This is a genomic window from Flavobacterium sp. GW823-FHT06G12 (genome assembly GCF_058794775.1).
The window spans coordinates 57,672-115,342 of record NZ_JBXAHE010000002.1 but is presented as its reverse complement, the minus strand read 5'-3'; the positions used below and the strand labels follow the sequence as shown (position 1 = coordinate 115,342).

The 57,671-nt window shown below is 33.0% G+C and carries 53 protein-coding genes (1 of these 53 only partly in view); 26 read left to right on the top strand and 27 right to left on the bottom strand.

Translation table 11 applies throughout. The features are described 5' to 3' along the window. A protein-coding gene (locus AC1Q5Z_RS07380; protein ID WP_198855418.1) for an efflux RND transporter permease subunit crosses the window boundary here: on the bottom strand, nucleotides 1–803 show its beginning. Its footprint begins 1,564 nt before the window's first position; the window shows 803 of its 2,367 coding nt (coding positions 1–803); its start codon is at nucleotides 801–803; its stop codon lies beyond the left edge, outside the window. A gap of 274 nt (nucleotides 804–1,077) precedes the next feature. On the opposite strand from AC1Q5Z_RS07380, the gene AC1Q5Z_RS07375 reads away from it, so the two are divergent. From AC1Q5Z_RS07375 to AC1Q5Z_RS07360, 4 genes are all read left to right on the top strand, one after another. Next, nucleotides 1,078–1,524: a hypothetical protein gene (locus AC1Q5Z_RS07375; RefSeq protein ID WP_278020266.1), complete on the top strand. Its 447-nt coding sequence runs from the start codon at nucleotides 1,078–1,080 to the stop codon at nucleotides 1,522–1,524. A 4-nt stretch (nucleotides 1,525–1,528) separates the two neighbouring features. After that, nucleotides 1,529–2,290: a sensor histidine kinase gene (locus tag AC1Q5Z_RS07370; protein ID WP_198855420.1), complete on the top strand. Its 762-nt coding sequence runs from the start codon at nucleotides 1,529–1,531 to the stop codon at nucleotides 2,288–2,290. Then, nucleotides 2,253–2,972 (top strand): LytR/AlgR family response regulator transcription factor, encoded by a 720-nt coding sequence (locus AC1Q5Z_RS07365; protein ID WP_343589254.1) that lies wholly within the window; start codon nucleotides 2,253–2,255, stop codon nucleotides 2,970–2,972. Before AC1Q5Z_RS07370 ends, AC1Q5Z_RS07365 begins: the two co-directional genes overlap by 38 nt. A gap of 117 nt (nucleotides 2,973–3,089) precedes the next feature. Continuing rightward, nucleotides 3,090–5,360, top strand: a complete 2,271-nt coding sequence (locus AC1Q5Z_RS07360) for a cation:proton antiporter (protein ID WP_492444175.1) — start codon at nucleotides 3,090–3,092, stop codon at nucleotides 5,358–5,360. Nucleotides 5,361–5,513: 153 nt separating this feature from the next. On the opposite strand, the gene AC1Q5Z_RS07355 is transcribed toward AC1Q5Z_RS07360, so the two are convergent. The 3 genes from AC1Q5Z_RS07355 to pyrH form a co-directional block, all read right to left on the bottom strand. Next, on the bottom strand, nucleotides 5,514–8,009 hold the full coding sequence (locus tag AC1Q5Z_RS07355) for a DUF5686 family protein (RefSeq protein WP_198855423.1): 2,496 nt from the start codon (nucleotides 8,007–8,009) through the stop codon (nucleotides 5,514–5,516). A gap of 120 nt (nucleotides 8,010–8,129) precedes the next feature. Next, a complete protein-coding gene (gene frr, locus AC1Q5Z_RS07350) occupies nucleotides 8,130–8,693 on the bottom strand; it encodes a ribosome recycling factor (RefSeq protein ID WP_095928306.1) in 564 nt (187 codons plus the stop codon). Between the two features lie 75 nt (nucleotides 8,694–8,768). Next, entirely contained in the window at nucleotides 8,769–9,476 is a 708-nt protein-coding gene (pyrH, locus tag AC1Q5Z_RS07345; protein WP_144217214.1) for a UMP kinase, read from the bottom strand. A 193-nt stretch (nucleotides 9,477–9,669) separates the two neighbouring features. On the opposite strand from pyrH, the gene AC1Q5Z_RS07340 reads away from it, so the two are divergent. Next, complete coding sequence (locus tag AC1Q5Z_RS07340) at nucleotides 9,670–10,287, top strand: thioredoxin family protein (protein WP_343589258.1); 618 nt, start codon at nucleotides 9,670–9,672, stop codon at nucleotides 10,285–10,287. 338 nt (nucleotides 10,288–10,625) lie between these two features. Here the strand turns inward: AC1Q5Z_RS07340 and truB are convergent, their stop codons facing one another. From truB to AC1Q5Z_RS07310, 6 genes are all read right to left on the bottom strand, one after another. Beyond that, nucleotides 10,626–11,315: a tRNA pseudouridine(55) synthase TruB gene (gene truB, locus AC1Q5Z_RS07335; RefSeq protein WP_343589259.1), complete on the bottom strand. Its 690-nt coding sequence runs from the start codon at nucleotides 11,313–11,315 to the stop codon at nucleotides 10,626–10,628. Continuing rightward, nucleotides 11,315–12,112, bottom strand: coding sequence for an undecaprenyl-diphosphate phosphatase (locus AC1Q5Z_RS07330; protein WP_198855426.1), 798 nt, complete (start codon nucleotides 12,110–12,112; stop codon nucleotides 11,315–11,317). The genes truB and AC1Q5Z_RS07330 overlap by 1 nt, the downstream gene beginning before the upstream one ends. A gap of 80 nt (nucleotides 12,113–12,192) precedes the next feature. Then, complete coding sequence (locus tag AC1Q5Z_RS07325; protein WP_198855427.1) at nucleotides 12,193–12,450, bottom strand: DUF3098 domain-containing protein; 258 nt, start codon at nucleotides 12,448–12,450, stop codon at nucleotides 12,193–12,195. A gap of 77 nt (nucleotides 12,451–12,527) precedes the next feature. Further along, a complete protein-coding gene (locus tag AC1Q5Z_RS07320) occupies nucleotides 12,528–13,403 on the bottom strand; it encodes a cell division protein FtsX (protein WP_198855428.1) in 876 nt (291 codons plus the stop codon). Between the two features lie 248 nt (nucleotides 13,404–13,651). Beyond that, nucleotides 13,652–15,649 carry a TonB-dependent receptor plug domain-containing protein gene (locus tag AC1Q5Z_RS07315; protein WP_492444170.1) on the bottom strand — a complete coding sequence of 666 codons (1,998 nt, stop codon included), beginning with the start codon at nucleotides 15,647–15,649 and terminating at the stop codon, nucleotides 13,652–13,654. A gap of 91 nt (nucleotides 15,650–15,740) precedes the next feature. After that, entirely contained in the window at nucleotides 15,741–16,088 is a 348-nt protein-coding gene (locus AC1Q5Z_RS07310) for a winged helix-turn-helix domain-containing protein (RefSeq protein ID WP_198855430.1), read from the bottom strand. Nucleotides 16,089–16,361: 273 nt separating this feature from the next. Between AC1Q5Z_RS07310 and leuS the strand changes: the two genes are divergently transcribed. The 4 genes from leuS to AC1Q5Z_RS07290 all read left to right on the top strand — a co-directional run bounded on the left by leuS (nucleotide 16,362) and on the right by AC1Q5Z_RS07290 (nucleotide 21,680). Next, nucleotides 16,362–19,226, top strand: coding sequence for a leucine--tRNA ligase (gene leuS, locus AC1Q5Z_RS07305; protein ID WP_492444168.1), 2,865 nt, complete (start codon nucleotides 16,362–16,364; stop codon nucleotides 19,224–19,226). A gap of 546 nt (nucleotides 19,227–19,772) precedes the next feature. Next, a complete protein-coding gene (locus AC1Q5Z_RS07300) occupies nucleotides 19,773–20,621 on the top strand; it encodes an alpha/beta fold hydrolase (protein WP_492444166.1) in 849 nt (282 codons plus the stop codon). Between the two features lie 2 nt (nucleotides 20,622–20,623). Continuing rightward, nucleotides 20,624–21,097 (top strand): RNA polymerase sigma factor, encoded by a 474-nt coding sequence (locus tag AC1Q5Z_RS07295; protein ID WP_198855433.1) that lies wholly within the window; start codon nucleotides 20,624–20,626, stop codon nucleotides 21,095–21,097. Beyond that, nucleotides 21,084–21,680 (top strand): hypothetical protein, encoded by a 597-nt coding sequence (locus AC1Q5Z_RS07290; protein ID WP_198855434.1) that lies wholly within the window; start codon nucleotides 21,084–21,086, stop codon nucleotides 21,678–21,680. Before AC1Q5Z_RS07295 ends, AC1Q5Z_RS07290 begins: the two co-directional genes overlap by 14 nt. A gap of 67 nt (nucleotides 21,681–21,747) precedes the next feature. On the opposite strand, the gene AC1Q5Z_RS07285 is transcribed toward AC1Q5Z_RS07290, so the two are convergent. After that, nucleotides 21,748–22,146 (bottom strand): MmpS family transport accessory protein, encoded by a 399-nt coding sequence (locus AC1Q5Z_RS07285; RefSeq protein ID WP_198855435.1) that lies wholly within the window; start codon nucleotides 22,144–22,146, stop codon nucleotides 21,748–21,750. A gap of 167 nt (nucleotides 22,147–22,313) precedes the next feature. Between AC1Q5Z_RS07285 and AC1Q5Z_RS07280 the strand changes: the two genes are divergently transcribed. The 3 genes from AC1Q5Z_RS07280 to AC1Q5Z_RS07270 all read left to right on the top strand — a co-directional run bounded on the left by AC1Q5Z_RS07280 (nucleotide 22,314) and on the right by AC1Q5Z_RS07270 (nucleotide 25,734). Then, nucleotides 22,314–24,326 (top strand): ATP-binding protein, encoded by a 2,013-nt coding sequence (locus AC1Q5Z_RS07280; RefSeq protein ID WP_492444164.1) that lies wholly within the window; start codon nucleotides 22,314–22,316, stop codon nucleotides 24,324–24,326. After that, entirely contained in the window at nucleotides 24,316–24,945 is a 630-nt protein-coding gene (locus AC1Q5Z_RS07275; protein ID WP_492444162.1) for a response regulator transcription factor, read from the top strand. Before AC1Q5Z_RS07280 ends, AC1Q5Z_RS07275 begins: the two co-directional genes overlap by 11 nt. A 102-nt stretch (nucleotides 24,946–25,047) precedes the next feature. Further along, nucleotides 25,048–25,734, top strand: coding sequence for a zinc metallopeptidase (locus AC1Q5Z_RS07270; protein WP_492444160.1), 687 nt, complete (start codon nucleotides 25,048–25,050; stop codon nucleotides 25,732–25,734). A 203-nt stretch (nucleotides 25,735–25,937) separates the two neighbouring features. On the opposite strand, the gene AC1Q5Z_RS07265 is transcribed toward AC1Q5Z_RS07270, so the two are convergent. From AC1Q5Z_RS07265 to AC1Q5Z_RS07255, 3 genes are all read right to left on the bottom strand, one after another. After that, nucleotides 25,938–26,408, bottom strand: coding sequence for an Lrp/AsnC family transcriptional regulator (locus tag AC1Q5Z_RS07265; protein ID WP_111365821.1), 471 nt, complete (start codon nucleotides 26,406–26,408; stop codon nucleotides 25,938–25,940). Nucleotides 26,409–26,550: 142 nt separating this feature from the next. After that, entirely contained in the window at nucleotides 26,551–27,300 is a 750-nt protein-coding gene (locus AC1Q5Z_RS07260) for a uroporphyrinogen-III synthase (RefSeq protein WP_008465120.1), read from the bottom strand. Between the two features lie 14 nt (nucleotides 27,301–27,314). Further along, complete coding sequence (locus AC1Q5Z_RS07255; protein WP_198855439.1) at nucleotides 27,315–27,983, bottom strand: DUF4271 domain-containing protein; 669 nt, start codon at nucleotides 27,981–27,983, stop codon at nucleotides 27,315–27,317. Between the two features lie 107 nt (nucleotides 27,984–28,090). Between AC1Q5Z_RS07255 and AC1Q5Z_RS07250 the strand changes: the two genes are divergently transcribed. The 3 genes from AC1Q5Z_RS07250 to AC1Q5Z_RS07240 are packed head-to-tail and all read left to right on the top strand — an operon-like array spanning nucleotide 28,091 to nucleotide 30,665. Beyond that, nucleotides 28,091–28,816: a polyprenol monophosphomannose synthase gene (locus AC1Q5Z_RS07250; protein WP_198855440.1), complete on the top strand. Its 726-nt coding sequence runs from the start codon at nucleotides 28,091–28,093 to the stop codon at nucleotides 28,814–28,816. 10 nt (nucleotides 28,817–28,826) lie between these two features. Then, nucleotides 28,827–30,167, top strand: a complete 1,341-nt coding sequence (locus AC1Q5Z_RS07245) for a dihydroorotase (protein WP_198855441.1) — start codon at nucleotides 28,827–28,829, stop codon at nucleotides 30,165–30,167. A gap of 9 nt (nucleotides 30,168–30,176) precedes the next feature. Beyond that, complete coding sequence (locus AC1Q5Z_RS07240) at nucleotides 30,177–30,665, top strand: DUF4296 domain-containing protein (protein WP_343589987.1); 489 nt, start codon at nucleotides 30,177–30,179, stop codon at nucleotides 30,663–30,665. On the opposite strand, the gene AC1Q5Z_RS07235 is transcribed toward AC1Q5Z_RS07240, so the two are convergent. Continuing rightward, the gene (locus AC1Q5Z_RS07235) at nucleotides 30,660–31,661 is read right to left on the bottom strand and encodes an NAD-dependent epimerase/dehydratase family protein (protein WP_343589989.1); all 1,002 of its coding nucleotides are present in this window, start codon (nucleotides 31,659–31,661) and stop codon (nucleotides 30,660–30,662) included. The genes AC1Q5Z_RS07240 and AC1Q5Z_RS07235 overlap by 6 nt on opposite strands. Before the next feature lie 233 nt (nucleotides 31,662–31,894). Here AC1Q5Z_RS07235 and tyrS point away from each other — a divergent pair, with 233 nt between their 5' ends. Continuing rightward, nucleotides 31,895–33,190: a tyrosine--tRNA ligase gene (gene tyrS, locus AC1Q5Z_RS07230; RefSeq protein ID WP_198855444.1), complete on the top strand. Its 1,296-nt coding sequence runs from the start codon at nucleotides 31,895–31,897 to the stop codon at nucleotides 33,188–33,190. 163 nt (nucleotides 33,191–33,353) lie between these two features. After that, entirely contained in the window at nucleotides 33,354–33,698 is a 345-nt protein-coding gene (locus AC1Q5Z_RS07225) for a hypothetical protein (RefSeq protein ID WP_198855445.1), read from the top strand. 59 nt (nucleotides 33,699–33,757) lie between these two features. Here AC1Q5Z_RS07225 and AC1Q5Z_RS07220 read toward each other — a convergent pair whose 3' ends face one another. The 4 genes from AC1Q5Z_RS07220 to AC1Q5Z_RS07205 form a co-directional block, all read right to left on the bottom strand. Next, nucleotides 33,758–34,738, bottom strand: a complete 981-nt coding sequence (locus tag AC1Q5Z_RS07220; protein WP_343589991.1) for a LuxE/PaaK family acyltransferase — start codon at nucleotides 34,736–34,738, stop codon at nucleotides 33,758–33,760. A gap of 140 nt (nucleotides 34,739–34,878) precedes the next feature. Next, on the bottom strand, nucleotides 34,879–35,217 hold the full coding sequence (locus tag AC1Q5Z_RS07215) for a T9SS type A sorting domain-containing protein (RefSeq protein WP_095928275.1): 339 nt from the start codon (nucleotides 35,215–35,217) through the stop codon (nucleotides 34,879–34,881). Between the two features lie 107 nt (nucleotides 35,218–35,324). Beyond that, a complete protein-coding gene (locus tag AC1Q5Z_RS07210) occupies nucleotides 35,325–36,503 on the bottom strand; it encodes a beta-helix domain-containing protein (protein ID WP_198855447.1) in 1,179 nt (392 codons plus the stop codon). Nucleotides 36,504–36,714: 211 nt separating this feature from the next. Then, nucleotides 36,715–39,489, bottom strand: coding sequence for a TonB-dependent receptor (locus AC1Q5Z_RS07205; protein WP_492444155.1), 2,775 nt, complete (start codon nucleotides 39,487–39,489; stop codon nucleotides 36,715–36,717). Between the two features lie 243 nt (nucleotides 39,490–39,732). Here AC1Q5Z_RS07205 and AC1Q5Z_RS07200 point away from each other — a divergent pair, with 243 nt between their 5' ends. The 3 genes from AC1Q5Z_RS07200 (at nucleotide 39,733) to AC1Q5Z_RS07190 (ending at nucleotide 43,182) form a co-directional block, all read left to right on the top strand. Continuing rightward, entirely contained in the window at nucleotides 39,733–40,416 is a 684-nt protein-coding gene (locus AC1Q5Z_RS07200) for a response regulator transcription factor (RefSeq protein ID WP_008465097.1), read from the top strand. 206 nt (nucleotides 40,417–40,622) lie between these two features. Next, nucleotides 40,623–41,708 (top strand): sensor histidine kinase, encoded by a 1,086-nt coding sequence (locus tag AC1Q5Z_RS07195; RefSeq protein WP_198855449.1) that lies wholly within the window; start codon nucleotides 40,623–40,625, stop codon nucleotides 41,706–41,708. Nucleotides 41,709–41,871: 163 nt separating this feature from the next. After that, the gene (locus AC1Q5Z_RS07190; RefSeq protein ID WP_492444154.1) at nucleotides 41,872–43,182 is read left to right on the top strand and encodes a porin; all 1,311 of its coding nucleotides are present in this window, start codon (nucleotides 41,872–41,874) and stop codon (nucleotides 43,180–43,182) included. A 113-nt stretch (nucleotides 43,183–43,295) separates the two neighbouring features. Here AC1Q5Z_RS07190 and AC1Q5Z_RS07185 read toward each other — a convergent pair whose 3' ends face one another. From AC1Q5Z_RS07185 to AC1Q5Z_RS07170, 4 genes are all read right to left on the bottom strand, one after another. Then, a complete protein-coding gene (locus AC1Q5Z_RS07185; protein ID WP_343589801.1) occupies nucleotides 43,296–44,375 on the bottom strand; it encodes a glycosyltransferase in 1,080 nt (359 codons plus the stop codon). Between the two features lie 423 nt (nucleotides 44,376–44,798). After that, nucleotides 44,799–45,374 (bottom strand): hypothetical protein, encoded by a 576-nt coding sequence (locus tag AC1Q5Z_RS07180; RefSeq protein WP_492444153.1) that lies wholly within the window; start codon nucleotides 45,372–45,374, stop codon nucleotides 44,799–44,801. A 63-nt stretch (nucleotides 45,375–45,437) separates the two neighbouring features. Further along, a complete protein-coding gene (locus AC1Q5Z_RS07175) occupies nucleotides 45,438–48,872 on the bottom strand; it encodes a DUF8818 domain-containing protein (protein WP_492444152.1) in 3,435 nt (1,144 codons plus the stop codon). Nucleotides 48,873–48,970: 98 nt separating this feature from the next. Next, nucleotides 48,971–49,198: a hypothetical protein gene (locus AC1Q5Z_RS07170; RefSeq protein ID WP_343589797.1), complete on the bottom strand. Its 228-nt coding sequence runs from the start codon at nucleotides 49,196–49,198 to the stop codon at nucleotides 48,971–48,973. Nucleotides 49,199–49,290: 92 nt separating this feature from the next. Between AC1Q5Z_RS07170 and AC1Q5Z_RS07165 the strand changes: the two genes are divergently transcribed. The 3 genes from AC1Q5Z_RS07165 to AC1Q5Z_RS07155 all read left to right on the top strand — a co-directional run bounded on the left by AC1Q5Z_RS07165 (nucleotide 49,291) and on the right by AC1Q5Z_RS07155 (nucleotide 52,729). Then, nucleotides 49,291–50,349, top strand: a complete 1,059-nt coding sequence (locus AC1Q5Z_RS07165; RefSeq protein ID WP_492444151.1) for a helix-turn-helix domain-containing protein — start codon at nucleotides 49,291–49,293, stop codon at nucleotides 50,347–50,349. A gap of 116 nt (nucleotides 50,350–50,465) precedes the next feature. Further along, nucleotides 50,466–51,656: a TonB-dependent receptor gene (locus AC1Q5Z_RS07160; RefSeq protein ID WP_492444150.1), complete on the top strand. Its 1,191-nt coding sequence runs from the start codon at nucleotides 50,466–50,468 to the stop codon at nucleotides 51,654–51,656. A gap of 50 nt (nucleotides 51,657–51,706) precedes the next feature. Continuing rightward, on the top strand, nucleotides 51,707–52,729 hold the full coding sequence (locus AC1Q5Z_RS07155) for an outer membrane beta-barrel family protein (protein ID WP_492444149.1): 1,023 nt from the start codon (nucleotides 51,707–51,709) through the stop codon (nucleotides 52,727–52,729). Between the two features lie 4 nt (nucleotides 52,730–52,733). On the opposite strand, the gene AC1Q5Z_RS07150 is transcribed toward AC1Q5Z_RS07155, so the two are convergent. The 4 genes from AC1Q5Z_RS07150 to AC1Q5Z_RS07135 all read right to left on the bottom strand — a co-directional run bounded on the left by AC1Q5Z_RS07150 (nucleotide 52,734) and on the right by AC1Q5Z_RS07135 (nucleotide 55,220). Continuing rightward, complete coding sequence (locus AC1Q5Z_RS07150; RefSeq protein ID WP_492444148.1) at nucleotides 52,734–52,958, bottom strand: DUF5808 domain-containing protein; 225 nt, start codon at nucleotides 52,956–52,958, stop codon at nucleotides 52,734–52,736. Nucleotides 52,959–52,960: 2 nt separating this feature from the next. Beyond that, complete coding sequence (locus AC1Q5Z_RS07145) at nucleotides 52,961–53,182, bottom strand: hypothetical protein (RefSeq protein WP_492444147.1); 222 nt, start codon at nucleotides 53,180–53,182, stop codon at nucleotides 52,961–52,963. A gap of 148 nt (nucleotides 53,183–53,330) precedes the next feature. Further along, the gene (locus AC1Q5Z_RS07140) at nucleotides 53,331–54,590 is read right to left on the bottom strand and encodes an aspartate kinase (RefSeq protein ID WP_492444146.1); all 1,260 of its coding nucleotides are present in this window, start codon (nucleotides 54,588–54,590) and stop codon (nucleotides 53,331–53,333) included. Nucleotides 54,591–54,731: 141 nt separating this feature from the next. After that, entirely contained in the window at nucleotides 54,732–55,220 is a 489-nt protein-coding gene (locus tag AC1Q5Z_RS07135) for a GNAT family N-acetyltransferase (protein WP_198855460.1), read from the bottom strand. Between the two features lie 171 nt (nucleotides 55,221–55,391). Here AC1Q5Z_RS07135 and fbp point away from each other — a divergent pair, with 171 nt between their 5' ends. The 3 genes from fbp to AC1Q5Z_RS07120 all read left to right on the top strand — a co-directional run bounded on the left by fbp (nucleotide 55,392) and on the right by AC1Q5Z_RS07120 (nucleotide 57,610). Further along, nucleotides 55,392–56,399, top strand: coding sequence for a class 1 fructose-bisphosphatase (gene fbp, locus AC1Q5Z_RS07130; protein WP_198855461.1), 1,008 nt, complete (start codon nucleotides 55,392–55,394; stop codon nucleotides 56,397–56,399). A gap of 31 nt (nucleotides 56,400–56,430) precedes the next feature. Next, nucleotides 56,431–56,934, top strand: a complete 504-nt coding sequence (locus AC1Q5Z_RS07125) for a hypothetical protein (protein ID WP_343589786.1) — start codon at nucleotides 56,431–56,433, stop codon at nucleotides 56,932–56,934. A gap of 259 nt (nucleotides 56,935–57,193) precedes the next feature. Further along, nucleotides 57,194–57,610 (top strand): hypothetical protein, encoded by a 417-nt coding sequence (locus AC1Q5Z_RS07120; protein WP_343589784.1) that lies wholly within the window; start codon nucleotides 57,194–57,196, stop codon nucleotides 57,608–57,610. The last annotated feature ends 61 nt before the right edge of the window (nucleotides 57,611–57,671 follow it).

Sequence of the window (57,671 nt, the reverse complement as noted above, 5' to 3'; positions counted from 1 at the left end):
CAAGTTACACCAACAATCAAAATACAAATTGAAATAAACGTAGCTCTAAACGAACGGAAGAAGAAAAAGAAAATCAGAGAAACTGTCAATAAAGACGCTCCAATGAAAAGTCCGATTTCGCCTTTCATATTGTCCGCATTGATCGTTCTGATGTATGGCATTCCCGAAACTTTCAAATCAATTCCGGTTGTTTTTTCGAATTTATTGATTTTTGGAACTAGATTTTCTAGGATAAAAGTTTTTCTGTTAGCAGTATTAACCAAATTTTTATTGATGTAAACCGCAGAGCGAATACTTCCACTTTCTTTATTGAACAAAAGACCTTCATAGAAAGGTAAATTATTGAATAATTCATGCTGAATGCCTTTTAAATAAGTAGGATCCAGAACTTTGCTTTGATCAATAAAAGGCGCTAAAACAAATTTTTCGTTAACAGTATCTTTTTCGAGCTTTTTCAAATCGTTTAAAGAAACTACTAAATCAACTTCTTTAGATTTTTTCAAACCTGTCATCAATTCATTCCATGCGGCGTAGTTTTTTGGAGTAAAGAATTTAGGATCTTTAAAACCAATAACGATAAGATTCCCTTCCTCACCAAACTTATCAAGGAATTTTTGATAATCTTTATTTGCAATATGATCTTTTGGAAGCAAGTTAGCTTCTGTATAAGTCATAGCAAGATTCTTCCACTGATAACCAAAGAAAAGAGTCAAAGCAGAAAGTATAACTAGAATCGTAATTCTGTTTTTAAGTATGATTCGGGCTAATTTTTCCCAAAATCCAACTTGAATAGTGTTTTTCATAACATCTTTAAAAAATGGATGCAAATGTAGTGAAAAGTGCTCGAAATCATAAATATTCCTTTCTATTTTACTTTATGTTAACACAAAATATATCATCTTTAAAATGGGACAAATTGCTTGCTTTTTGTCGATTAGTCGTTAGCTTTTCTCATATTTGCAATTAATTTCGAATAATAGATGAATAAATTTGAATCTTTATTTTTTGCAAATTCTCATGCAGATTTGACAGATTACAGCAGATTAGATTTTCTATTTTCCTTAAAACTCAGTACAAATGGATTCAAAACAGATTAAATTTCTAACTATTGCCATAAGTTTACTTTTACTTTTTGTTTCATTAACACAAGATGCAATTGTTGTAAATTATAGTGGAGAAGTAAGAAACGATTCGGCTTTAGGATATTTCTTGATTGGTGCCATAGCTTTTTTGGGTGGCGGATTGTTTGAAGAAATTATTTGGTTGGCCAATCCATTATGTCTTTTGGCTATTATATATTTCCTGAAAAATAATGAAAAAGCAGTTCTTTTGAGTTTAATTGCATCTGGATTAGCTATTTCTTTTGCTTTTTGGAGTGAAATTTTAGGAGCTGAAAGTGGTGCACTGGCCAAGATTGTTTCATTTGGATTAGGATATTATTTGTGGGCATCAAGTATTTTGGTGCTAACAACCGGAATTTTGCTTAATTATAAAATGTCATTAAAAGAAAGTTTACAATCTTAAAAACATGCAAAATAATAATACCATAACGTTTATTTTTCTAGCAATTCTTTTGCTTTTAATTGTTATCATTTGTTTTATGATTTATCAATTAATGCAAACCAAAAAAGCAAAAGACGATGCCGAAAAAAGCTTTTATGCTTTAGAATCTAAAGTAAACGATTTGCAATTAGAAAATTTAGAGTCGAAACTAAATCCGCATTTATTTAAGAACATTCTAAACTCTATTCAGTCGCACGCTTATCAGACTTATTTTGCTTTGGATAAATTGGCCAATGTTTTGGATTATATTCTTTACGAAAGCAAAAAAAAGTTTGTAACTGCAAAAGAAGAAATTGATTTTGCATTGAATTTGATCGAAATCAATAAAATCAAAATCAGTCCGCTTTTTGAGCTGAAAGTTAAAACTAATATTAATCAAGAAGACAAATTGTACGATCAGCCTTTACTGGCGCCTTTAATTTCTATTGATTTAATTGAAAATGCTTTCAAACATGCCGATTTACAAAGTGCAGATGCTTTTATTTCGGTAGTTTTTGAGTTTAAAAACAATGCTTTTTTTATGACGGTTTCAAACAAAATCTCAGATAAAAAAGTACTGAAAAAAGAACGCAGCGGTATTGGTCACGCAACACTTGAACACCGTCTTCGCATTATTTATAAGAATAATTTCAAACTCGATAGGTTTATAGAAAACGATGTTTATATTGCCCATCTAAAAATTGATTTGCTTGAATACAAAACTGAAATGCTTGCTTCTGGACGATGAGCTTCCAGGGTTAACTTACTTAAAAATGCTTTGCGAACAGATTCCTGAATTGGAAATCGTAAAAACATGTAATGATCCCGAGAAATTGCTGTCTGATTTTTCGAACCTTGATTTTGATTTGCTGATTTCGGATATTGAAATGCCCGGAATTGACGGATTGCATTTGGCTGAAAAATTGCAGGACAAATTGGTGATTTTCTGCACGGCTTATAAAGAATATGCAGCCGAAGCATTTAATATCGATGCTGTAGATTATATTACAAAACCTGTAAAATTGGAGCGTTTGCAAAAGGCAATTGCAAAAGCGTTGGAGCGTTTTGAAAAATCAAATTCGGATAAAAAATTCATTCAGTTGAATACTGATAAAGGAAAAACGTTGCTCTATTTTAATAAAATCCAATATGTAAAAACTGCCGCGAGCGATAGTAGAGACAAAACGGTTTTGCTTACTGATGGAAGTTTTTTGAATTTGAAAAATGTAAAATTCGATACGCTTTTAAAGGAATTGCCTGATGCTGATTTCTGTCGAATCAATAAAAAAGAAATCGTAGCGGTAAAAGCAATAAAGTTCTTTAATCATAACGAAATTGTACTGCACCATTTAGAAGAAAATAATAAGAACATTACGCTAATCTTAAGCGAAACTTATCGAGCTGACTTTTTAAAGAAAGTAAAACTATAAAACTTATTACAATTTTTTCCCGACTTGTTACATGCGATCGAAATTAACAAGTGAATTGCTTTTTCACTAAATTCACAGTACGGATATTTGCGTTAATTAAATCTAAAGAACGAGTTTATGAATAATATAAAGAACTCTGTATTTTATGTAACAGTTATTGGCGGCTTTACCGCACTAATATATTGGGTAATTTCAAAAGGCGCCTCATTAGAAGTAGGACGTAATATTGTAAAGAAAAGTGTTGAAAGCAATCATTGGAAAGACTTTCTTCATTCGATGATCGAAAACCTGCAGCATCCTTTAGCCATTTTATTGGCACAGATCGTGACGATCATCTTAGTGGCGCGTTTGTTTGGATGGTTTTTTAGAAAAATCGGACAGCCGTCGGTAATTGGCGAAATGATTGCCGGAATTGTTTTAGGACCCTCTTTGGTCGGAATGTATTTTCCAGAGTTTTCAGCAGCCTTATTTCCAAAAGAATCTTTAGGAAATTTACAGTTTTTAAGTCAGATTGGTTTAATTCTGTTTATGTTCGTTATCGGAATGGAATTGGATTTGAAAGTCTTGAAAAACAAAGCGCATGATGCCGTTGTAATCAGCCATGCAAGTATTGTAATTCCATTTGCTTTAGGTCTATCGCTTGCCTTTTTTATTTATGAAACGTATGCTCCATTGGGAGTTGAGTTTTCTTCTTTCGGACTATTTATGGGAATTGCCATGAGTATTACAGCATTTCCGGTTTTGGCTAGAATTGTTCAAGAACGCGGAATGCAGAAAACAAAATTAGGAACTATTGCCATTACCTGTGCCGCTGCAGATGACATTACGGCTTGGTGTATTTTGGCTGTTGTTATTGCCATTGTAAAAGCAGGTTCGCTTTCGAGTTCATTATACGTAATCGGAATGGCAATTTTGTATGTAATTATAATGCTAAAAATCGTTCGTCCGTTCTTAAAAAGGGTAGGAGATTTAAATGCAACTCGAGAAAGTTTAAATAAACCCGTTGTTGCCATTTTCTTTATTACACTTTTAATTTCTGCTTATGCATCTGAGTTAATTGGAATTCATGCTCTGTTTGGAGCTTTTCTTGCTGGAGCAATTATGCCAGAAAACAACAAATTCAGAAACTTATTTATCGAAAAAGTTGAAGACGTTTCAATTATTGTTCTATTGCCACTGTTCTTTGTGTTTACAGGTTTGCGTACACAAATAGGATTGCTGAATGATCCGGAATTATGGAAAATTACAGGTTTAATTATTTTGGTTGCTGTAGTTGGTAAATTCTTCGGAAGTGCTTTGGCTGCCAAATTTATGGGACAAAACTGGAAAGACAGTTTGGCTATTGGTGCCTTGATGAACACAAGAGGTTTAATGGAATTGGTAGTTTTAAATATCGGTTATGATCTGGGAGTATTGTCAGCAGAAATTTTTACTATGATGGTAATTATGGCGTTGGTGACTACTTTTATGACAGGACCAGCGTTAGATTTTATCGAATTTATTTTTAAAGATAAAATAACAGCCGTTCAGCAGGAAATAGGAAGCAAAAGCAAATACAAGATTCTGCTTTCGTTTGCAACTCCAGAAAAAGGAAAGAAACTGCTTAAAATTGCGAATAGTTTGGTGAAAAAACAAGCTGATAATTCGATTGTAACGGCAATGCATTTGTCTTTAAGTACCGAAATACATTCTTTTGATGTGAAAGAGCATGAGAAAAAAATGCTGCTTCCGGTAATTGAAGAATCGCACGCATTAAATCAGGATATGGTGAGTTTGCATAAAGTTTCTAGTGATATTGATTCGGATATTATCGATACAGCAAATCAGGGTGAATATGACTTATTGCTGGTTGGTTTGGGACAATCTATTTTTGATGGAACTTTGCTTGGTAAAATACTTGGGTTTACAACCAGAATTGTAAATCCAGATCGTTTGATTGATAAGTTTACAGGAAAAGAAGGTTTGTTTGAAAATAATCCGTTTGATGAAAGAACGCGCCATATTATCTTAAAATCTAAAATGCCGGTTGGAATTTTTATTGATAAAGATCTAGAGGAAGTTAATCAGGTTTTGATGCCGATTTTTAGTAAAGAAGATGCTTTTTTAATTGAATATGCTAAAAAGCTAATTAATAACAACGGTTCTCAAATTACGGTTTTAGATGCTGGAGGAGAAGTGAATAATACTAGAGAAATTCAGGAAACAATTCGTTCTATCGAGCAGATTGCACCCAATCATATCATGATTATGAATGACAGAACACTAAAGAAAGAATTTTTAGAAAGCCAAGATCTAATGATTATCAGTTTAGATAGTTGGAAAAAATTAATAGAATCTCAAAGTATCTGGCTGAATAACTCACCATCGGTTTTAATTCTTAAACCATAAAGTTTTAAAATTTTAATAAATAAAAATCCCAAATTCCAATTTTACCTATTGGAGTTTGGGATTTTTTATAGGGCGCAAAACTTTGTCAAAGTTTTAAACTTTGACAAAGTTGTATGTCCAAAGATTGTAAGTTAAAATTTCGAATTTTAGAAATTAAAGTCCCAAATCAAGAACATAAGAAATCTTAACCGCAATATTATCTTCAAATTTCATTAACTGATTTGGCCCGTATCTATAAAATCCGCCTAAACCAAAACCCTTAAAAATTCTGTTTAATTCGATTCCCGATTCAAAATAACCTTTATCGAGTGTTTTGTAAGTTGGGCCAACATGTTGTTCCGGTTTTTCCATACTTCCCCAAGCCATTCTAGAAACTATAACAAGAGATGGCCGCACTTTTTTGAAAAGTGTAATTCGGTCAAAACCATGTTTAATTTGAAACATTAGATATTGGCTCGAGAAGAACTCATTAAAATACATGGTTTCAAAAGAGTTTCTTCCTGCAAAAGTGATACGCTGAATAACGGTTTCTTTAGTTAAGTTATTTGGAGCTGTATTGTACAAATGCGTAATTGGAACATCTCCCATTGCATAACCTGCCTGTAAAAGCAAACTTGTTTTTTGACGATTTAAGTACTGTTTTTCGTATTCTGCTTTAAAATCTATTTTGCTAAAAGTAAAATCATTATCAAAAACATTTGGCAAAGATTGTGTGTATTGGAAAGTAAACCTAGGAAATTTTTTATCGCTTTCAGTTCTTCCTGTCGGAGTTTGCATGTAATTGCTAAAAGGCGCCCACAGAATAGAAAGCATTGCTGTGGTCATAACATAATTGGAATATAATTTTCCGTTAAGATTAAAAAGATAATCGAATTTTGGCTCGATATAATTTCGCGAAAGCTCCAAAATAGCCTCCGTTTTCGGAATAAATTTGGTTTGAACATTTCCTCTCCATCCCGTATATTCATAAAATGTGCTAATATTGATCGGACGAGGATCGTAAATTTTAAAAACACGTCTATCAACTGAAAAGACAGTACTTGCAATTTCTCGAACATCGTCGGCATAATAGCCATTAAACCAAGTATTGGTATGTTTGTCTAATAAAACACCACCTCCAACGCTGTATTTAAAGACACCATCTTTTGTTCCGTAAGCGGTATAGCCTTCAAGGCGGAAATTTTTAGATAAACGGTCATTTGTAATACCGCCTATGCCAAGACGAAAACCTTCGTAATTGTTATAGCTTATGATTTTTTTCAAATCCAAATCGACAGGACCAATCGGGTAGAAGCCATTAATTATTTTTCGGCCAATTCCCAAACGTTTTTCGATTCGATTTCGAATAGAAAGACTATCTAATAGCAGATATGTTTTCTGGCTCTTTAAATCAAGATTTTCTTTTCTATAGGCTTCCCAGAAACTTTCTGGTTTTTTTGCCGCATCGTCTTTAATTTCGATATAAAGAGATGGGTTTTTTATCGGGTTATTGGTGTTAACACGAATATCAAAACTATTACTTTCAGAAAGCAGATAAGTAAAATCTGAAGCTACTTTTTTTCGCGATTCAAAATTCTCTTCAACGTCTCCATCAAATTGAATGGTTCCTCCAAGAATTCTTATATCATCATCATTTTTTCCTTTTACGATTTTGAAAGTGGTATTGCTCTGAAACCATATTTTTTCTTTCGGAATATATTCAAATTCATGTATCCCACTGATATCCAAAACACCTTTAATTCGCATTACAGCTTTCGCGACAGCAAAATTTTCTTTATCGATATATAAGACTCCTTCTAATCCAGAAGCTCTGTGTCTTGACTTATTTTTGAAATAAATCATATACGTGTCACGGCCTTTAATGCTAACAGTGTCTAACAGTTTGTAATTGTAATTTGAAGGTGCATTTTTCGAAATAGGATTTTCATACTTAGTTTCGAACAATTCGTATTTAGAATCGTAAATCGAAATAGATTGAAGGTTGAAAGCTAAAACTTCATAAATAGGCTGTTTGAAACCAGCAATTTTGGTTCCTAAAACGGTTTCTTTTAACTTGTTGTTTCCAAATTGATATTGAGAAACTTTCTCTGTTTGAAATAAATGCTGCTTACTGACAATTTCTTTAAACTTATAATCAGACGAATCGATGTTGATGATTTTTTTATTTAAATCTTTATACGCCGCCGAAGTATCGATACGTCCGTCAATCGAATCGGGATTTGCGGTTACAATAAGTTTGTTGTAGGTTTTGTATTCAAAATTATCAAGCTTTTTCTGCGGATCATTGATCGACTTATTAGCAATAACTTTTTTTATTATAGTTAATGCAGGGTTTTCATTAGAAACCACAACTTCTTTTAAGTCATCTGTCTGCTGTAAAAGTGCTACCGAATAAAAAGTTTTAGTATTGATTAAAGCAATAGTTTTAGTCTGAAAACCTATATAAGAAACAGTAAGTGACGTGGCAGAACTGCTAATTTTAAAAATAAATTTACCATCAACATCTGTAATTGTGTTATTGTTTTCTGAAGTGGTAATGGTGGCAAACGGAAGAGGTTTGTTGTTTGAATCGGTTACGATTCCGTTTATTTGAATTTGCGCTTGAAGGGTAAGCGTAAAAAACAAAGTCAAAAAACAAAATAGCTTCATACAGAATGATATAGTTTCAAAAACGAAAAGAAATTAATTTTCGTATGCAAAAATAGCAATAAAAAAATCCGTCTGGTACAATAAACCAAACGGATTTTTTATTTTTATCTCAATCTCAGATTACACTTTCATGATTTCAGCTTCTTTTGCAGCCAATAACTCATCAATTTTTTTAATGTAAGAGTTTGTTAAGTTCTGAACTTCTTCTTCTGCAGATTTACAGATGTCTTCTGAAGTTCCTTCTTTTTCTAATTTTTTGATGTCAGTATTAGCATCTTTACGAGAATTACGAATACCGATTTTAGCATCTTCGGCTTCAGATTTTGCTTGTTTTGCCAAATCACGACGACGCTCTTCTGTTAATGGCGGTACACTAATAATTATCATGTCGCCATTATTCATTGGGTTAAAACCAATGTTAGCAATCAAGATTGCTTTTTCAATTGCTTGCAGCATATTTTTTTCAAATGGCTGCAATGTAATTGTTCTAGCATCTGGAACACTAATTTTAGATACCTGAGAAAGCGGTGTTGCAGATCCGTAATAATCTACAAAAACACCTCCAAGCATAGCTGGAGAAGCTTTCCCTGCACGAATATTAAGAAATTCTTTCTCTAAGTGTGCAATAGTACCATTCATAGATTCCTCAGTACTTTCTAAAATAAAGTCTATTTCTTCAGTCATTTTTTCTTTAGTTTTCAGTTTTCATTCTCAGTTTTCAGTTAAAGTCTTGTGTGACTGTAAAGCTGTTACTGATGACTATATGTTTACTACAGTTCCAATGTTTTCGCCAGCGCAAATTTTCAATAAGTTTCCTATTTTGTTCATATCAAAAACAACGATTGGCAGTTTGTTTTCTTGGCTTAAAGTAAAGGCAGTTGTATCCATTACATTTAATCCTTTTTTGATTACATCATCAAATGAGATGAAATCAAATTTTACAGCCGAAGCATTTTTTTCTGGATCAGAATCGTAAACACCATCAACACGAGTTCCTTTAAGGATAACATCAGCGTTAATTTCGATACCTCTCAAAACAGCAGCAGTATCAGTTGTAAAGTAAGGATTTCCAGTTCCGGCACCAAAAATTACAATTCTGCCTTTTTCAAGATGGCGGTCAGCTCTTCTTTTAATGTATGGTTCTGCAATAGATTCCATTTTCAAAGCTGTCTGCAGACGTGTTTTCATTCCTTTATCTTCAAGAGCGCCTTGCAAAGCCATTCCGTTAATAACAGTTGCAAGCATTCCCATGTAATCTCCTTGCACTCTGTCCATTCCTGAGCTTGCTCCGGCAACGCCTCTAAAAATATTTCCTCCTCCAATAACAATAGCAATTTCTACTCCTTTGTCGTGAATCTGCTTGATTTCATCTGCATATTCGCCTAATCTTTTCGGGTCAATACCGTATTGTAAATCACCCATTAAGGCCTCGCCGCTAAGTTTAAGAAGAATTCTTTTATATTTCATGTGTGTGTTGCGTTAATTTGTGCAAATATAGACATATTCTGATTTTTAAAAATAATGTTTGCAAAAAATTAATTCTTGGTGCAATTTTAGGTTTAAAGCGACTTTGCAGTTATTTAATTTAAATGTGACAAATGTCATTTTCTCCGTCTTCCTAAATTTTGTATTTTTATTGTATCCTAAAAAAAATAAAAAAATGAAAAGCATCGTAGCCAAAGCATTATTCAATAGTCATTCTTATGCTGAATACAGAAAAATAGTAACTGATTTGTTGAAGGAGGGAAAATCAACGGGCAATGAACAATCTGAAAGTCTTATCAATTATTCCAAATTGAATGAAGCTAGAATGAATAGGCTAGAAAAAACGATCTCTATTTCAGATGCTGTCGCAGAGAAACTTCAAAACTTAGATAATCACTATATCTGGCTTGTGCTTTCTGAAGGCTGGTGCGGAGATGCAGCGCAAATTCTTCCCATCTTGAATAAAATGGCTCTTGCTTCTCATAAAAAAATCGATTTGAGAATTGCGTTTCGAGATGAAAATGATGATTTAATGAATCATTATTTGACCAATGGCGGAAGAGCGATTCCAAAAGTAATTGTTATTTGTAAAGAAGCTGGAATTGTACGCGCCGATTGGGGACCAAGACCAAAAGGAGCTGCCGAATTAATGGCGAAACACAAAAGAGAGGTTGGCGCTATCGACGAAAAAATAAAAACCGACTTACAGTTATGGTATTTGACAGATAAAGGAATTTCGGTTCAGGAAGAATTGGTCGAAATTATGGAAAACATTAAATATAATAGACTTTAGCAAGATAATGTGTTGATAAGCAGATGTTTTGGTTGATAAAATTATCTTAAAGTCTTTTTATCTTAAATAGAATTTCGTAACTTAGTGAAGCTAACCCACTTCTATTATAACTTTCAGATTTACTCTTTTTACTGGTGTTTATTTAATGTTCAACAATTAAAAGTACACTATTATGAAAAAGTTATTCGAAAGGTTTTATGATTTCTTTTCTAAATTTTTGTTCGGAGGGAAAAATGTGCCTCACTATTAAATCGAGATGAGTATGAGATAAAATTACTTTTCTTAAGAGCTTGGCACATTACTTTTTCAAACAATAGTAATGTGCTTTTTATTTTTAGCTATTTAAAGCTCTCTTCAAATAAGGTAATATCAATAGCATATTTCACATCGTAATCACCAATTTTTGTTCGGCGTAAAACGGTTAAATGCGAACCAGAATTCATTGCTTTCCCAAAATCGTAAGCAAGTGAACGAATGTAAGTTCCTTTAGAGCAAACTACTCTAAAATCTATTTCTGGCAATGCAATTCTTGTAATTTCAAATTCGTGAATCGTAGTTTTTCTGCTTTCAATTTCAATAGATTCTCCAGCGCGAGCATGTTCGTATAAACGAACACCGTCTTTTTTAATAGCAGAAAAAATAGGCGGTTTCTGGTCGATTTCTCCTAAAAATTGTTTTACCGTTTCATGAATTAAAGATTCATCAATATGATCGGTTGGGAAAGTTTGATCGATTTCAGTTTCTAAATCGTACGATGGAGTAGTGGCTCCAATATAAAAAGTTCCCGTATATTCTTTTGCCTGACCTTGAAGTTCTGAAATTCTTTTAGTGAATTTTCCTGTACAGATCAATAAAAGTCCTGTTGCTAATGGATCTAAAGTTCCTGCGTGGCCAATTTTGAACTTTTTAGGAAGTCCAACTTTATTAATTAAAAGGTATTTTAATTTATTGACAGCTTGAAATGAACTCCATTTTAAAGGTTTGTCAATCAATAAAACCTGACCTTCTAAATATTCTTCGGGTGTCATTATATAATAGTAAGCGGATGAATGAAAAAGTGAATCAATAATAAAATGATTCCGGCAATAATTCGGTAATAACCAAAAACTTTAAATCCGTTTTTAGTCAAAAATCCGATGAAAGTTTTTATTGCTAAAAGTGCCACAACAAAAGCAACAATGTTTCCAATAACCAACATGTTTACTTGATCATGAGATAATTCAAAACCAGCTTTGTAATAATCGTAGCATTTTTTTGCAGTTGCACCCAACATAGTCGGAACGGCTAAGAAAAATGAAAATTCTGCAGCTGTAGTTCTTGATAATTTTTGGGACATTCCCCCAACGATACTTGCTCCACTTCGAGAAACTCCAGGAATCATAGCAATACATTGAAACAATCCAATCTTAAAAGCTTGCAAATAACTGATTTCTTGTGAAGTTTCAGCTGTATTTGGATTATTAAACCATTCGTCTACTTTCAATAAAATAATTCCACCAATTAAAAGAGAAACCGCAACAGTTACAGGGTTTTCTAATAAGCCATCAATAAAATCGCTTAATAATAATCCTAAAACAACGGCAGGAATAAAAGCAACTAAAAGTTTGAAATAGAAGTCAAAAGTTTGAAAGAAACGTTTGAAGTATAAAATAACAACCGAAAGTATTGCACCAAGCTGAATTACAATGGTAAAAAGTTTAGTGAAATCGTCGTGTGCGATTCCGAAAAACGAAGAGGCAATAATCATATGACCCGTTGAAGAAACAGGCAAAAATTCTGTAATTCCTTCAATAATGGCAAGAACAATAGCTTGTAATGTGTTCATTTAGAATTTTAGATTTCAGATTTTAGATTTCAGATTGATTACTTCGCTTTGCTCAGTGTCTAAAATCTATAAACCTTGTATTATTTTGATTTTTTGAATATAGAATAAATCGTGATTCCAAAACCGATTAAAACAGTTGTTGGCGCTAAACGAATACGTCTAAAGTTGAAAATGTCTTCGTTAAAAACATTTGGATCTTTACTTCCTCCACCAGACATTAAAATAAATCCTAGCGCAATTACAACAATACCAATCAATAAAATTTTATAATTGATGCTGTCAAAAAGGAATTCCTGTTTTTGAACTTGTTGTTCTTCTTTATTATTGTTGTTTTTCATCTTTATATGTTTGTCAGCCTGAGCTAAGTCGAAGGCATTTTTTTTAAAATCTGTAATCTGCAATCTAAAATCAAAAATTAGTAAAGATCGTCGGTTCTTAAATTTAAGAAACGTTGTGTTGCAAAATGCGTGCTTACCCAAGTAATTAAAACTCCTAATCCAAAAACGGCAACTAAAACTAAACCAGTTAAAGCTTTGTCTTCTAGAATTCCTAAACCAGGGAAATTAGTGTCTACATAAAGCAAAAGTGCGATTAAAGCAATAATAGCCAAACCTGCGCCTAGCATTCCAAGTTTTACGCTTCGCATTACAAACGGTTTACGAATAAACGCTTTTGTAGCACCAACCATTTGCATGGTTTTGATAATGAAACGATTTGAATGAATGGATAAACGAAGCGAACTATTGATTAATAAAACAGCAATTACAGTCAAGAAACCACTAATAATCAAAATCCACATACTTACTTTTCTGATGTTGTCATTTACAAGATTTACCAATTGTTTGTCGTAAACGATATCTGAAATCATAGCATTTTTGCGGAAACGGCTTTCGATTTTTACGATACTGTCTCTCTCTACATAATCTGCTTTTAAGTGAATGTCATATGAATTCAATAAAGGATTTTCTCCCAAAAAGGTTAAGAAATCTTCTCCGATAATATCTGTATGTTCTTTTGCAGCTCTCTCTTTGGTTACATAAACAAAAGATCTGGCAAAAGGAGCTCTTTTAAGTTCGGTGTTAAATGCTTTGATAACACTGTCGTTTGCTTCATTTTTAAAAAAAACGGTCATCGCAATTTTTTCTTTAAAATCGTCAGCCAACTGTTTAGAATTGATAATGAATAATCCTAGTACTCCCAAAAGGAATAAAACCAAGAATACACTTAATACTACCGAAAAATAAGAGGAAATTAACCTGCGTTTTTGAAATTTATCAAAGTTAGAACTCATAGTCTGCTTAAATTATGTGGTAAAAATAATAAAGAATTTCTTTATTTAAAGTTAATAACGAACTTTTATCCCATAAATGTACGATTCGTTCCGGAATAAAAAGTTGAATTAACCGCAAAGTACGTAAAGATTTCTTTATGCTCGAATGTTAATAACGCAAAGTTCGCAGAGCTTTTAACGATAGAAGCTTTGCGAACTTTAGCAAATATTGGAAGAAAGAAAACCTAGTTTCTTAACACCTTTGAAAATTAATTGAAAAAACGAAGTGTCACAAAAAAGTTACGGCCTTCTTCTGGATATCCTTCAACAAGACTGTAATTTCGATCGAAAATATTATTCAAACCAGCATCAAGACTGAAGTTTTTAGATATTTTGCCAGAAACATATAAATTCAGAAGCGTATAATCTGGAACTCTTGCGCCATAACTTGTGCTGAAACGAGGCGAATTAAATTCGGTATTGGCAATTAATCGAAGAATTTTGATTGGACTATATTCTAAAGTTCCCATTACTTTTGTGTTTGGAACATCTGTAAAATGAATATTTGGATTGGTGATGTTTTTTCTTTCGATGTAAGTATAATTCAAATTTAATGAGAGGTTTTCTAAAATTGCATAATTCAGTTGCGCTTCTATCCCTTTATAATCAGCTTCACCAAAATTCTGCATTTGCGATTTTCCTGGTTCAACATTGCTTACGTTTAAGATTGCATCTGAAAGTGAACTGTAGAAAAGCGCTGTTTGAAAAGTGATTTTCTCGAAAAGATTTGCGGTATAATTCAATTCATAATTAATTGCTTTTTCGGGTTTTAAATCTGGATTCGGAATTGCTGTTCCCATTCTATACGAATATCGGTCTTTTATTGTTGCAAATCGGGTTTTCTGAGAAATGGTTGCACCCAGTTTTTGCTGATTATTTAGCTGATAGAAAAGTCCAACTTGCGCATTAAAAGCATCACTTGCTCCAGCATCTGGAAAATCTGAAATTGTTTTTGCTGTGCTGTTGTAATCCTCGGCTTCCAAGTTTTTTCGAATGTTGTAACTAACGCCAGGAATTACAGTAAATTTTGAATTGACTTTGTAAAGATCTTCAATTCCAATTAAAACCGTATTGTCTATAAAATGGCGAACTGGTTCACCAAGATTGTTCTCGCGATGCACATCTTCTTTAAATTGAAAGGCAAATTTTAAATCGTTTTTTGGAATTATTTTAGTGTTGTATTCCAGATTTCCTCCAAAGGTATAATCGTTGTAAATGCTTTCAAAAGCATACGGTTTTGTTTGTGTCGAATAAGAAGAATCGTCGTAACTATCGAGTGTGTTTTTAAATCGGTCAAAATACAATCTGGTTTTGAAACTGTTTTTATCATCAAAAGCAGAATTAGAAATAAAATAAAAACTTTCTTTATCCCAGTTTGGCCATTGCCAATAGCGAGGTTTTAGCAAAAGTGAATTTTGTGTGTCGTATCCCGTATAAACAGGATTTCCTTTTTCGCCCTGCTGATTGATGTAGCCAATTGCATATTCGCTTTTTTCAGTTGGAGTCCATCCAACTTTAAAACTGATTTTTTGGTCTGTTCGATACGAATTGTCTCTTTGTCCGCCATTCTCATTTGCTGTCGGAACAAAATTAGAAGACATTCTAAAAGAATCACGGTCTAAATAAGAAAACCCGCCTTGAAAATAGAATTTACCTATTTTCGAACCGATATTTACATTTCCTCGATATCCGTTTTCATTAATCATTCCTAAAGTGGCATCATATTCTAATTTTTTAGAAGGTTTTCTAGAAACAAGATTGATCGCGCCTCCAAGCGAATTTGGTCCGTAAAGTACAGATGAAAATCCTTTAGAAACATCTACTGCAGCTAAATCAAAAGTGGTAAATCTGGCCAAATCTACATAACCGTCATACGGAACATAAACGGGAATTCCGTCCATATAAACCGGAACCTGTCTTAAGTCGAAACCGCGAACAGAAACCATCGATTCATTTCTTGGGCCAGAAGCAGTTAAGCTTATTCCTGGTAATAGGTTCAAAGCTTTCGAAACCTCCATTTTATTTTGTGATTCCATTGTTTTTGAAGTCACTCGGTTTAAAGTGTCTTTGTTTTGTTGATTGGTAATAATGACTTCTCCAAGATTAAAGACATTTGAAATCTTGAGGGAATCTGTGGCTTTCGAATTGTTTTGTTGTGCAAATCCGATGAGTGGAAAAAGCAGAAAGGATAATAATTTTGGTTTCATATAAAAATAGTTTTTCAGTATGTTTTAAAATGAATACTGCTTGTTGAAAAAAAGGGTTTGGTTAATCGTTTTTTTTAGAATAGGATTGATTTTAAAATTTTAAATTTTGAGTTTCTTTTTTGGCAAATTCTTTAATACGGTTTTCAACGTCATAAAAAACTTCGATGGCTCTTTCTCCTGCTTCAGTTAATTTTGCACCGCCGCCTCCTTTTCCGCCAAGAAGTTTTTCTACCAATGGAGATTCTGCCCGCTGATTCATTTCTTCAACCAATTGCCAAGCTTGCCTATATGCCATTTTCATTTCTTTCGCGGCATTTGTAATTGATCCTGTTTTTCGGATATTTTCTAAAAGCCAGATTTTACCAATTCCTAAAAACGCACCTTCAGTTTCTTCGATCCAAACACGAACTTCAACAGAATATTTTTTATCCTTATTCATTTTTATTCCCTTAATGACTTTTGTAAAAATAATGATTAGTTAATAAAAATATTCTTTCCTTCTTTTAAGAAATTGATTTGTAAAATAAATGATATACGTATTTTTGATGTAAATATAAGTATTTTTACGTAATTAAAAATAAGTATTTTGTTATTTTATTTGTTTGTCAGTGAAATAGCTTTGCTACAATCCGCAATAAATGTAAATTTGCGGCTTAATTAATTTAGTGAAAAGCTTAGAACCTTAGTAACTTAGAATCTTAGTCGCTTAGAAATGAAGTACAATCCAAACGAAATTGAAGCCAAATGGCAAAAATATTGGGCAGAAAATCAAACTTTTGCAGCAAAAAATAACTCCGAAAAACCGAAACATTATGTTCTGGACATGTTTCCTTATCCATCTGGAGCAGGATTACACGTAGGACATCCGCTGGGTTATATTGCTTCAGATGTGTATTCTCGTTTCAAAAGACATCAAGGTTTCAATGTTTTGCATCCAATGGGATACGATAGTTTCGGATTACCAGCAGAACAATATGCAATTCAAACAGGTCAGCGTCCAGAAGATACAACTCGTGTAAATATTGATGGAGGTGTTGATAAAGAAGGAAAACAAATCGCTGGTTATAGAAAACAATTAGATAAGATTGGGTTTTCTTTTGACTGGGGACGTGAAGTGCGTACATCAAACCCAGATTATTACAAACATACACAATGGATTTTTATCCAATTGTTCAACTCTTGGTATTGCAAAAAACAAGGTCAAGCTTTTGATATTTCTGAGTTGGTAACTGTTTTTGAAGAAAGTGGAAATGCATTAGTCGAAGCAGTTTGCGATGACAATGTTGCGATTTTTACTGCTGACGAATGGAATTTTTATTCTGAAGATCAAAAAGAAAAAATTCTTTTACAGTATAGATTAACATATTTGGCAGAAACTGAAGTAAACTGGTGTCCAGGCTTAGGAACTGTTTTGGCAAATGATGAAATTGTAAACGGAGTTTCAGAACGTGGAGGCTTTCCTGTTATAAGAAAAAAAATGACACAATGGAGTATGCGAATTTCTGCTTATGCCGAACGCTTGCTTGAAGGTCTAAATAATATTGACTGGAGTGAGTCAATCAAAGAATCTCAAAGAAACTGGATCGGGAAATCGGTTGGTGCTTTGGTGACTTTTAATGTAAAAAATCATGATGAAGTAATCGAGGTTTTTACTACTCGTCCTGATACTATTTTTGGGGTTACTTTTATGACTTTGGCGCCAGAACATGATTTGGTTGCTAAAATTACAACTCCAGAACAAAAAGAAGCTGTTGAAGCGTATATCGAAAAAACAGCAAAACGTTCAGAGCGTGAACGTATGGCCGATGTAAAAACTATTTCTGGTGCGTTTACTGGAGCTTATGCAGAACACCCATTTACAAAAGAACCAATTCCGGTTTGGATTGGTGATTATGTTTTGGCAGGTTACGGAACTGGTGCTGTAATGGCGGTTCCTTGTGGAGACGAAAGAGATTATGCTTTTGCTAATTTCTTTAAAGGTCAGAATGGAATGCAGGAAATTAAAAACATTTTCGCAAATGTTGATATTTCTGAAGCTGCTTATGGATCTAAAGACAATGTTGAAATCGCAAATTCTGATTTCTTAAATGGATTGAATTATAAAGAAGGAACTAAAAAAGCGATTGCTAAATTAGAAGAAATTGGTCAAGGAAAAGGTAAAACCAATTACCGTTTGCGTGATGCTGTTTTCTCTCGTCAGCGTTATTGGGGTGAACCGTTCCCAGTTTATTATGTGAATGGATTACCAAAAATGATCGATACACAGCATTTGCCAATTATTTTGCCAGAAGTAGAGAAATATTTGCCAACTGAAGATGGTTTGCCGCCATTAGGAAACGCTGCAGTTTGGGCTTGGGATACAAAACAAAATAAAGTTGTCAATACAGATTTAGTTGACAATGTTTCGATTTTTCCTTTAGAATTAAATACAATGCCGGGTTGGGCAGGAAGTTCATGGTATTGGATGCGTTATATGGATGCACACAATGAAAATGAATTTGCAAGCAAAGAAGCTTTGGCTTACTGGGAAAATGTAGATTTATACATTGGTGGAAGCGAACACGCAACTGGTCACTTATTGTATTCTCGTTTTTGGAATAAATTCTTAAAAGATAAAGGTTTGGCACCAACCGAAGAACCATTCAAAAAACTGATCAATCAGGGAATGATTTTAGGAACAACGGCTTATGTTTACAGATTGGAAGGAACGAATACTTTTGTATCTAAAAATAAAATTGAAGGTCAAAATGTACAGCCAATTCGCGTTGATGTTCATTTCGTGAATTCTTCTGACGAATTGAATATTGAAAAGTTCAAAGCTTGGAGAGAAGATTTCAATACAGCAGAATTTATTTTAGATGAAAACGGAAAATACATTGTAGGCCGTGAAGTCGAAAAAATGTCGAAATCATATTATAATGTGGTTACGCCAGATGATATTTGTGCTGAATATGGTGCCGATACATTGCGTTTGTACGAAATGTTCTTAGGTCCTTTAGAGCAAGCAAAACCTTGGAATACTGCTGGAATTTCTGGAGTATTTGGTTTCTTGAAAAAATTATGGAGATTGTATTTTGATGATAATGGTTTAATCGTAAACAACGACGAACCAACAAAAGACAACTTAAAATCGTTGCATAAAACGATTAAAAAGGTTGCAGAAGATATTGAGAATTTCTCTTTCAATACTTCGGTTTCTCAGTTTATGATTTGTGTAAATGAATTGTCTTCTCAAAACTGTCATTCAAGAGCGATTTTAGAACCGTTGGCAATTTTGGTTTCGCCTTATGCACCGCATATCGCAGAAGAATTATGGTCTCAGTTAGGACATACAACTTCAATTTCAGAAGTTGCTTTTCCAGTTTTTGAAGAAAAACATTTAGTTGAAACTAATAAAGAATACCCAGTTTCTTTCAATGGAAAAATGCGTTTCACAATCGAATTGCCTTTAGATTTAACTAAAGAACAAATCGAAGAAATCGTGATGAAAGACGAAAGAACACAAAAACACTTAGATGGAAGAACGCCAAATAAAGTGATTATTGTTCCTGGAAAAATCATCAATTTGGTAGGATAACCAAATTAATTTTCAATATAAAAATTCCAAATTCCAATTTTACGATTGGGGTTTGGGATTTTTTTTTGTGTTTAGTTTTTTGCCACGAATTGCACTAATTTTCTCGAATTTTTATTTTTAAAAACGCTTAGTTTGTCATCCTGAGGAACGAAGGATCACACGCGAAACTCGACAAAGATTGGCGATTCAGTTTGCGGAGCTTCTCGCGTGGTCTTCGACTTCGCTCAGACTGACAATGCGTACAGTTTGTCATTTCGCTATCGCTCTAGTTTCCTTCATCGAAAAGATAAACTATGTATTTTTCGAAATAAAAATTCGTGTAAATTCGTGTAATTCGTGGCGGAAAAGTTTGCGACTTCGCGTCTTTGAGAGCAAAAAAACTCGCGTTCTTTGCGTAAACCTTTGCTTTCTTTGCGGTTAAAAACCCTCACCAACATTGGAATTTGGATTTTTTTCATTGAAATTTTCATTTCCGTTGTAACATTTTAATAGCTTCCGTATCAAAAGCACGGATCCGATTTAATTAACAACTTAAAACTATTAAAAATGAAAAAGTATATCATCTTAATTATTGCATTTTTATTCTCGGCATTATGTTTAAATGTTTTCGGCCAAACCAAACAATTTCCGTTTGAAGTTTTAAAAACGGGAAGCGGAGATCAATCTATTATATTTATTCCTGGTTTTGCTTCTTCTGGAGATGTTTGGAATGAAACCAGAGCAACATTCGAAAATGAATTTACTTGTTATACACTCACAATGGCTGGTTTTGCAGGGAGAAAACCACAGCCCAATGCCTCGTTTGAAAACTGGAAAACTGGAATTGCCAATTATATAAAAGACAATCAAATTGAAAAGCCAATTTTAATCGGACATAGTATGGGTGGTGCTCTTGCACTTGCACTTGCTGCCGATTACCCAGATTTGATTAGCAAAATTGTGGTTGTAGATGCTGTTCCTTGTCTGGCCGCGATAAACGATCCTGCTTTCAAATCAAAAATGAATAACAATTGTTCTACGACTGTAAACCAAATGACGGGAATGACCAATGATCAGTTTTATGATATGCAAAAAAAGACAATGCCAAGCCTTTTAGCTGATACGACTAAGCTTGATATGGTGGTGGATTGGAGTGTGAAATCAGATCGAACAACTTTTGGTCAAATGTATTGTGACTTTTTCAATATTGATTTAAGAGAAAGAATAACGCAGATTAAATGTCCAGCATTAATTTTGTTAGAATCTTATTTTATAAATTTAAAACCAGCGATTGAAGGTCAGTATCGAAATTTAAAAACGGCTAATTTTCAATATGCCACAACGGGTCTTCATTTTATTATGTACGATGACACGGCTTGGTATTTAGGGCAGTTAAGTACTTTTTTAAAACAGTAAGAATGGAATTTGAACAAATCTACAATACGTATTGGGATCGAATTTTTAGACTATGCATGGGTTTCGTAAACGATTACGATGCAGCCCAAGATTTGACTCAGGAGACGTTTATAATTGTTTGGCAAAAACTGGAAACTTTTAGAAATGAATCAACAATCGGGACTTGGATTTTTAGAATTGCTTCTAATAATTGCCTGAGACAAATAGAGAAGCAAAAGCGTTTCCCGAAATCCGAACTTCCGATTCATCTTTCAGAAGAGAAACAACATTCAATCGAGCCACAGATTCAATTTTTGTATAAATGTATCGCCGAGCTTCCAGAAACCGATCGTATCATCATTTCGTTAGAGTTAGAAGATATCAAACAAACGGAAATTGCTAAAATCGTCGGACTTTCTGAAGCCAATGTTAGAGTGAAAATTCACAGAATAAAAGAAAAACTGACTCAAAAATTTAAAGAAAATGAACAACGATAGCAATATAGATTTTAAAGATTTATGGAAAAAACAATCCATAAGCCAGCCAGATATGAGCGATTTGCTCACGAGATTAAGCAAGTTTAAAAAAACGGCTTTACGCTGTTTATGGATGACTAACATTATGCTTTTGGCAACATGTGCGATTATAATTTTTATCTGGATATTTTTTCAGCCTCAGTTCATCTCTACTAAAATAGGAATTGTGCTTACTATTCTCGCGATGGTCGTTTACGTATTTGTTTATAATAAATTATTGAGCGATTATAAAAACATTGATTCTACTCAAACCAATCAGGAATATCTTCAAAAACTAATTTCGATAAAAAAGAAACAACAGTTTTTGCAAACCAAAATGATGAGTTTTTACTTTATTGTACTTACACTCGGCCTTTGTTTGTATCTGTATGAATATGCGAGCAAAATGAATTTTATAGGAGCAAGTCTAATGTACGGATTTACATTGTTTTGGATGCTTTTTAATTGGTTTTACCTTCGTCCGAAACAAGTCAAAAAACAGCGAAATAAAATAGACAATTTAATAGAAAAGTTTGAAGAAGTAAGCGATCAATTAGATGCATAAAAAAAGCTTCGTGAAATACGAAGCTTTTTTACCAAAAACAAAAATTTAAATTCTAAATTTCTATAAATTATTGTCCAAAAACGTACGGTGTAAGAGGTAATACGATTATTCCCTCACTATTTGCTGTCGCAGTTAATTCATTCTCTAATTTTCCTCCAATGTAAATTTTTCCAGTTAATGTTTGTCCAGCAACACCACCGTATCCGCTAGCGCTTAAAGAAGCTCCTATAGATTTTTCTTCTGCAGTGAATTCTTTAGTCCATGGTAGTGTAGTAAGATCTTCATTCAATCCATTGCCGCCTTTTTCAAAATATGTAACAGATGCTGTTCCTGTATAATTTCCAGTTATTTCGTATTTAACGTCTCTTGAGTTGTTTTTGCCATTATCATCATTATCGCTGCTGCAAGAAACCGCTGTAAAAGCAAGAGTCATTACAATTGCTAAGGTTTTCAAAATTGATTTCATATTATATCTTTTAATTAATATTCAGATTTATAACAAAATTAGCCCCTTAATTACGAGAGGACAATACCTGATAAAATGTATTTTTTATTACCTGATATCAGGTAAAAGAGTACTATTTCTTTTTGAAAGTCATTAAGCTTTAATAACTTTGAGTAAATGCCACATTTATGAAGAAACTCTACGCCATTTTATTTTTTTTGTTTTTCACTGTAATTTCTCATTCGCAAGTAATTCTTTCATTAGATGATGATACTGTTTATGTTGACAGTATTGTTAAGATCACAAAAAACACAAAATCAGACAGTGTCAAAAGTTTAAATAGTTTTAGATTATCAAAACTATTTTTGATGGCACAGGATGCTAAAAAATCGAAAGAATATCTTGAACAGGCGAATAAATTAAAAGTTAAATATCCTTTTTTAAAAGATGCTTCGATTTTTTATAACGCTTCCAGTTTTATAGAAAAAGGCGATTTGGAAGGTTTTGAAAAAGCATTGCTTGAAGCAAACGATAAACTCAAAAAATATCGTAATAAAGAAGCTTATAAGCTTCGCGCCATTATACTTCAGAATTATGGCATTATGCAGCAACGAAAAAATAATGAGAATGCTTATATGAAGTTGCTTATAAATGAAGCCATTCCGATTGCTAAAAAAAGTGGCGATTACGAATTAATCAGTGCTTTAAATAAAGCTGTTGCCATTATTTTTATGAATAATGATGAACGTGAAAAAGCGGCTGAATATCTAGATCAAGCACAAAAGTATATTGAAAGCGCCACTATAAAATCTGCAACTTTAGCAGAGTCTAAGATGGAAACGTATATTATAAATGCTGAAAATCTAGTTGAACTGAAACATTTTTACGACGCTAAGGAAATTTTGGATAAAGCTTATTCGATTTTAGAAAAATATCCCGCATCTAACTTAAATGATTCTTATTTTTATTCGGAAGGACTTTACTATGCCAAACAAAATAAACACGATGAAGCATTGGTAAGTTTTAATAAAGGAATTAAATCGGCAGAAAGTCATCAGAATGCTATTGCAGTAAACAGATTGAAATTTGCAGAATACGAAGTGCTTTTTAAACTGAAAAACTATGACAAAGCAAAAAGTAATTTAGAATATCTGATAGAAAAAACACCTTTTATTGTAGACAAAAAGAATTATTACAAAGAACTGTCTAAAGTTTACAACGCGACAAAAGAATATCCGAAAGCTTATTTTTATTCAAACAAATACAATGTCATAAACGACAGTTTAAACGATGCCAAGCTAAAAAGTGAAATTGTAGAACTTGAAGCGAAATACAAAAAAGCAGAAAGCGAAAAGAAAATTGGTCTGCTGCAATCTGAGAATGAAAAAGCGGTTTTGCAGGTGAATAATAATCGTTTGAATATGATGCTTTTTGCGGTGCTTTCGTTTGTATTGTTTTTGACGGTTTTGTTTTTGTGGAGTTGGAATAATTATCAGAAAAAGATAAGTTTTCAAAAAGAGGTAAACCACAAACAGGAACTCGAAGCATTAGAGAATCAGCAGAAATTATCTATTTCAAACGCTTTAATTGAAGGGGAAGAAATTGAACGCAAAAGAATCGCGAGAGATTTGCACGACGGACTTGGGAGTATGCTTTCTGGCCTTAAAATCCATTTGAATCTTGCAGAACGAGAAAACAATGAAAATGCCCCGAATATAAACGGAATGTTGAACGATTCGATAAAAGAGCTTCGTAATATTTCTCAAAATCTGATGCCTGAAAGTTTGATGAAATTAGGGCTTGAACATGCGTTAAGAGATTTATGCGCTTCGCATTCGACACCAGAAACAACTATCGAATTTCAGTATTTGATTAAGAAAACAACCTTGCCCCAGCATTTTAAAATAATGATTTTCAGGATTATTCAGGAACTTTTAAATAATTCTTTAAAATATGCAAAAGCTTCCCAGATTCTGGTTTCCTGTTCGCAGAATAAAGATGTGTTTTTTATTACGGTGGAAGATAACGGAATTGGTTTTAATGTTGATCATGCAGAAAAAAGAGATGGAATGGGCTTGAGAAATATTAAAAACCGCGTGGCTTTTTTAAACGGAAAATTAGAAATTGATTCTGTTCTTGGAAAAGGAACTTCAACTTATATCGAATTAAAATATAACCCAAATCATGATTATGAAGCATAAAACGGTAATAGTAGACGATCATCCGATTGTGATTTCTGGAATTGTAGGCCTGTTGTCGGATCTAGATAATATAGAAATTGTAGAAAAATTCGAATCGGGAATTGCACTTTTAGATTATATCGAAGACAATAATGTAGATTTGATTTTAATGGATATTTTTCTGCCTGTTATAAATGGAGTCGATTTATGTAAAACAATCAAACAAAAACATCCTAAAATTGTAATTATAGGTATGAGCAGCCAATCTGAAAGAAGTTTGGTGATGCAGTTTATTCAGAACGGCGGAAATGGATATATTCTTAAAAATGCTTCTTTTGATGAGTTTAAAGAATGTATTTACAAAGCAATTGATGGTGAAATTGTTTTTAGCGAAGAAGTAAAAACGATAATTAGTCAGCCTTTGTCTGAAGATTTAGAAAGAATTCCGGGTTTAAGCCGAAGAGAGCGCGATATTGCCCTTTTGCTTTCTCAAGGAAAATCGACTCAAGAAATAGCAGATGATTTGTTTTTAAGTTTTTTAACCGTTCAAACGCATCGTAGAAATATCCTTCAGAAGTATAAAATGAAAAATGTGGCAGAATTAATTGCTTTTCTGCTCAAAAACAACATGCTGAATTAAGTCAAAAATGGTAGAAAAATGTCAAAATGGCATTTTGTTAAAATGGTTCGCATTTTGCAGTTTGTTTTGTAAATTTAAAAATCAATCTAAAAACAGAAAAAAATGGGATCAGGATATTTAATTATTGCTGGAGCTATAATGTTGTTCAGCTGGCTGGTAAGTTCGCAGCTGAAGAGCAAATTTGAATTGTATTCGAAGTTGCAATTAAGAAACGGAATGAGCGGACGCGAAATCGCTGAGAAAATGCTTGCCGATAACGGAATTACAGATGTTCGCGTTATCTCAGTTCCAGGTCAGTTAACAGATCATTATAATCCATCAGATAAAACAGTAAATTTAAGTGAAGCTGTATATAACCATCGAAATGCCGCCGCCGCAGCCGTTGCAGCGCACGAATGTGGTCATGCTGTACAGCACGCAATTGGTTACGAATGGTTAACAATGCGTTCTAAATTAGTGCCAGTTGTAAGTGTAGTTTCAAACTTCGTACAGTGGATTTTGATAGCAGGAATTCTTATGATTAAAGTTTTTCCGGGACTATTATTAGTTGGAATTATCATCTTTGCGGCAACGACTTTGTTCTCGATTGTTACACTTCCTGTAGAGTATGATGCAAGTAATCGCGCTTTGGCCTGGTTAGAAAATAAACACATGCTAACACAAGAAGAACAAGCAGGAGCAAAAGATGCTTTAAAATGGGCTGCGAGAACTTATGTAGTAGCGGCAATTGGTTCTATTGCAACGTTGCTGTACTATATATCAATTTACTCTGGAAGCAGAAGGAATTAATTTTATAATTGAGATAATTAGTCAATTAGATAATTTATAGCAAACCCGACAGGTTTTTAAAATCTGTCGGGTTTTGTTTTTTTATCAAGTTTGTCAGGCTGAGCGAAGTTGAAGTGTTTACAGATAATTAAGCCCTTCGACTTTGCTTAGGATAACAACTAGTATAAAATTATCTAATTATCAAATTGACACATTATCTAATTCTAAAGCTGTATCTGTCTATCAATTTGCTGATCTAAAGAAATAAAAGTTTCTGTTCTAGAAACCCCTTCGATAGCTTGGATTTTGTTATTTAAAAGTTGCATCAAATGTTCGTTGTCACGACAGATGATTTTAATTAAAACTGACCAGTTTCCTGTAGTGTAATGACATTCTAAAACTTCGGGTATTTTTCTAAGTTCTTTTACTGCTTCTGAGTTTCTAGACGCTTTGTCTAGATAAACTCCAACAAAAGCCATAGTGTTATAGCCTAAAACTTTTGGATTAACGGTAAACTTAGAACCAGAAATAACTCCAGATTGTTCTAGTTTTTTTAATCTTTGGTGAATTGCCGCTCCAGAAATCCCTATTTTATTAGCTATTTGCAAGATTGGTTTGCGGGCATCGTCCATTAGATAGCGAAGAATTTCTTTGTCGATTCCGTCAATTTCAATTAAAAGGGAGTTGATTTTCATAACTTACAATTTGAAACTATTTTTTGTGATTTGGGTTATCAATAGAAATCAAATGTAGTTAAAATGCTGTACAAAAGAAAATTCCAAATCTCAAATGGTTAGTTTGAAATTTGGAATTTTAAAAGTTGTATATTTTAAAAGGTTATTTTCCTTTGTTGGCTTCTGCTACGTATTTCTCTAGAGCCATTGTCATAGAAGGAGTTTCAGGAGTTGGAGCAAGAATATCAATTCTTAAACCATGATCTAAAGCTTCTTTTTGCGTTGTGCTTCCGAATACGGCAATTCTGGTGTTGTTTTGTTTAAAATCTGGGAAATTCTTAAACAATGATTTGATTCCTGTTGGGCTGAAAAAAGCTAAAACGTCATAATAAACATCAGCTAAATCAGATAAATCACTCATTACAGTTCTGTAGAAAATAGCTTGTGCCCAATCTACTTTTAAACTGTTTAATGTAACAGGAGCATCTGCATTTAATTGGTCAGATGCAGGAAGTAAAAATTTCTCGTCTTTGTACTTCTTAATTAGCGGAGATAAATCTGCAAAATCTTTTGCTCCAACGTAAATCTTACGTTTTCTGTACACGACATACTTTTGAAGGTAAAACGCAACAGCCTCAGATTGACAAAAATATTTCAAACCTTCTGGCACTTTGTAACGCATTTCATCAGCAACTCTAAAAAAATGATCTACAGCATTTCGACTTGTTAAAATGATCGCAGTGTAATGATTAAGATCGATTTTTTGTAATCGAATCTCTTTTGCGCTAACCCCTTCTACATGAATAAATGGTCTGAAATCAATTTTTATTTTGTGTTTTTGTTGGAGCTCAAAGTAAGGAGAATTCTCCACTTTAGGTTCAGGCTGTGACACCAAAATTGTTTTCACTTTCATATTATAAATATTTTCTAAGCACTCCCTTTTGTAATCCAATAATAAAGAAAATAATAAGGGGCTATTTCAAGAGCGCAAAGATACAAAATAAAATAAAATAACTTACCGATAATTACGTTTTGATATGTTTTAATTGAAATAAAGTAGGAGTATACGCTAATACACAGCGAAATACCTATGATTGCTAGCGGAATAATCTGCGGAATATTGTTGTAATAAAACAAAACAGCATTGATTGGAAGGATTAAAACTCCAATATACGTTCTGTAAGTTACTTTTTGTAGGTTAAATAGTTCTACAAAATCGTCAATATTGAATGAAGTTGCTACAATTTTTTCAATTAAATACTTCCCTAAAATGAAATAAAGAAGGAAAGTAGCGATCTGAATAAACAATACCCAATCGGTTTTTGATGCATAACCAAAAATATTCATCGTAAGCAGAATAAAAAAGGCAAAGGATACAATTTGTACAAAAAATAAACCAACTGTAAAGCTGTTTTTCATGTGGCTGTTGTCTCGATAAATTTTAGCATATTTATCAGAAAAAATAAGTTTACTAAATTCACTAAATCTTGTTTCGTAAGCAGATTTTGTCATGGCAACAACGGCAAAGGTCACCACAAATAAAAGTGTTGCCCAGTCCTTGTTTTCGATTATTCGAGGATGAAGTTGTTCAATCATAGCGATACAAAATTAGTAATTTTTTGATGCAATACTTTTATTATATATTTATTATGAATCAAATGCTATAAAAAGTTTACTTTTGCGGTGAAATTACCGAGAAAAAAATGAGTGATAGTATTGTCATAATTCCCACATATAACGAAATTGAAAACGTAGAAAGTATAGTAAGAGCTGTACTTTCGCAACATAAAGCTTTTCATCTGCTGATTATTGATGATAATTCTCCAGATCATACTGCAAAAAAAGTGATCGCTTTACAAGAAGAATTTCCAGGGAAACTTTTTTTAGAACAAAGAGCAAAAAAGTCAGGATTGGGAACTGCGTATGTTCATGGCTTTAAATGGGCTTTGGAGCGCGAATATCAATTTATTTTTGAAATGGATGCCGATTTTTCGCACAATCCAAATGATTTAGAGAAATTGTACGATGCCTGCCATTTTGGTGGAGCAGATCTTGCAATTGGATCTCGATATGTAACTGGTGTTAATGTGGTGAACTGGCCTTTAAGTCGAGTTCTGATGTCTTATTTTGCATCTGTTTACGTAAAATTTATTACCGGAATGAAAATTCACGATGCTACTGCAGGTTTTGTTTGCTACAAAAGAGAAGTTTTAGAAAAAATAAATCTCAACAAAATAAAATTTGTGGGATATGCGTTTCAAATCGAGATGAAGTACAGAACTTATTGTGCTAAATTTCAAATTTCAGAAGTCCCAATTATTTTTACAGACCGAACAAAAGGAGTTTCTAAAATGAGTAATGCTATTATTAAAGAAGCTATACTTGGAGTGATTTCGCTTAGATTAAGAAAATTAGTCAATTCATTATAAACCAACCGAAATGAACAGGATTTTAATAAAGAATGCCAAAATTGTAAACGAAGGGACAATTTTTGAAGGTGATGTTTTAATTGAAAACGATTTGATTGTTGAAATTGCAGACAGCATTTCATTGAAAACTTCAGATTGTATCGTTATTGATGCTGAAGGAAATTATTTAATGCCAGGCGCGATAGACGATCAAGTGCATTTTAGAGAACCAGGTTTAACGCATAAAGGTGATATCGAATCGGAATCTCGTGCTGCAGTTGCGGGCGGAATAACCTCTTTTATCGAGCAGCCAAATACGGTTCCAAATGCGGTGACGCAGGAAATATTAGAAGATAAATATCAAATTGCTTCTCAAAAATCATTTGCGAATTATTCGTTTATGATGGGAGCAACAAACGATAATTTGGAAGAAGTTTTAAAAACAAATCCAAAAAATGTTGCAGGAATCAAGATTTTCTTGGGTTCGTCAACAGGAAATATGTTGGTTGACAATGAAGCGGTTTTAGAAAAAATATTCTCAAGCACTCCAATGTTAATTGCAGTTCACTGTGAAGACGAAACTACGATTAAAAATAATCTTGCTGCTTTTAAAGAACAATACGGCGACGACGTTCCAGTAACGGCACACAATTTAATTAGAAGTGCAGAAGCATGTTATATTTCTTCTTCAAAAGCTGTTGCGTTGGCAAAACGTACTGGAGCTAGATTGCATATTTTCCATCTTTCAACTGCGAAAGAAATGGAATTATTTACGAATAAAATTCCGTTAGAAGATAAAAAGATCACGGCAGAGGTTTGTGTACACCACCTTTGGTTTACAGATGAAGATTATAAAACAAAAGGAAATTTCATTAAATGGAATCCTGCTGTTAAAACTGCTGAAGATCGTGCCGAACTTTGGAAGGCTTTAAACGATGGAAGAATTGATGTAATAGCAACAGATCACGCGCCTCATACCAAAGAAGAAAAAATGCAATCTTATTTGAACGCACCTTCTGGAGGTCCACTTGTTCAGCATGCTGTTGTCGCAATGTTTGAAGCACATCATCAAGGAAAAATTACAGTGGAGAAAATCGTGGAGAAAATGTGCCACAATCCGGCTAAAATTTTCAAAATAGAAAAAAGAGGATTTATTAGAGAAGGTTACCACGCCGATTTAGTAATTGTTAATCCAAGTTTGCCTTGGAGCGTAAAGCCAGAAAATATTTTGTACAAATGCGGATGGTCTCCGTTTGAAGGATATACTTTCAAATCTAGAATAACACATACTTTTGTAAACGGTGAATTGGTTTACAATAACTTTAAAGTAAAAGATACCAGAGCTGGTAAAAGACTATTGTTTGACAGATAAAAAATGACTATGAAGAATTTTATAGTAATAATATTGGTTTTGTTTCTTTCTATAAGCTGTAAAAAGGATTTGGTAAAACAGCCTGCAAAGCTTATTGAGAAAGGTAAAATGATTGATATTATGTATGATTTATCTCTTTTGGAAGCAATGAGATATCAGAAACCTTTGTCTTTGGACTCGATTGAAAATGATCCGAAAATGTTTATTTTGAAAAAATACAAAGTAGATAGTCTTCAGTTTGCCCAAAGCAACATGTATTATGCTTCAGATTATGAGAACTATAAAGATATGTTTGATGAGGTAAATAAAAGAATTTCTGTAAACCAAAGGGCAGCAGATTCTTTAGCTAAAATTGATGAGAAAAAAGCAGCTAAGGAAAGTAAGAAGAAGGCCAAAGAAGCCTCAAAAGATTCTATTCAAAAGCCAGCTCCACGAGTTAATGACGATTCTCTAAGAAGAGCTCGCATGCAAATGCGAGATAGAACAAAAAAACTATAGTTTAGCGCTGTCTTTAATATATCGATGAATATCAGTAAAAACCGTTCCTAGAGCGGTTTTTATTTTTTCATTACTATACAAATTCTTTGAATACGAAGCTTTTGCTGTTGCTTTTGTGATGCTTCTTTTTCTGAAAAATAAAGTAGAAAAAATTCCGTCTGCAATCCACAATACATTCATTAGAAAAGGCTTGGCATGAATATGAGGTCTTTTTACTTTTAAAACGTCAGAAACGGTATCTAAAAGATCTTTAAAAACAATATTGTCTGCGATAAGAGTGAAACGTTCGTTTATTATTTCGCTTTTCATCAATTCATAACTGGTTTTCACAACATCATCAACCGATATGAAACCTGTGCTTCCAAGTGTGTAGAATGAAAGTCCTTTAGAAACTTTTCTATAGATTTCGCTACTTCCTTCGTCAAAAATAGCCATCATTTTTGGAGGGCCTAAAATAACTCCTGGATTTACAATAATAACATTTAAACCTTCTTGATGTCCGCGCCAAACTTCCATTTCGGCACCGTATTTAGAAATGGCATAATCACTATGCGGTTTCTCAGGATTCCAATCTGTTTCTTCGGTAATATGGGTTTCGTGAGCAGCAATATCTCCTAATGCGGCAATAGAACTGATGTAGCAAAACTTTTCTACTTCTTTGGCGATAGCAAAATTGACTATGTTTGCAGTTCCTTCAATATTGGTTTTTCTAAGAATTTCTTCGTCTTTTGGTTCAAACGAAATAAAAGCTGCGCAGTGATATACTTGTTTGATATCGATAAAAGCAGTTTCAAGTGAAGGTATGTCTAGAATATCGGCTTCAAGCCAATTGATTTTTTCAAACAAATCTGCTTTTTTATACAAATCAAAAACCGATTTTGTCTTCTGAATATTTTTTTCTGTTCTGTAAATAGCCCGAACATTTTCTCCATTTTCAATTAAATGAAGCAATAAATGCGCGCCGACTAAACCAGTTCCTCCAGTTACTAATACCATTTTGTAAAGATAAGTTTTTGTTGTAAAGGTGCAAAGGTGTAGAGGGACAAAGTTGCAAAGGTTTTTTGCTTTTTGCCACAAATGCGCTAAGACGCAAAATTTTTTATTTCAATAAATTTTATGCAATACTTCCATAGTAAAAACAAAAACTTTGTGCCTTAGTGTCTTCGTGGCAGACTTTTTTGTCATTACCATTGACATTGATTACATTTGCGCAAATTATTTAAGAAAAAATGAAGAATCTAGTTGAAGAATTAAAATGGCGCGGGTTATATCATGATAGTATGCCTGGAACGGAAGAACAATTACTAAAAGAAGCTACAACTGCGTATATTGGTTTTGATCCAACGGCAGATTCTCTGCACATCGGAAGTATGGTTCAGATCATTTTATTGGTTCACTTAAAGAATTTTGGTCACAGACCAATTGCTTTGGTTGGTGGAGCAACTGGAATGATTGGAGATCCTTCTGGTAAATCTGATGAAAGAAACTTGCTTGACGAAGTAGCTTTGGCTAAAAATGTTGCTGGAATTAAAAGTGTTTTATCTCGTTTCTTAGATTTTAATTCAACTGATGCAAATGCGCCAGTAATGGTGAATAACTACGATTGGATGAAGGAATTTTCTTTTATCGATTTTGCACGTGAAGTTGGAAAAAGAATTACTGTAAATTACATGATGGCTAAAGATTCTGTAAAAAAGAGATTTAGTGGAGAAGGAGAGGGAATGTCTTTTACAGAGTTTACATACCAGTTAATTCAAGGTTACGATTTTTATCATTTATACAAAAATAACAATTGCATTCTGCAAATGGGTGGTTCTGATCAATGGGGTAATATTACCACAGGAACAGAATTAGTGCGTAGAATGGGTGGAGAAAATGCAAAAGCATATGCTTTAACAACTCCATTAATTACAAAAGCTGACGGATCTAAATTTGGTAAATCTGAAGGCGGAAATGTTTGGTTAGATGCCGATAAAACTTCGGTTTACAAATTTTACCAATTTTGGGTAAATACAACTGATGTTGATGCTGAGAAATACATCAAGATTTTTACTTTCTTAGATAAAGATACTATTGATGCTTTAATTGAAGAGCACAAAACAGCTCCACATTTGAGAGTTTTACAAAAGAAATTGGCAGAAGAAATTACTGTTTTTGTTCACAATAGAGAAGAATTAGAAAAAGCGATTCAGGCTTCAAATATCTTGTTTGGAAATTCAACGGCAGAAGATTTGAAAAAATTGGATGAAGCTACTTTCTTAGAAGTTTTTGATGGAGTTCCACAAGCTGAAATCGCAAAAGCTGATTTAGAAAACGGATTGGAAATTATTACTGTTTTAAATGAAAAAACAGGTTTCTTTAAATCAAACGGAGAAGCTAGGAGAGCTTTAACCGCAAACTCAATTTCTGTAAACAGAGAAAAGATAAAAGAGGATTTCGTTTTAACTGCAAATGATTTAATTAATAATCAATTTGTTTTATTGCAAAGCGGAAAGAAAAATTATTTTGTGATTCGTGTTGTTTAAACAGATTTAACCGTTTAATTGTTTAATCGATCCATGAAATCTTAAATTGAATATATAATTCCCAATGTTCGAAAGAATATTGGGATTTTTTTTTTAAAGTTCTGATATTGAAAATGTAAATATTTTTTTATTAAGTTTATTCCCTAAAACTAACCTAACAAATATGATTGGAATTTTACTTATTTACTGGATTTGGAAAGGATATACCAATTTAGCTCTTGAATATGATAAGAACAAATGGGGTTATTTCGGCATTGGAATAGTGTCTTATTATGGAGGTACTCTCGTTGCAGGATTTCTTGTCGGAATTTTAGCTGTCCTTATTAGAGGTGTTGAAAATGTAAACGATGACAGTTTTAGTAATCCAGGATGGAATATACTTTTTGTACTTTTTGGTGCTTTGGCTTGCTATGGAGTTTACAAGCTTTTAGAGAGTAAAGGCGAAAAAGAAAAAGAGCTTCAAAAAAGAGAAGGAATTGAAAGTATTGGTGTAACAGAGGAGAATTAGTTTTTTGTTTAATCGGTTTTTTGCGATTAAACGATTACACGAATCAACGATTAACCAATTTAAAGAACCATCAAATTACATCCACGAATATCAGAATTATCAAAACGTCCTAATACTTCGAAAGAGTTGTTGGGATTTTTTTTGCCTAAATCCTGCGTAGCAATAAAAGAACATGAATTAATATTAGCTAAATCAATCACATTGATTCCGCCAGTTCTTCCGTCTTTGACATAAGTTAAAGCATCTTCTGGATCTCGAACTAAAATATGCATCCAAGAAGGGCATTCAAAAACTCCTTCGCCAAGAGAATAAGCTTGCGCTAAAAGCTCCGTCATTCCATATTCTGAATGAATAGATGAAACGCCAAAACCTTTACATAAAATGTCATGCAATTCTTCACGAATCATTTCTTTGCGTTTTCCTTTCATTCCTCCAGTTTCCATAATAATGGTATTTTGAAGGTTAAATTGGTGTTTTTCGATCAGATCTAATAAAGCATACGTAACACCAATTAAGATCACATTTTGGCCTGCTTCGTCGAGTTCAAGAAGTTTTTTGATTAAGTCGTCGTGATTGTGCAAATAAAACCCGCTTTCAGGCTGATTAGAGAGTTTTATTAAATCTTCGACCATGTAAATTAACGAAGAGCCTTCGCGTTCTAAATAAGACGGCAAAAGGGCTAAAACAACGTAATCTTCGATATTGCCATAAAACTGAGAAAATCCTTTGCGGTAACTTTCTTCATATAGAGAAACATCGGTCACGATATGTCTGCTAGTAATCATTCCGGTTGTGCCGCTGCTTGTAAAAGTTACTTGTGCAGGATCTGTATTAGAAACCACATCATGACTTTTGAAAAACTGAATGGGTAGAAAAGGAATTTGCTGCAGTGATTTTATCTGCTGCGGATTAATTTTTAAAAAATCACAAAAGTCGCGATAGACCTTGTTGTTTTCGTGCTGAAAACGAAACACTTTTAGTGCTATTTTTTCAAATTGTTTTTGACTTGAAATGGTAAAGATATCGCTGGCTGTAATCAAAACTTTTTTTTTGCAAAGATATTATATTTAGTGTTTAGTCGCAGTATTCAGTCACAGTTTTCAATCTTGGTGTGCAGTAAAGTGTGTAAACTAAGTACAGGCACTGAGTCTTAAAACTAAAAAAAGCTCCAATGGAGCTTTTATCGTATAATGAGTTTTCGGGTTGCCGATGCGTTTTGTTCACTTATTTTGATGATATATACACCAGGAGGTAATTCTGCAACACTTAGTTCTCTTGAAACTAAATGGGCTTGCAAAACTTTTTTTCCTAAGATGTCAAACACAATAATTTCTTTCTCTAAATCGTTTTTAGACGATATGTAGACTTTGCCATTTGTCACTGGGTTAGGATACAAGCTTAAACCCTCAATAGAAGTAGATTCTTGAGTTTTTGGTAATTGCTTGCTGTCTTGCGCCGAAACGCTTACAGTAAAGAAAAATGCCAATAAGAAAGTAATATAAAAGTAGTTTTTTGCCATCGCGTATATTTGGATATTGTAAATATACAAAAAAAATTACAAAAAGTACGCCAAAAAAAAACATCCTAAAGAATTAGGATGTTTTTAACATTATGTGTTCGAAGTGATTAGAAACCTACTGACCATCCAGCAGCCCATGTTGGTTGAGCAATACCAGCTCCAGCTCCAGTTGCAGAAGCTGACTCAACAGCTACAGCAGAAACATTAGCTGAAGTTCCGTCTGTTTTCTTTCCTTTAGTTTTTGTAGCTATATCAGCACCAAATAAGATGTTTGTGATTTTTAAATCTGTACCAACAAAAGCGATAGTTTCATCGTTTTCAACATCAACACCAGTTGCCCAAGCAGTTACTACTACGTTAGAGAATTTAGCTTTAGTTCCTCTTCTTAATTTGATAGCTTGGTTTTCTTGGAAGTTTGCTGTAGAAGCTGTACTTCCAGGTCCAACAAGAGTTAAGTTTGTAATAGTTGGGTTAGAGATTGGAGCAAAAGCATATCCAAATTCGAAGTTATCAGCTTCAATTCCTCTGTTTCCTTTTCCGAAATCTAATTTACCGTACCAGTTTTCGTTTGTTCCACTCCATCCTTCAGTCCAGTCAAATTGGTCATCTTCGTTACCGATAGAGATTAAGTTTTTAGTATTTACAGTTCCTCCGAAGAATTCAAATCCGTCATCAGCTCCGTAGTAAGCTTGTACGTTTTCAACAGTTGTACCTGAACCAACTCCGAAGAATGAAAGTCCGTTGAATTCTTTTTCAGTATTGAAAGCAGCACCAGCGTACTCAATTCTTAAATATTTAATAGAACCTGAATTGTCATTAGCAACAGTTCCACCATAAGTTAACTCAGCAACTTCAGATGTAGCTGTAGTAGTCTTACCATTATCACGGTTGATTGGTGCTTTTCCACAAATTACTAATCCACCCCATTTACCAGCAGCTTTTACAGAAGCAGTCATAATAACTGGTTTAGCAGCAGTACCGTTTACGTTGATTTTACCACCTTGGGCAACTGCGATGTAAGCAGCAGTTCCACCTGTTCCTTCAATTACTGTTCCAGCAGGAATTGTTAAAGTAGCACCATTTTCTACTTTAATAGCTCCAGTTAATTTGTACGTTTTAGTAGCATCAAGAATTACTTCACCATCAGTAATTTTTCCTTGAAAATTAGCAGGATCTGCTGTAAACGTAGAAGTTGGTTTTTTATCATCATCGTTAGAAGAACAGCTTGTAAGCAAAACTCCTGATAAAGCAAAAACTGTAACGAAATTTAAAATTGATTTTTTCATAATCGTTTTAATAATTTTTTTGTGTTTAATTTCTGTTGCAAAGATGGATTAGAAATCTTTTTTAGGTGTTAAGCTACTGTAATTGTTAGTTTAATAAAACGAATAGTTTATATTAAGGAAATGTTAATTTGTTAAGGAAATATTTTGAATTAAAGAGCAAAAAAAAGACAGCTTTTAGAAGCTGTCTTTTTTAATTAAATATTTTTTCGGTTTAGAACTCGTAACTAAACTGTAGGCTTAAATTCAATCCTTTTTTGTAGCTCAAAACGCTTACATCGCCCGATTTGTTTTCTTGAACTCTGTCTATAGTTGGGTTAAGTAAGTTTTTTGCAACAAAACCAAGGCTATAGTTTTTGTTCAATTTCGATTTTGCAATAAAGTCTAATGAACCAACAGCTTTGTCAACTAAATCACCTTTTTCTAATGTACCAATTGCATTTACTCGGTCAGAGAAATAATTGTAAGCTATAGTTGTTGTCAAATTGCTTTTTTTGTCATTCCATTCGTTGAAGAAAGATAAATCGGCATTTAATAACAAAGGAGAAGCTCCTGTAAATTTACCTGTTGTGTTGGTAAAAGTAGTTGGACGTGTTCCTTGTGTTTCTTCTTGAACTTTCTCGTTATTTAGCTCTTGTTTGCTGTATAAGTAAGATACGTTGATTCCTCCAGTTAATTTTTTAGCATTTTCGCTATCGAAATTAAAAAGTGTTTTCTTGTATTCTACCTCTGCTCCAGCTACATAACCATAATCTCCTGAGTTTACATAAGAGATATCATTTGTAGAAGAGTTAATAACTACCTCGTTAATTGGGTTTAAGATGTATTTTCCGAAACCTGTTATAGAAAGAACTTCATCACTGTTCGGGAATATTTCCCATTTTAAGTCAAAGTTGTAATCATCTGAAGCATATAAAAATGGGTTACCAATTTTAGCTTGTAAAAATTCCTCGTAGATGAAAGGAGATCTTTCTTTGAATTGTGGCAATGTATAAGTTTTACTGAATCCGAAACGTAAATTTTGTTTTTCGTTAAGTTCATATTTCAATACCAAACTTGGTAAGAAAGCTGTTTTGTCTAATTTATCGCTTCCTCCTGCAGGATCTAACTGCGTACTCCAGTCAACAGTTTGTGTAATAACTTCAGCTCTTAATCCTAAAACTGCAGTAAATTTATTGTTGAATTTGTATTCTGTATTTAAGAAACCGCCATTAATAGTCAAGTCTCCATTATATGTTTGTGGGTCAAGTGCGTTTGGAACTTCTGGTCCTCCACGGAAAGTAGAAATGGTAAAGAAGTTGTTATCCAAGTTTTGTTGGTTGTAGAATAAATCCAAGTTATTTGGGTCTACGATATCACCTGTATGAGAAACTGGGAATGTTGTAGTTTTAAAGTTGAATTGAGTTGCCTCAAAATCTCTGTTTTTAAACCTTCCGTTGTAGCCTAAAGTAAATTTTCCTTTGTAATCTCCTTCTTCATTTTTATTGAATTTGTAGTTTACAGATAAATTTGCCGCTAATTCGTTTTCCTTTAAAGTTTGAAAATAACGGTGGTTGTTTGGCGCAGATTGAGAGTTGATTACATAACCTTGGTCAAGAACATTCATAGTGTTGTATGTTCTGTCTGGAATATCTTGTTTTACAGTATTAAAAGATCCGCCCCAGTTAAATGTGCTTCTATCGCTTAATTTGTGCTCTCCTAATAATTGGTTTACCCATAAAGCCGATTTTTCATATTCATTTCTTCGGATGTATCCGTTTCCTTCGTTTGCTAAGTCAACAATATAACCTCTTGATTCTTCTTTTCTTTGAGTAGAGGTATTGATGAACAAAGTATTGAAGTTAATCTTGTTATTGCTGTTAATTTTGTATCCAGCATTAAACATTGCAGTAGTGTTTGTATTGTATGAAAGATAGTTGTAATCCAAATCTTTTCCAGCAACACCAGCAGCATTAACACTACCTCTTGCAATACCTTCTGTTCTTGAAGCATATTCGTTTGTGAAAGATGCAGTTCCGAAGATATTGATTTTTCCTTCTTCACCAACGTTATAAGAATCACCACCTGAGATTCCAAAAGATCCTCCAATTGGCGTCTTTTTGTCAAATTGCAAAGAACCGTAATTGTATTGTGTCAAAGGATTATTTGGGATTTCAGCTTTGCTAAATCCAAAAGCATTTGGTCCTTTTTGTAAAGTAAAGTTGTTTTCGCTAATAGCGTTTGTATTTATTTTTGATTCAAAATCAATTTTTAAGAAACCGTTCCCTTTGTAATCTTTTGAAACGATGTCAACATTTCCTCCAGCAAAATCTCCAAAGAATTTTCCGTTGTATACTTTGTCGATAGAAACATATTCAATAATATCTGTTGAGAAAATATCTAAATTGATGTTTTTCTTCTCAGGATCATTTGATGGAATAGGAAGTCCATTCATTGTTGTAGAGTTGTAACGATCTCCTAAACCTCTCACAAAAATGTTATTGGTTCCTTCTTGTTTAGTAATACCAGTAGTTTTTACAACAGCATTGGCAACATCGCTCACACCTTTTTTAGAAAGTTCTTGTGCACCAATAGCTTGTTTAATATCTACAGCATTTTTTTGTTCTAGAAGTAAAGCAGATTCTTTTTGTTTGCCTCCAGTTGAAGCTTGAACCACTACATCTTTAAGAGTATAACTTCCTGATGAAAGTCCTTGATTAACCACTACAGTTTCATTTGCTTTTACAGCAACAGGAGCTTCTACAGATTCATATCCTAAAAAACTAAAGATTAAAGTATAGTTTCCAGGATTTACGCTTAAGGAATATTTTCCGTCTACGTCGGTATTTGCGCTAATATTTGTACCTTTAACTAAAACATTAGCAAATGGTAGAGATGCGTTGTTCATATCTTTGTCAGTTAGAACTCCAGAAATCGTACCTTTGTTTTGCGCGATCGAGATCGTACAGATAAATAATGCAATAAAGAGAAATCTTAAATTGAATTTCATTTTTTTCAGTGTTGTGTTTGTGTCTTAATTATTTTTGTGCAAAGAAAGAACCGCTCTGTGAAGTCCATGTTACCGACTTGTTATGTTTTTGTGTTGTTAAGATTATCAAATTGTTACGAGATTAAATTACGGTTAACACCATTTTTTAAAGGTTCTTTTGTTAGTATATTTACCCTGTGAAATAAGAAATATCGAATGTTTAATGAAGAAGTTTCGATATAAAAATCTCAATTTTTGCTATTTATGAAAAAAACACAAACTAAGATTTTATTAGTTGACGACGAACCAGATATCTTAGAAATCGTTGGCTATAACCTTGCTCAGGAAGGCTACCAGATTGTTACAGCTTCTAATGGAAAAGATGCTATAGCAAAAGCGCAGAAAGAGCTGCCAGAATTAATCATTATGGACGTAATGATGGCAGAAATGGACGGAATGGAGGCTTGCGAGCATATTAGAAAAATTCCAGAATTAAATAATGTTATCATAACATTTCTTACAGCAAGAAGTGAAGATTATTCTCAAGTGGCTGGTTTTGATGCTGGTGCAGATGACTACATTACCAAGCCAATTAAACCAAAATTGTTGGTATCAAAAGTAAAGGCTCTGTTAAGAAGGTTAAAAGAACAAGAAGTTGTTACAGATACTTTAAATGTAGGCGGAATCGAGATTAACCGTGAGGAATACAAAATCATAAAGGGCAATGTAGAAATTGCTTTGCCAAGAAAAGAATTCGAATTGTTTTATCTATTGGCTTCAAAACCAGGGAAAGTTTTTAAAAGAGACGAAATCTTGGATAAAGTTTGGGGTAATGAAGTTGTAGTTGGAGGAAGAACAATTGACGTTCACATCAGAAAACTGCGCGAGAAAATAGGAGAAGATCTTTTTAAAACTATAAAAGGTGTTGGTTACAAATTTGAAGTTTAGTTTTTTTAAGATGCTAAGATTCTGAGGTGCTAAGTTACTAAGACTCTTTGGGATTTGGTTAAGATTTAAATCCATTCAAATTCTTTTAAAAATATTCAATACATTTAAACCATATAAGGAGCTGAAGTTTATCCGAACTTCAGTTTTTTATATGGTTTTTGAATTACACTTAATTTCTCTTAATCTCTTAATGGTTAAAATTATCAATGAAAATTAATTTTAAAAAAACATACAAATTCGCCATAAAATCGGCATTGTATATCAGTCTCTTTACAACAGCATTTGTACTGATGTTAATGTCATTATTTTATAAAAATCAATTAAAACATCAAGTTGCGTTTGGAATAATTTTCATAATCGTAATCTATATTTTTTCTTTTCTGGTTTTACAATATCGTGTAGAACGCTTTATTTACCGAAGAGTGAAGAAAATTTACGATGAGGTTTCGTTGCTAGAATCCACAACATTAATCAATCAGCCGATTAATACCGATATGGAAACGCTTTCGCGTGAAGTGAAAAAGTTTGCAACCGATAAAAAGCTCGAAATTGAAATGCTCGAAATTCGTGAACAATATAGAAGAGAGTTTTTAGGAAACGTTTCGCACGAATTAAAAACCCCTTTATTTACTGTTCAAGGTTATGTTTCTACTTTGCTAGATGGCGCAATGGACGATAAAAATATCAGAAAAAAATATTTAAAACGTGCCGAAAAAGGAGTAGAGCGTCTTATATATATTGTCGAAGATTTGGATATGATTACCAAATTAGAATCGGGAGATTTAGATTTAAATATGACTGATTTTGATGTTGTTGAATTGATCCAGAATGTCTTTGAGCTTTTGGAAATGAAGGCAGACAAAAAGAAAATTAAACTAGCTTTTGAAAGCAAAAATGTACAGTCTGTAATGATTAGAGGAGATCAAGACAGAATTCAACAAGTGTTGGAAAATCTGATTGTGAATTCTATTAAATACGGAAAAGAAGGCGGTCTGACTGAAGTTGGTGTAGTAAACTTAACTAAGAAAAAAGTTTTAATACGTATTAGTGATAACGGAGAAGGTGTTGAAAAACAAAACATTCCAAGACTTTTTGAACGTTTTTACAGAGTAGATAAAAGCGGTACAAGATCTGAAGGCGGTTCTGGTTTAGGATTGGCGATTGTAAAACATATTATTGAAGCTCATAAAGAGAAAGTTTACGTAGAAAGTGAGTTCGGAATTGGCTCTGAATTCTCTTTTACACTCGAAAAAGCAAATAAAACGACAAAAATTGACGTTAAAAAATCGTAACGTCAGTTTTGCTGAAAGTCCTAAAACAAAGGTGTTTAACAATAAATAAACATACAGATTTAGGCCATAACATTAAATTTTTATTATAGTAACATCTGGTTAATGATTTCTTAACATAGGTGCTCCATCTTTGCATCCTGAAATTAAGGGAATTACAGAACTAATGATAAAAAGAAAACTATTAGCCGTTTTATTACTGCTAACTTGTGCAGCCAATGCACAAGAAACAAATAAGCAAGAGCTGAATAAACAGGATGTAAAAAACGAAGTAATGCGTATTTTAGATTCTATAAATAAAGCAAAACTTCCAGAAACCAAGTCTGGAGGAGGAGTTGAAGAACATTGGTACGATAGAATCTCCTTAAGAGGTTATGCACAGATTAGATACAATGGTCTATTATCTACAAACGATAAGGTTTCTTGCGAACAATGTGATAGATCTTGGGGGACTACTTCTACAGCTCCAGATGCCAAAGCAAATAACGGACTTTTTATTCGCCGTGCCCGTTTAGTATTTTCTGGACAAGTGCATCCGAATGTATTTTTCTATTTTCAACCCGATTTTGCAAGTTCACCAGCAAGTGGAATTAATAATTTTGTGCAGATTCGTGACTTGTATTTTGATCTTTCTTTCGACAAGAAAAAAGAATATCGTGTTCGTGTTGGACAAAGTAAAATTCCGTACGGTTTTGAAAACATGCAATCAAGTTCGCAACGTTTAACTTTAGACCGTGCAGATGCAATAAACTCTTCAATCTTAAATGAACGTGATTTAGGAATATTCTTTTACTGGGCTCCAGCCGAAATTAGACAGCGTTTTGAAATGCTGGTTAAAGATGGTTACAAAGGTTCTGGAGATTTTGGTGTTTTTGCTTTTGGAGTTTACAATGGTCAGATTGCAAATAAATTGGACGGAAACAGAGACTTAAATGTTGTGGCAAGAGTAACATATCCTTTTGTTATTGGAAGTCAGATTATAGAACCAGGAATTCAGGCTTATACTGGTAAATGGGCTTTTACAGGAGAAGTTTCGTCAGGAGTTATTGTTAACGATCCTCAATATGTAAAAGATCAGCGAGTTGGAGCGACTTTCGTTTTATATCCAAGACCATTCGGAATCCAGACAGAATATAATATAGGAACTGGACCGAGATACAATACTCTTACCAATACCATTGACCAAACCGATTTGAACGGTGGTTATGTTTTGTTAAACTATAAATGGGATATTAAAAAGCAGCGTATTTACTCTTTCGCCAAATTTCAATATTATGACGGAGGAAAAAAATACGAAAAAGATGCTAGAAGCTACGTCGTTAGAGATTACGAATTTGGCATAGAATGGCAGCCAATCAAAGCATTTGAATTTACTGCTGAATACGTAGTGGCAGACAGAAGCTTTGTAGACAGTGCACTTCCAATAAACAGACAACAAGGGAATGTGCTTAGGTTACAAGCGCAGTTTAACTTCTAAAAGAACGTTGGTAAAACTGATTTCTTTATATAAAAAATGAAAAACCTCCAGCTTTAACTGGAGGTTTTTTTATAGTGAAAAACAACTTATTAATCCGTTTTATCGGCGTGCAATTATGCAGTTTTGTCTTCAAAAACCTTAAATAGAGAATCCCAGTCAATGTTGTTTTCAAATTGAGTTAGTCCTTTAAACGACTTTACTTTTGATAAATCTTCAATACTAAAGTCGTCTTGCATTGCATAAGGCACAAGATTTTCTTCCTGAAGTTTTATGGCTAGATATTCCTGTTCATACTGACCAGGGGTCGGAATAAAAAAGGCTTTTTTGCCTAGTTTTGCCAAATCCATTACAGTTGTATATCCAGAACGGCATAAAACAAATTCACTTTCATTAAAAGTCTGTTCTAACTGTTTAGAGTTCATGAAATTATAATAGGTAACATTTCCTGATTCTCTTTTAGTCTGTGTTTTTTCTACAACACCTTGTACAAAAACAACTTTTCCAGGATAATTTACAGCTTCTTTTTGCAGTTTTTCATCCAAGAAAGTACGTTGCGGTTCTGGTCCAGACAATATAATCATTAAATCATATATTTTTGGAGTATCCTTTTTCTTCATTCGGCTTAACGGACCGATATATTTTAGATTTAGTTCATTCGATTTTAAATGACCTAAATCTCCTGTCAGGTTTATTTTTTCATTAGTATCAGGAACCCAGCATTCATTATATTTTTTAATGAAATACTGATGGCATTTACTTGTAAACCAAGTTGTATTTCCTGTCATTACATTCAATTGATGCGTAATAAAAACAGAAGGCACTTTCTTGCTGAAAACTCCTAATCTATTGTCTGAGATGATGCCGTCAATACCATGTTTTTTAATCCAATGATTGATCATTTTTTTCTCATCCAAAACGGCAGTAATCATTTTTGGAAGATTTTTGATTAGCTTCCATTTAAAGTTTTTACCATTCTTTGCATATTCAATATGATAAGAAGGCAATTCTAAAGTTTGTATATAAGGAAATTCTTTTCGCAATAAAGACAATGCAATTCCGTCTGAAGCAATAATAGGAATGTAATTATTCTCTTGAAGCGCTTTGATAATAGGAATGCATCTAGTGGCATGTCCAAGTCCCCAATTTAATGGAGCAATTAAAATAGTTTTATTCGCAGAATAATCTATGCTCATTTTTAACACGTTTTAAAAACGAAGATAGACAAATATGTTTTTTATGTTATTTCGAGGGTATTACTAAATTATTAATTTAAGGTTCTAAGATTAAGGTTCTAAGGTGCTGAGAAACTAAGGCTCTAAGGTTTGTTGGTTTGAATTAAAAGAGGGTATCTCAAAAATACAGTCATTTTGAGTTAATAGAATATTTATAAAATTTTTATATCGACAAGCCCCAGCGGGGCGGCATATTTATAGAAATTCAATTGCGAAAAGACAAAGAGCTCCGCCGGAGCTTTATATATAAATGTTCATTATTTGCTACAAATATTTCGCTTCTCCGAAGCTTACAAAAAGAAGAAGCTGTCCAAAAGAACAGCTTCTCAAAGTCTCGTATTAAAACCTTAGCTCCTCAGAACCTTAGTCCCTAAGCACCTTTATTTAATCCTGAATATACGTTTTATTACCATTTTTGTTAATGTAGTATTTACCGCCTCTTGGTCCAGTATATACTTTTTTACCATTGTATTCGCCAGTAACTTTATCTGGAACAGCAGGTGCTTTTTCGTTAGTTTCCTTTAAAGTCTTAGTTGCCGATTTTTTAGCAGCTGTGGCATCTTTCTTAGCAGCGTCAGCTTTTGCGGTAGAGCTTTTTGCATCGGCTTTAGCTTTATCTGCGCTTGTTTTTGCTTTGTCAGCAGTGCTTTTCGCTTTATCAGATTCTACAGTAGCTTTTTTTGCATCAGCTTTAGCTTTTGTAGCTTGTTTGTCTGCAGTCTTTTTTGCTGCGTCTGCAGTTTCTTTCTTTGCTTTAGATGAAGCTGCTTTTGCATCGTCAGCAGCTTTTTTAGATTTTGTAGCTTCTTTTTTGGCATCAGCCGAAGCTTTGTCTGTAGTTGTTTTTGCTTTTTTTGCTGAAGCTTCTGTTTTACTTTTTGTAGTTTTTGCAGTTGTTTCTTGTGCATAAAAATTAGAAGAGAAAACAACCATTAAACAGAACAATACTAATTTTTTCATAGGGTTAGATATTTAAATTTCAATTAAAATTAAACAATTTATTGTCATCTTTTTCGCAACCAATTAAAAATATGCACGAAGCTGAACATTTCCTGTATGAATGGTAGATCCAGTATCGCTTTTGCGTCCTTGATAATTTAAATTAACATCCAAAAAAGACGTAATGTTCTTTTGTAGAAGAAGTTTCCAAACCAAATTTGATCCTGCTTGAAGCCCTTCCAGCATCTGAAAACCTACAGACGAAAACTCGTTTCCATTAAATTTATTTTCATAAAAAGAAAATTCGCCATTTACGGTTACTTTCCTTTCACCTGCATAAGAAAAAGAAGTTCCGATTCTGTTTTGGTCCAAAGTTTCGAAATTTCCAATTTGGTTTTTCTTGCTTTGAAGTTCATAAAAGAAATCCAATTTGGTGTTTTTAGAAAATAAATAACTCACTTTGGGCGCCAATTGCCAACCTTGAATATCATAGTTTTTCTCTGTAAAATCTTTAGAAACCAAATCGGTTTTTATGGTTTTGGTAAAGAAATTAAACAGCCAGCTTTTTTGATATAAATGTGTGTACTGAATTTGATGCGAATAATTCTGGACGTTTTGTGAGCCAATAGAAAGCAAACTTTTGCCTTTGTTTACCAAATAAGAATACGTAACAGAATGTTTTTGCTTGCCTCGATTGTAAAATAAACTGTTTCTAAAACTCGAATTCAGTCCTAAAATATTTTCCTCTGAGGAATTAAACGGATTAAGTTCTAGTTTTTCGCCTTCGCTTTTTACCTTTCGATCCATTATAAAAGAAGTCTGATTATAGAAATAAGACAACAGTTTTTTGAAACCTTTTTCATTTTGCCACTGTAGCGGATTCAAGGTTAATGATTGCGAAAACTTGTTTTGATTGGTTTTAATATAAATCTGATTCGGCAAAAAGACTCTCACATATCTCGCTTGGTCTTGGTAAACGGCAATTTCAAACTCTTCCAATTCCTGAATTCCGTTTCCGTTATAATCGTTCCAAGTGTAAACTCCTTGTCCAGTTGGAACTTCTACGTATGTAAATTCTTGTTGTGCAATAGTTCCAGAACTCGTTTCGTAAGTCGTTCCAATTTGCATGAGCTGATTAAAAAAACGATCATTGTATAAAATCCTTGAATTTAATGACGGTTCATCCTGTCTGGATTGATCTGTAAAATCTAAATTTCGATAACTCGCATAAACTGCTAAATCGGTCTTTTTGGTCTGAATTAATTTCGATCTTAAATAATAAGTTTGCGAATTGTTTACATGCTGTAATAATCCATTTTGCAAACTATCGTTGCGTCTCTGGAGAAAACCAACTTCCACGAAAACTTTAGTGCTGTCGCCACGTCCTGTAAAAAATCCATATTCTGAAAATCTTTGGCTTAACGCCGAAAACTGATTGGTGATTTTGTCTTTTTGTTGATTGTCTTCTAGTTGCATACTTCCTCCAACCCAATTTTTGCCAAAATGATATTTGGTTCTAGTTTGGTTTCTAATGAATTTTGAAGTCGAAGATGTAGCATCAGTATTAAGGAAACTTCCGCTGTTCTCAACTGTCCAATTTTTCAATTTGAATAAAGCATTTGTCGTATGTCTAACGCCAGAATAGCTTTCGCTAAAATCTAATTTTTCGAATTGATACGTCAATAAACCAATATTTGAAGTTTTATTTTTAGAAAATAAATCAAAATTTAAACCTGTAACCAAAAGACTTTGATTGCCCAAAAGTGTTCCCGTTAAATTCCAATCGCGATTAAACTCAATATTATACAAACGCTCAACCGATTTAAAATTTTGCTGCACGTATTGATAATTCGCGAAAGCATCTAAACTCCAACTTTTAGAGAAAAGACGTTTTTTAAGATTGGTTTTAAAAGCAATTCCTTCGTTGTTAGAATCATCAATATCAGAAAATAAATTTTGGTCATTGTTGCTTACAGCCAATTCAAAGTCAACCAATGTTTTCTCATTAGGATTGTATTTTCCTAAAAATGTTGCCACTTGAAGTTTTATTGGCGCAACAAGCTGTACGATTGGTTCGTAATTTCCTTGAAGAACACCGTTTATTGGTTCGACATATTGATAAATACGCTCAACAGAATTATTGTTCTGAATAATATAATTTCCTGCATTTGCACCAACTTGACTAAACCTAACGTTATACAAAACATCCGCCGGATTGTTAGAATATTCATAAACTTCGACCGAATTGACGAGTATTTTTTTGTATAAAATTTTATTGTCGGCATAAGTGTCTTCGTAAGCAGAAGGTGCTTTCATCAAATTGACATCATCGCCCGCCTGACTCAAAATCTGAACTTGTTCTGGGGAAAGATTTTGCTGTAAAGGCTGATTTTTCATATCATTTTCTGAATACAAATAACCGCCAAAACTCCAATTTTTATTTTCGTGAGTTGCACCAGCATATGTTACAAGACGATTGTAATTTCGTTCAGAATATTGGTATTCGACATTGATACGCATTTCTGAAGTAATGGTAAAAAGTGAAGTGAAGACAATTTCTCCAGCATTATAATCAATCACATAATCATTGTTTTCTCCTCTTTTTAATAAAACGCCATTTACATAAACTCGCTCCGAACCCGAAATTACCAAAACATACAATTCGCCATTCTGACCTTTTAATTTATACGGGCCTTGATTTCCTTCCTGACCTGTAAAAGTACTTTTGGCATATTGGCCTTTTACAAAAGCGACCGAAGCAAAAACATTGGTTTTGCTTGTTTCGGTATCAAAATCAAAGTTTGCCGAAAGTCCTTGAACTTTTTTATTGAAACTTAAAAATTGTGTTTTTCTATTTTCTAAAAAAACATCGCCGGCACGAATGTTCCAATCATTGCTGAATAGTTCAATGAAAATATTATCAAACTGATCCAGTTTTTGCGAATAACCGCCATCTTGCAACGGAATATTATTGTCTTGGAGCGAAGCTCTTAAACTTACCTTATCTGAAAGTTTTCCTGTAATTTGTAAATCTAAATTGGAGTTTAAAACCGTACTCTGATTATTGCCAATTGTAACACCTCGGGTAATGCTTCCAGAAGTTTCGAGACCGTCAAAAGGTGTTACTTTTTTGCCATTTGAGTTATTATCTATTCGGTAAAGTTTTTCTGTTCCGACATCGCCACTTACAATCTGATCCGATTTATAAAGACTGTATTCTTTGGTTAAGAAATCGGGATAATTAAGATAGTTGACAATTAAAGTATCTGAAACCGATGGATATTTTTCATTTAAAAGCAAATATCCTTTTTGAAAATCGACTTTATAAAAAGTTGAATCGATCGGTTCGTTTTTAGTATTTAGAATTTGAAAAAATCCAGAGTTGATGGCTACTTTTTCAAGCCGAATAGTATCTTTTGAAACAATTACTTTTTTTGTTTTGTACAGTGATTCGGTTTCTTGAGCCTGAAGCGCAGAAAACCAGAAGAAAACCGTCAAAAACAGTAATTTTTTCAACATAAATACTTTAACTCTAAAAAGTCAAAAGTAGTATTTATAATTGGGAATTGTTGTGTTGGAAATTGTAGTTTTAGAGATGAGAAAAGAAGCGCCAATTCTTATTTTCCATATTTAATGAAAAGTAGAATTATTAAGGCTAAAAACGCGATAATTACAATAAAAATAGGATTTGCATAATTGGCATGCCATCCAAATTCCTTTATTCTTTTTGGAAAATAAGACCTTTTATCTTTCGGATTATAATAAAACATTCCCCAAATCCAATTATTGGGGTCATTTTCCCATCGGTTTTTAGTTTCTTCGCTTGGGTCGTTAATGTTGTTCATAATTTTTGGAATTATTGGGCTATTATAAAGTTAATTAATTTCCATTTAAAAATAATATTTTAGCTTTGTTTAGGATATAATCAATTTAAATTATGGATACTAGCAAAGAACTTTTATTCTTTTTTAGTGCTTTGGGAGCTTTCAACGGAATTATTCTCGGAATTTATTTTTTCTTTTTTACCAGGAAAAAATACCTGACGAATTATTTCTTGGGTGCGCTTTTATTTGCGCTAAGTATTCGTATTGCAAAATCTGTATTTGTTTATTTTCATCCAGAATTGCCAAAAATGTATCTCCAATTCGGACTTACAGCTTGTTTTTTTATTGGGCCGTGTTTGTATTATTTCATCAAATCGGCAGTAGATGAAGTGCAGATTATGCCCAAATCATGGAAATTTATATTGGCATTTTGGGGAACTTTAATCATTGCTGTTGGTATTTTGTATCCGTATGAAGTATATCCGAAATTTTGGAGTGGCTATTTTATAAGAATCATTTATTTTCAGTGGTTTGTTTACATTGCATTTGCTGGCTACGAACTTCGCGGTGTGCTGAAAAAAATCTTGAGCAGAAAAGAAAAAAATACTCCAGCCGAAATATGGTTTTCAATGCTTTATTTTGGAAACTTTCTCTTATTTCTATTTTATTTCTTGGCTATTATGGGAGCTTCTGCAGCAACTTACATAAGCGGTGCAGTTGTTTTTTCATTTATTTTATATTTAGGAATTTCGATTCTTTTGTACAGAAAAAAAACAGACGATTTATTTTTATTAAATGGAAAGATTTCCAATAAAAAAATAGAGGCAACAGAAGCAACAATATGGTCAGAAAAACTAGAAAATGCGATGTTTGAAAAAAGTTTGTATAAAAATCCAAACTTAACGCTTCAAGATTTGTCTAAAGAAATTAATATTTCAAGCCATCAACTATCGCAGTTTTTGAATAATAATTTAGGAAAGAATTTTACCAGTTTTGTAAACGAATTTAGAATCAATGAAGCTTGTAGAATAATTACTTCTACAGATAAATTGACCCTAGAATCTGTTGGTTACGATGTTGGTTTTAATTCTAAATCGACCTTTTTTGCCGCTTTCAAAAAACATACTGGTACAACGCCTCTTAATTACCAAATTCAGGCTTTGCAGTCATGAAATAGAGTGTGAATTTATAAATTCGTACTCCCGATTTCGCTTTTTACAATCTCATTTATTGATTTTCGGATGACTTTTGTTTCAAATAAAAGTCAAACCGTTAATTGTTAAAGTTTATGAGATTTCTAAAATTGGTTATCCTTTATGTTTTTTTTCTGATTTTTTCATCAATAGAAATAAAAGCGCAACGCATAAAAAATGTTAAAGATAAAAGCTATTATAGTGATGATGTAATCCTTGGAAAAAAACTATTAAAGTCTGCTCAAGATACTATAATTGTTAAAGAAGGAGAAAAAGAGGAGAAAAAAGGAAAAGAGCAAAATGAGTTAAATGAAGTAGTTATCAAAAATCAGACTTCATTGCTAAAATACAGATCAAACGGAAATATTGATGTCAACGTAAACGGAACTGTTCTGGCAACAAGCAGTTCGGTAATCGAATTGCTTGGAAGAGTGTCCAATGTTGTGGTTGCTGACGGAGAAATCAGCGTTGTTGGAAAAGGTGAAGCCATTATTTATCTCAACGGAGTTTTGATAAATTATGAGCGGTTTGCAGCAATTCCGGTTTCCCAGATTCAAAAGATTGAAGTCATTTCCAATCCTTCTGCTAGATACGATGCAGAAGGAAAAGCAGTTATCAATATTATTACCAAACAAAACATTGAAAGTGGTATGATGGGCGCTGTCAATCAGCACGTAACAGTTTCTAAATTTGGAGGAACGCTTTATAACACGCTTTTAGATTTTAATTATTCTAAAGGGAAATTCTCTTTTGTAACCAATTACGGTTTGCAATTAGGAAGAAATCGCGAATTGCTGTACACAACAAGAACGCGTCCAGATCCTGATGATTTTATGAAATCTGAATTGACAACCGACTGGAAAAGAAGATTTAATAATTATTCTAATTTCGGATTCGGACTTCAGTATAATTTTTCTCCAAACAATTATATTTCATTGGCCTATAGTGGCAATGTGAATGATTTGGGCGGAATTACAGAAAGTAGAAATTCTATAACCAACAATTCAGGAAAGAGTTTTTATGCCACAGATGTTGACCGAAATGATGTTTTATTAAATCAGTTCATCAATTTGAATTATAATTTGACAACCAGCAAAGGCTCAACACTATTTATTGGATCGCAATTTTCAAATTACAATCAAACCATAAGAGATTTTATTGATGAAAATAGTGAGATCGAGGAAACAGATGCCGAAAGGTATTTAAAGAATAATGTGGGAAGCCGAATTAATATAATTGCAGTTCAAGCCGATTATTCGAAGAAAATAAATGAAAAAAAAAATTAGAAATAGGAGCAAAGTTTAGTCGCGCGACGATAAACTCGGGAACAGATTTTTTGATTTCCGATGATAAAATAAATTTTGAGCTCGACGATGAGCTTTCGAGTGATTTTGAATACAATGAAAAAATTGCTGCTGCATACTTAAATTATATCGGGACATTGAATGAAAAGGTTAATTTTTCGCTTGGTGTAAGAGGAGAAAAAACAAGTTATGATTTGTTTACAGATGCCAACGGAACTCAGAAATTTGATAAATCGTACGGCAATTTTTTTCCAAACGCACTTTTAAATTTTAATCTTTCAGAAGATTGGAAAGGACATTTTTCATATGTTTCCAGAATTACAAGACCTAGATATCAGGCTTTAAATCCGTATGTAATTTATCAAGATCCTTTTACGACAATTGAAGGAAATCCGAATTTGCTTCCAGAAAAAACACATGCTTTTGAAATAGGTGCGATGTACAAAAAGTTCGATTTTAAAGTTGGCTATACTTATAAAATTGATCCCATTTCGGCAGCCGCTTTGCGCGGAGACATGCCAAATAGCTATATTTTAAGGGCATTGAATCTCGAAAAAGGGCATACTTTTTTCGCCTCACTTTCTAGAGCTTTCAATATTAAATGGTGGAATTCTGTTAATACAGCTAGCATTACATGGCAGAAATCGGTAGATAATTTTTATGCATTTGCTTTTAGTCCTGTAGAGCCTCAAATTTATTTATATACTAATAATACATTTACGATTCTTAAACTTTTTAAACTCCAACTTTTGGCTTGGTATTTAAGTGATAGAAGTTATGGGTTAGGAAGCGAAAACGGTCGTTCAACTATAACTTTAGGAATAGAAAGAAACTTTTTTAAAGATGCATTAAAACTCAATTTTACAGCAAACGACATCTTTCATAAGTTTATGGTTTCTGGCGATTATAATGTCGGGCAAACCCAAATTTATTATCATCGAACGTATAGTACAGATTATTTTAAACTAATTGCAACATACAATTTCGGAGATTCAAAAAAGACAACGTATAAAAAAACAGAAGTGGAACAGTCAGAAAATAGTAGGGCGAGGTAATATATTATTTCATGCTTTCTGATAAAATCATTAAAACAAGAATAAGCACAACGCAAAGAAAAACCGAATTAGGATTTGCAAAATTAATAGTCCATCCTAGTTCTTTAATTTTCTTTGGAGGAAACATTCTTGCATCTTTTGGGTTATAGTAAAACATTCCCCAAACCCAATTATCGGGATCGTTATGCCAACTGTTTTTTTCTTCCTCGGTGGGCTTTTGATTTTCCATCGTTAAGAATTATTGGGAATACTGCTATTGCTTGTTCGCTTTTCCTTTTTTAACTGTATGTAACTGATGAGAATTGCAAGTGTAGATAAAAAAGGCCCAATTACCAATCTAAAATCAGAGTAAGAGATGTCTTTTATTTCTTTTGCAAGCAGCGGACTTAAAGTTATGCCAATGTATAAAACATCAAAGATAATAAGAGTGAATAAAATGTTTTTTCTGCTCATTTTGAGTTCTTTAGTAGGAATAGTAAATATAATCAAAAAACAAATAAAAAATAGAGAAAATTCTTTCGTAATAAAAAAGGCCTCACTTAGTCAGTGAAGCCTTATCAATAATCTTTGAATTGAAATAATTACCTTTTATAAAGCAATATTAGATTAATTCTTTAGTCACAATCTGCATGGTTTCGCGGCTAACTTGTTTCAATAAAACTTCTTTGTTAGCTTCAACAGTTTGCGCAGCCTCTTCTGTAAAGTGACGGATTGTATATAAAGTTACATTTTCGCTGTATTCTACTTTGAATTTTTTAGAAAGAATAGCATTCAATTCTGGGAAATTTCCAAATTTATCTTCCACACAAACAGAGAAACTAATTGCAGAGTTCTGAATCAAGTTTACTTTGATTTTAAATTCGTGGAATAGACCAAAAATCTCACTGATGTTTTCTTCCATAATGAAAGAGAAATCAATTGATGAAAGTGAAATTAAAAGCTGTTCTCTTTTTACGATAAAACATGGATATTGCGGTTCCAAATCAACTCCTTTAGAAACACAAGTTCCTTTTAATAACGGGTTGATAAAAGATTTTACGTACAACGGAATTTCTTTTTTCTGTAAGGGCTGTAATGTTTTTGGGTGAATAACCGTTGCTCCGTAAAAAGCTAATTCGATTGCTTCGCGGTATGAAATCTGGTTTAACAAACTTGCATTTTCAAAATAACGCGGATCGGCATTCATAACTCCAGGAACGTCTTTCCAGATTGTTACACTTTCGGCATTTAAGCAGTAAGCAAAAATTCCTGCAGTATAGTCAGAACCTTCACGCCCAAGAGTAGTCGTAAAGTTGTTTTCGTCAGCACCTAAGAAACCTTGTGTAATATTTAGCTGTTTTCTTGGAACATTTTTACTGATGTTTTGCTGTGTAGTTTCCCAATCAACCTCTGCATCTCTGTAGTTGGCATTGGTTTTAATGAAATTACGAACGTCAAGCCATTGCGTTTGAATTCCTCTGAAATTCATATAATGGCTTAAGATATTAGTCGAAATCAATTCACCAAAACTTACCACTTGATCGTAAACAAAGTTGTAATTTGGAGATTTATTATGAGCTAAAAAGTATTCTAATTCATCAAACTGTGCATTTACAGCATTGAAAACGGAATGATTTTCATCTTCAAACAAATCTAATAAGATTTGATTGTGGTATTTTTTTATTTCCTGTACAGAAGCATTTAATTCTGTCGATTTTTCAAAGTAATTCTTGATTACAACTTCAAGAGCATTTGTTGTTTTTCCCATAGCTGAAACTACAAGAATCACATCTTCATAACCTACTTTCTGTAAAACGTCATATACGTTTTTAATTCCATCTGCATCTTTTACCGATGCACCACCAAATTTAAATACTCTCATTTTTTAATTAATAGATTTTTAGATTTTAGATTTCAGATTCAAACCGAAACCTACGTATTTGTTTTTTTGCCACAGATTAAAATGATTTACACAGATTTTAAAATCATTTTAATCCTTATAATCTGTGGCTAAATATTTTTTTTATAATTTTTCTAAGAACAAATTAACTCCTGCTTCATCCATTTGTACAACTTGCCAGTCTTCTAGAATTCTTGCGCCAGAATTCTTGTAAAAATTAACTGCTGGTGTATTCCATGCTAAAACATTCCATTCCACTCTTCTTACATTATCTCTTCTTCCTTGTTTCATGATTTCGGCATAAAGAGCAGAACCTAAACCGGTGCCTCGCATCTTTTCTTTTACAATCAAATCTTCAAGATGAATTGTCTTTCCTTTCCAGGTCGAATAGCGATAATAATATAAAGCAATTCCAACAATTTCCTTTTGTTTTTCTTCGTTTTCGATCTCTGCTACAAAAACATGAAATAATGGTTTTTCTCCAAAGCCGTCGCGCACTAAATCCTCTTCTGTAATGACAACCGCATCGGGTTCTTTTTCGAATATTGCCAGCTCCTGAATAAGCCCTAACACCGATTTCATATCTTCAGGATTTCCTTTTCTAATATTCATATATTCCTATTTTTAACTATTTAATATCTAAAAAAGCCTCATTTTAAGTAGTGCTTTTTGCAGATTATTAGCAAATATACAATAGTAGCAAACTAACAAAATAATTTTTAAATCATTCTCACAAAATAAGCGATATTTGTGACTTAAAAATAAAACTATAACGATTTAGAAATGGAAGAACGCAATAAAACACTGGGAGAGTTTATTATTGAGAACCAAAAAGCATTTCAGTATTCGTCGGGAGAACTCTCGCGAATTATCAACTCTATTCGATTGGCAGCAAAAGTTGTCAACCATAAAGTAAACCAAGCGGGTTTAGTAGATATTGTGGGAGCCGCAGGCGAACAGAATATTCAAGGTGAAGACCAGCAAAAATTAGATGTCTATGCAAACGAAGTATTTATCCAGACGTTAATAAACCGTGAGATTGTCTGTGGTATTGCTTCTGAAGAAAACGACGATTTTATTACTGTTCAGGGGAGCGACAACAGTCATAATAATAAGTACGTGATCTTAATGGATCCGCTTGACGGATCTTCAAACATTGATGTAAATGTTTCTGTGGGAACTATATTTTCTGTTTTCAGAAGAGTAACTCCAATAGGAACTCCGGTAACTAGCGAGGATTTTTTACAACCGGGAATCAATCAAGTTGCAGCAGGCTATGTAATTTATGGAACTTCAACGATGTTGGTTTATACTACTGGACATGGCGTGAATGGTTTTACGTTAAATCCAGCGATAGGTACATTTTATCTTTCGCACCCAAACATGAAATTTCCAGAAAACGGAAATATCTATTCGGTAAACGAAGGAAATTATGTTCATTTTCCGCAGGGAGTAAAAAATTATATTAAATACTGCCAGCGCGAAGAAGGAGATAGACCTTATACTTCAAGGTATATAGGAAGTTTGGTAGCCGATTTTCATCGAAATATGATAAAAGGCGGAGTTTATATTTATCCGACAAGTTCAAAAGCGCCAAAAGGAAAATTACGTTTGTTGTACGAATGTAATCCGATGGCATTTTTAGCAGAACAGGCGGGAGGAAAAGCAACAGATGGTTTTGGAAGAATTTTAGAAATTCAACCAACCGAATTGCATCAAAGAGTTCCTTTCTTTTGCGGAAGTTATAATATGGTAGAAAAAGCCGAGGAATTTATGGCTGAAGCGAATTAAGTATAATTGAAAAACAAAAAACAAATACTTTATGAAAAAAACATTATTATTTAGCTTCTTGGTACTTTTTATATCCTGTAATGATTTGCCAAAAGATGCAGCAATTCAGAATATAATTAAAACTAAAATAGCTCAAGAATCTTTTGATAATGTAGAATTGATAGATTTTAATATAGTTCGTGGTGTAGAAAACACATCTTTTGGACATACTTATGATGTTGAATTTACAGGTAAAGTAAAATATTTAAGTCCTGGTTATGTTAGAAACGCAGCCTTACAGGGAACAAATGCAAATGAAATGAATTTTTTAATTGTTGTTGAAAAAGTCAGTGAATCCAATAATATGCTTTATGATTATTTAAAAGTAAAAACGGGTATGATTAAAGAGATTACTGGTTCAATACAATTTATTAAAGGTGCAGATTTATTTGATAAAAGTACTTACTCGAAACCTGATGTTTGGGATCTAAATGTGGACCAAAATTATGGAATGAGCTTAAGAGAAATTAAAAACATAAACGGTTATAAACGTTAAAACGAAGAAAACACGAGACTAACTAAGTATTTTGTTTTTAATCACATTTTACATGCAAACCCGACAGATTTTTAAAACTTGTCGGGTTTTGTTTTGAGTTAAATTTTAAAACTTTAAGTATAAGATGGTTAATTGTTGCTAAGTACTGAAAACTAAAAAAATAACACGCAACCATTTTTTATTTAATACATCTTATAAGTGAATTATTTTTTCTGAGAAAAATTTGATTAAATTTAACCGACAAACTAAAACCAGTATTATGAAATTAAAATTAATTTTTGGACTCTTATTAAGTGTACTATTTTTGCCACTTGCTTCTTGTGATAGTGATAAAAATGGACCTAATATTGAAGGAAAATGGGATGACAATATCAAGCTTTCGCAAAAAACAGCCAATTTTAGTTCTGAAAGTAATTCTGTAACTATTACTTCAGAATATGATGGCTGGTGGTTGAATGGTATTGCACTAAATAAAGTGGGGGTTGACTTGAGTAATATTAATAAGATTTCAAAAGACTTTGTTGTTACAAATTCTGAATTTCAAGTAGAGAGAAAGGATGGAAAAACGATTATTATTACAATGAATAAAAATGCAACAAATGCAGAAAGAGTTCTTTCTATTAGCCTCCAAAATGGAGATTTTTTTAATAGCATAAATGTCGTTCAAGCAAAATAAACGATCTAAAAAAAAGAAACCCGATAAAATCAATTATCGGGTTTCCTTTTTTTAATTAATT

What these genes read in the sequence shown, in the direction of transcription:
- AC1Q5Z_RS07205 (WP_492444155.1), bottom strand. Translation starts at nt 39,489, where the DNA reads ATGAAATTCAATTTAAGATTTCTCTTTATTGCATTATTTATCTGTACG.
- AC1Q5Z_RS07120 (WP_343589784.1), top strand. Translation starts at nt 57,194, where the DNA reads ATGAAATTAAAATTAATTTTTGGACTCTTATTAAGTGTACTATTTTTG.
- AC1Q5Z_RS07140 (WP_492444146.1), bottom strand. Translation starts at nt 54,590, where the DNA reads ATGAGAGTATTTAAATTTGGTGGTGCATCGGTAAAAGATGCAGATGGA.
- AC1Q5Z_RS07160 (WP_492444150.1), top strand. Translation starts at nt 50,466, where the DNA reads ATGAGATTTCTAAAATTGGTTATCCTTTATGTTTTTTTTCTGATTTTT.
- AC1Q5Z_RS07275 (WP_492444162.1), top strand. Translation starts at nt 24,316, where the DNA reads ATGAAGCATAAAACGGTAATAGTAGACGATCATCCGATTGTGATTTCT.
- AC1Q5Z_RS07255 (WP_198855439.1), bottom strand. Translation starts at nt 27,983, where the DNA reads ATGATTGAACAACTTCATCCTCGAATAATCGAAAACAAGGACTGGGCA.
- AC1Q5Z_RS07245 (WP_198855441.1), top strand. Translation starts at nt 28,827, where the DNA reads ATGAACAGGATTTTAATAAAGAATGCCAAAATTGTAAACGAAGGGACA.
- AC1Q5Z_RS07235 (WP_343589989.1), bottom strand. Translation starts at nt 31,661, where the DNA reads ATGGTATTAGTAACTGGAGGAACTGGTTTAGTCGGCGCGCATTTATTG.
- AC1Q5Z_RS07270 (WP_492444160.1), top strand. Translation starts at nt 25,048, where the DNA reads ATGGGATCAGGATATTTAATTATTGCTGGAGCTATAATGTTGTTCAGC.
- AC1Q5Z_RS07190 (WP_492444154.1), top strand. Translation starts at nt 41,872, where the DNA reads ATGATAAAAAGAAAACTATTAGCCGTTTTATTACTGCTAACTTGTGCA.
- AC1Q5Z_RS07325 (WP_198855427.1), bottom strand. Translation starts at nt 12,450, where the DNA reads ATGAAAAACAACAATAATAAAGAAGAACAACAAGTTCAAAAACAGGAA.
- AC1Q5Z_RS07185 (WP_343589801.1), bottom strand. Translation starts at nt 44,375, where the DNA reads ATGAGCATAGATTATTCTGCGAATAAAACTATTTTAATTGCTCCATTA.
- AC1Q5Z_RS07360 (WP_492444175.1), top strand. Translation starts at nt 3,090, where the DNA reads ATGAATAATATAAAGAACTCTGTATTTTATGTAACAGTTATTGGCGGC.
- AC1Q5Z_RS07265 (WP_111365821.1), bottom strand. Translation starts at nt 26,408, where the DNA reads ATGAAAATCAACTCCCTTTTAATTGAAATTGACGGAATCGACAAAGAA.
- AC1Q5Z_RS07135 (WP_198855460.1), bottom strand. Translation starts at nt 55,220, where the DNA reads ATGAATATTAGAAAAGGAAATCCTGAAGATATGAAATCGGTGTTAGGG.
- AC1Q5Z_RS07280 (WP_492444164.1), top strand. Translation starts at nt 22,314, where the DNA reads ATGAAGAAACTCTACGCCATTTTATTTTTTTTGTTTTTCACTGTAATT.
- AC1Q5Z_RS07200 (WP_008465097.1), top strand. Translation starts at nt 39,733, where the DNA reads ATGAAAAAAACACAAACTAAGATTTTATTAGTTGACGACGAACCAGAT.
- AC1Q5Z_RS07370 (WP_198855420.1), top strand. Translation starts at nt 1,529, where the DNA reads ATGCAAAATAATAATACCATAACGTTTATTTTTCTAGCAATTCTTTTG.
- AC1Q5Z_RS07320 (WP_198855428.1), bottom strand. Translation starts at nt 13,403, where the DNA reads ATGAGTTCTAACTTTGATAAATTTCAAAAACGCAGGTTAATTTCCTCT.
- AC1Q5Z_RS07330 (WP_198855426.1), bottom strand. Translation starts at nt 12,112, where the DNA reads ATGAACACATTACAAGCTATTGTTCTTGCCATTATTGAAGGAATTACA.
- AC1Q5Z_RS07210 (WP_198855447.1), bottom strand. Translation starts at nt 36,503, where the DNA reads ATGAAAAAATCAATTTTAAATTTCGTTACAGTTTTTGCTTTATCAGGA.
- AC1Q5Z_RS07125 (WP_343589786.1), top strand. Translation starts at nt 56,431, where the DNA reads ATGAAAAAAACATTATTATTTAGCTTCTTGGTACTTTTTATATCCTGT.
- AC1Q5Z_RS07290 (WP_198855434.1), top strand. Translation starts at nt 21,084, where the DNA reads ATGAACAACGATAGCAATATAGATTTTAAAGATTTATGGAAAAAACAA.
- AC1Q5Z_RS07375 (WP_278020266.1), top strand. Translation starts at nt 1,078, where the DNA reads ATGGATTCAAAACAGATTAAATTTCTAACTATTGCCATAAGTTTACTT.
- AC1Q5Z_RS07150 (WP_492444148.1), bottom strand. Translation starts at nt 52,958, where the DNA reads ATGGAAAATCAAAAGCCCACCGAGGAAGAAAAAAACAGTTGGCATAAC.
- AC1Q5Z_RS07240 (WP_343589987.1), top strand. Translation starts at nt 30,177, where the DNA reads ATGAAGAATTTTATAGTAATAATATTGGTTTTGTTTCTTTCTATAAGC.
- AC1Q5Z_RS07170 (WP_343589797.1), bottom strand. Translation starts at nt 49,198, where the DNA reads ATGAACAACATTAACGACCCAAGCGAAGAAACTAAAAACCGATGGGAA.
- leuS (WP_492444168.1), top strand. Translation starts at nt 16,362, where the DNA reads ATGAAGTACAATCCAAACGAAATTGAAGCCAAATGGCAAAAATATTGG.
- AC1Q5Z_RS07180 (WP_492444153.1), bottom strand. Translation starts at nt 45,374, where the DNA reads ATGAAAAAATTAGTATTGTTCTGTTTAATGGTTGTTTTCTCTTCTAAT.
- AC1Q5Z_RS07340 (WP_343589258.1), top strand. Translation starts at nt 9,670, where the DNA reads ATGAAAAGCATCGTAGCCAAAGCATTATTCAATAGTCATTCTTATGCT.
- AC1Q5Z_RS07165 (WP_492444151.1), top strand. Translation starts at nt 49,291, where the DNA reads ATGGATACTAGCAAAGAACTTTTATTCTTTTTTAGTGCTTTGGGAGCT.
- pyrH (WP_144217214.1), bottom strand. Translation starts at nt 9,476, where the DNA reads ATGAAATATAAAAGAATTCTTCTTAAACTTAGCGGCGAGGCCTTAATG.
- AC1Q5Z_RS07250 (WP_198855440.1), top strand. Translation starts at nt 28,091, where the DNA reads ATGAGTGATAGTATTGTCATAATTCCCACATATAACGAAATTGAAAAC.
- AC1Q5Z_RS07175 (WP_492444152.1), bottom strand. Translation starts at nt 48,872, where the DNA reads ATGTTGAAAAAATTACTGTTTTTGACGGTTTTCTTCTGGTTTTCTGCG.
- fbp (WP_198855461.1), top strand. Translation starts at nt 55,392, where the DNA reads ATGGAAGAACGCAATAAAACACTGGGAGAGTTTATTATTGAGAACCAA.
- AC1Q5Z_RS07260 (WP_008465120.1), bottom strand. Translation starts at nt 27,300, where the DNA reads ATGAAAGTGAAAACAATTTTGGTGTCACAGCCTGAACCTAAAGTGGAG.
- AC1Q5Z_RS07195 (WP_198855449.1), top strand. Translation starts at nt 40,623, where the DNA reads ATGAAAATTAATTTTAAAAAAACATACAAATTCGCCATAAAATCGGCA.
- frr (WP_095928306.1), bottom strand. Translation starts at nt 8,693, where the DNA reads ATGACTGAAGAAATAGACTTTATTTTAGAAAGTACTGAGGAATCTATG.
- AC1Q5Z_RS07225 (WP_198855445.1), top strand. Translation starts at nt 33,354, where the DNA reads ATGATTGGAATTTTACTTATTTACTGGATTTGGAAAGGATATACCAAT.
- AC1Q5Z_RS07215 (WP_095928275.1), bottom strand. Translation starts at nt 35,217, where the DNA reads ATGGCAAAAAACTACTTTTATATTACTTTCTTATTGGCATTTTTCTTT.
- AC1Q5Z_RS07355 (WP_198855423.1), bottom strand. Translation starts at nt 8,009, where the DNA reads ATGAAGCTATTTTGTTTTTTGACTTTGTTTTTTACGCTTACCCTTCAA.
- AC1Q5Z_RS07310 (WP_198855430.1), bottom strand. Translation starts at nt 16,088, where the DNA reads ATGAATAAGGATAAAAAATATTCTGTTGAAGTTCGTGTTTGGATCGAA.
- AC1Q5Z_RS07300 (WP_492444166.1), top strand. Translation starts at nt 19,773, where the DNA reads ATGAAAAAGTATATCATCTTAATTATTGCATTTTTATTCTCGGCATTA.
- AC1Q5Z_RS07285 (WP_198855435.1), bottom strand. Translation starts at nt 22,146, where the DNA reads ATGAAATCAATTTTGAAAACCTTAGCAATTGTAATGACTCTTGCTTTT.
- tyrS (WP_198855444.1), top strand. Translation starts at nt 31,895, where the DNA reads ATGAAGAATCTAGTTGAAGAATTAAAATGGCGCGGGTTATATCATGAT.
- AC1Q5Z_RS07145 (WP_492444147.1), bottom strand. Translation starts at nt 53,182, where the DNA reads ATGAGCAGAAAAAACATTTTATTCACTCTTATTATCTTTGATGTTTTA.
- AC1Q5Z_RS07295 (WP_198855433.1), top strand. Translation starts at nt 20,624, where the DNA reads ATGGAATTTGAACAAATCTACAATACGTATTGGGATCGAATTTTTAGA.
- AC1Q5Z_RS07315 (WP_492444170.1), bottom strand. Translation starts at nt 15,649, where the DNA reads ATGAAACCAAAATTATTATCCTTTCTGCTTTTTCCACTCATCGGATTT.
- truB (WP_343589259.1), bottom strand. Translation starts at nt 11,315, where the DNA reads ATGACACCCGAAGAATATTTAGAAGGTCAGGTTTTATTGATTGACAAA.